At 73.4% G+C, this 55613-nt stretch carries 57 protein-coding genes (1 of these 57 running past the window's edge); 23 read left to right on the top strand and 34 right to left on the bottom strand.

Features of this window, described 5'->3' with window-relative positions; genetic code table 11:
- From ccsB to hemL, 6 genes are all read right to left on the bottom strand, one after another.
- A protein-coding gene (ccsB, locus tag AB0R04_RS25215; RefSeq protein ID WP_063348874.1) for a c-type cytochrome biogenesis protein CcsB crosses the window boundary here: on the bottom strand, positions 1-818 show its 5' portion. 307 nt of this gene lie to the left of the window's left edge; only the first 818 of its 1125 coding nucleotides appear in the window; it begins with the start codon at positions 816-818; its stop codon lies beyond the left edge, outside the window.
- A gap of 3 nt (positions 819-821) precedes the next feature.
- Complete coding sequence (locus AB0R04_RS25210) at positions 822-2588, bottom strand: cytochrome c biogenesis protein ResB (protein ID WP_363374913.1); 1767 nt, start codon at positions 2586-2588, stop codon at positions 822-824.
- Between the two features lie 2 nt (positions 2589-2590).
- A complete protein-coding gene (locus AB0R04_RS25205; RefSeq protein WP_063348873.1) occupies positions 2591-3364 on the bottom strand; it encodes a cytochrome c biogenesis protein CcdA in 774 nt (257 codons plus the stop codon).
- Positions 3361-3966 carry a TlpA disulfide reductase family protein gene (locus AB0R04_RS25200; RefSeq protein WP_363374910.1) on the bottom strand — a complete coding sequence of 202 codons (606 nt, stop codon included), beginning with the start codon at positions 3964-3966 and terminating at the stop codon, positions 3361-3363. Before AB0R04_RS25200 ends, AB0R04_RS25205 begins: the two co-directional genes overlap by 4 nt.
- Positions 3967-4128: 162 nt before the next feature.
- Complete coding sequence (locus AB0R04_RS25195) at positions 4129-4776, bottom strand: histidine phosphatase family protein (RefSeq protein WP_079136296.1); 648 nt, start codon at positions 4774-4776, stop codon at positions 4129-4131.
- Positions 4777-4841: 65 nt separating this feature from the next.
- Positions 4842-6170: a glutamate-1-semialdehyde 2,1-aminomutase gene (gene hemL / locus AB0R04_RS25190; RefSeq protein WP_363374907.1), complete on the bottom strand. Its 1329-nt coding sequence runs from the start codon at positions 6168-6170 to the stop codon at positions 4842-4844.
- A gap of 433 nt (positions 6171-6603) precedes the next feature.
- On the opposite strand from hemL, the gene AB0R04_RS25185 reads away from it, so the two are divergent.
- Positions 6604-7092, top strand: coding sequence for a hypothetical protein (locus AB0R04_RS25185; protein WP_063348869.1), 489 nt, complete (start codon positions 6604-6606; stop codon positions 7090-7092).
- A 65-nt stretch (positions 7093-7157) separates the two neighbouring features.
- On the opposite strand, the gene AB0R04_RS25180 is transcribed toward AB0R04_RS25185, so the two are convergent.
- The 4 genes from AB0R04_RS25180 to AB0R04_RS25165 all read right to left on the bottom strand — a co-directional run bounded on the left by AB0R04_RS25180 (position 7158) and on the right by AB0R04_RS25165 (position 11326).
- Complete coding sequence (locus AB0R04_RS25180) at positions 7158-7649, bottom strand: MarR family transcriptional regulator (protein ID WP_063348868.1); 492 nt, start codon at positions 7647-7649, stop codon at positions 7158-7160.
- 63 nt (positions 7650-7712) lie between these two features.
- Positions 7713-9005 (bottom strand): glycosyltransferase family 39 protein, encoded by a 1293-nt coding sequence (locus AB0R04_RS25175; RefSeq protein WP_363374904.1) that lies wholly within the window; start codon positions 9003-9005, stop codon positions 7713-7715.
- Between the two features lie 171 nt (positions 9006-9176).
- Positions 9177-10853, bottom strand: coding sequence for an RICIN domain-containing protein (locus AB0R04_RS25170; protein ID WP_363374902.1), 1677 nt, complete (start codon positions 10851-10853; stop codon positions 9177-9179).
- A 233-nt stretch (positions 10854-11086) separates the two neighbouring features.
- The gene (locus AB0R04_RS25165; protein ID WP_063348866.1) at positions 11087-11326 is read right to left on the bottom strand and encodes a chaplin; all 240 of its coding nucleotides are present in this window, start codon (positions 11324-11326) and stop codon (positions 11087-11089) included.
- A 231-nt stretch (positions 11327-11557) separates the two neighbouring features.
- On the opposite strand from AB0R04_RS25165, the gene AB0R04_RS25160 reads away from it, so the two are divergent.
- From AB0R04_RS25160 to AB0R04_RS25145, 4 genes are all read left to right on the top strand, one after another.
- Positions 11558-11809: a chaplin gene (locus tag AB0R04_RS25160; protein WP_363374899.1), complete on the top strand. Its 252-nt coding sequence runs from the start codon at positions 11558-11560 to the stop codon at positions 11807-11809.
- Between the two features lie 236 nt (positions 11810-12045).
- A complete protein-coding gene (locus AB0R04_RS25155) occupies positions 12046-12288 on the top strand; it encodes a chaplin (RefSeq protein ID WP_363374896.1) in 243 nt (80 codons plus the stop codon).
- 105 nt (positions 12289-12393) lie between these two features.
- Positions 12394-12663: a chaplin gene (locus tag AB0R04_RS25150; protein WP_063348863.1), complete on the top strand. Its 270-nt coding sequence runs from the start codon at positions 12394-12396 to the stop codon at positions 12661-12663.
- Between the two features lie 119 nt (positions 12664-12782).
- Entirely contained in the window at positions 12783-13163 is a 381-nt protein-coding gene (locus AB0R04_RS25145; RefSeq protein ID WP_063348862.1) for a hypothetical protein, read from the top strand.
- 79 nt (positions 13164-13242) lie between these two features.
- On the opposite strand, the gene AB0R04_RS25140 is transcribed toward AB0R04_RS25145, so the two are convergent.
- Positions 13243-13899 carry a hypothetical protein gene (locus AB0R04_RS25140; RefSeq protein WP_363374892.1) on the bottom strand — a complete coding sequence of 219 codons (657 nt, stop codon included), beginning with the start codon at positions 13897-13899 and terminating at the stop codon, positions 13243-13245.
- Positions 13900-14201: 302 nt separating this feature from the next.
- Here AB0R04_RS25140 and AB0R04_RS25135 point away from each other — a divergent pair, with 302 nt between their 5' ends.
- The 3 genes from AB0R04_RS25135 (at position 14202) to AB0R04_RS25125 (ending at position 15489) form a co-directional block, all read left to right on the top strand.
- Complete coding sequence (locus tag AB0R04_RS25135; protein ID WP_031063477.1) at positions 14202-14546, top strand: hypothetical protein; 345 nt, start codon at positions 14202-14204, stop codon at positions 14544-14546.
- A gap of 77 nt (positions 14547-14623) precedes the next feature.
- Positions 14624-14968 (top strand): hypothetical protein, encoded by a 345-nt coding sequence (locus AB0R04_RS25130; RefSeq protein ID WP_063348860.1) that lies wholly within the window; start codon positions 14624-14626, stop codon positions 14966-14968.
- A gap of 254 nt (positions 14969-15222) precedes the next feature.
- Entirely contained in the window at positions 15223-15489 is a 267-nt protein-coding gene (locus AB0R04_RS25125) for a hypothetical protein (protein WP_063348859.1), read from the top strand.
- 92 nt (positions 15490-15581) lie between these two features.
- Here the strand turns inward: AB0R04_RS25125 and hemB are convergent, their stop codons facing one another.
- The 7 genes from hemB to AB0R04_RS25090 all read right to left on the bottom strand — a co-directional run bounded on the left by hemB (position 15582) and on the right by AB0R04_RS25090 (position 22955).
- A complete protein-coding gene (gene hemB, locus AB0R04_RS25120; protein WP_363374889.1) occupies positions 15582-16562 on the bottom strand; it encodes a porphobilinogen synthase in 981 nt (326 codons plus the stop codon).
- A 67-nt stretch (positions 16563-16629) separates the two neighbouring features.
- On the bottom strand, positions 16630-18279 hold the full coding sequence (locus tag AB0R04_RS25115) for a bifunctional uroporphyrinogen-III C-methyltransferase/uroporphyrinogen-III synthase (RefSeq protein ID WP_063348857.1): 1650 nt from the start codon (positions 18277-18279) through the stop codon (positions 16630-16632).
- On the bottom strand, positions 18276-19286 hold the full coding sequence (gene hemC / locus AB0R04_RS25110) for a hydroxymethylbilane synthase (protein WP_363374886.1): 1011 nt from the start codon (positions 19284-19286) through the stop codon (positions 18276-18278). Before hemC ends, AB0R04_RS25115 begins: the two co-directional genes overlap by 4 nt.
- A 41-nt stretch (positions 19287-19327) precedes the next feature.
- Positions 19328-20665, bottom strand: a complete 1338-nt coding sequence (locus AB0R04_RS25105) for a glutamyl-tRNA reductase (RefSeq protein ID WP_063348855.1) — start codon at positions 20663-20665, stop codon at positions 19328-19330.
- Positions 20666-20765: 100 nt separating this feature from the next.
- Positions 20766-21653, bottom strand: a complete 888-nt coding sequence (locus AB0R04_RS25100) for a redox-sensing transcriptional repressor Rex (protein WP_363375013.1) — start codon at positions 21651-21653, stop codon at positions 20766-20768.
- Between the two features lie 107 nt (positions 21654-21760).
- Entirely contained in the window at positions 21761-22507 is a 747-nt protein-coding gene (locus AB0R04_RS25095; protein WP_363374883.1) for a 3'-5' exonuclease, read from the bottom strand.
- A gap of 163 nt (positions 22508-22670) precedes the next feature.
- On the bottom strand, positions 22671-22955 hold the full coding sequence (locus tag AB0R04_RS25090; protein WP_363374880.1) for a glutaredoxin family protein: 285 nt from the start codon (positions 22953-22955) through the stop codon (positions 22671-22673).
- 119 nt (positions 22956-23074) lie between these two features.
- On the opposite strand from AB0R04_RS25090, the gene AB0R04_RS25085 reads away from it, so the two are divergent.
- From AB0R04_RS25085 to AB0R04_RS25075, 3 genes are all read left to right on the top strand, one after another.
- Positions 23075-24121, top strand: a complete 1047-nt coding sequence (locus AB0R04_RS25085; RefSeq protein ID WP_363374879.1) for an HAD-IB family hydrolase — start codon at positions 23075-23077, stop codon at positions 24119-24121.
- Positions 24122-24690: 569 nt separating this feature from the next.
- Entirely contained in the window at positions 24691-25512 is an 822-nt protein-coding gene (locus tag AB0R04_RS25080; protein ID WP_063351307.1) for an ECF subfamily RNA polymerase sigma factor, BldN family, read from the top strand.
- A gap of 270 nt (positions 25513-25782) precedes the next feature.
- Positions 25783-27105: a DUF5667 domain-containing protein gene (locus AB0R04_RS25075; RefSeq protein WP_363374877.1), complete on the top strand. Its 1323-nt coding sequence runs from the start codon at positions 25783-25785 to the stop codon at positions 27103-27105.
- A 131-nt stretch (positions 27106-27236) separates the two neighbouring features.
- Here AB0R04_RS25075 and AB0R04_RS25070 read toward each other — a convergent pair whose 3' ends face one another.
- The 5 genes from AB0R04_RS25070 to AB0R04_RS25050 all read right to left on the bottom strand — a co-directional run bounded on the left by AB0R04_RS25070 (position 27237) and on the right by AB0R04_RS25050 (position 31443).
- A complete protein-coding gene (locus tag AB0R04_RS25070) occupies positions 27237-28256 on the bottom strand; it encodes a 1-acyl-sn-glycerol-3-phosphate acyltransferase (RefSeq protein WP_063348850.1) in 1020 nt (339 codons plus the stop codon).
- Between the two features lie 7 nt (positions 28257-28263).
- Positions 28264-29376, bottom strand: coding sequence for an NAD-dependent epimerase/dehydratase family protein (locus AB0R04_RS25065; RefSeq protein WP_363375009.1), 1113 nt, complete (start codon positions 29374-29376; stop codon positions 28264-28266).
- A 146-nt stretch (positions 29377-29522) separates the two neighbouring features.
- A complete protein-coding gene (locus tag AB0R04_RS25060; RefSeq protein WP_003948845.1) occupies positions 29523-29621 on the bottom strand; it encodes an AURKAIP1/COX24 domain-containing protein in 99 nt (32 codons plus the stop codon).
- Between the two features lie 189 nt (positions 29622-29810).
- A complete protein-coding gene (locus AB0R04_RS25055) occupies positions 29811-30020 on the bottom strand; it encodes a helix-turn-helix domain-containing protein (RefSeq protein WP_063351305.1) in 210 nt (69 codons plus the stop codon).
- Positions 30021-30246: 226 nt separating this feature from the next.
- On the bottom strand, positions 30247-31443 hold the full coding sequence (locus AB0R04_RS25050) for an acetoin utilization protein AcuC (protein ID WP_363374874.1): 1197 nt from the start codon (positions 31441-31443) through the stop codon (positions 30247-30249).
- Between the two features lie 120 nt (positions 31444-31563).
- Here AB0R04_RS25050 and AB0R04_RS25045 point away from each other — a divergent pair, with 120 nt between their 5' ends.
- Positions 31564-32079: a DUF11 domain-containing protein gene (locus AB0R04_RS25045; RefSeq protein ID WP_063348848.1), complete on the top strand. Its 516-nt coding sequence runs from the start codon at positions 31564-31566 to the stop codon at positions 32077-32079.
- Positions 32080-32107: 28 nt separating this feature from the next.
- On the opposite strand, the gene AB0R04_RS25040 is transcribed toward AB0R04_RS25045, so the two are convergent.
- From AB0R04_RS25040 to proC, 3 genes are all read right to left on the bottom strand, one after another.
- On the bottom strand, positions 32108-33304 hold the full coding sequence (locus tag AB0R04_RS25040) for an MFS transporter (protein WP_363374873.1): 1197 nt from the start codon (positions 33302-33304) through the stop codon (positions 32108-32110).
- 192 nt (positions 33305-33496) lie between these two features.
- The gene (locus AB0R04_RS25035; RefSeq protein ID WP_363374871.1) at positions 33497-34147 is read right to left on the bottom strand and encodes an HAD family hydrolase; all 651 of its coding nucleotides are present in this window, start codon (positions 34145-34147) and stop codon (positions 33497-33499) included.
- A gap of 22 nt (positions 34148-34169) precedes the next feature.
- Positions 34170-34997 carry a pyrroline-5-carboxylate reductase gene (proC, locus tag AB0R04_RS25030; RefSeq protein WP_063348845.1) on the bottom strand — a complete coding sequence of 276 codons (828 nt, stop codon included), beginning with the start codon at positions 34995-34997 and terminating at the stop codon, positions 34170-34172.
- A 165-nt stretch (positions 34998-35162) separates the two neighbouring features.
- Here proC and AB0R04_RS25025 point away from each other — a divergent pair, with 165 nt between their 5' ends.
- Entirely contained in the window at positions 35163-35612 is a 450-nt protein-coding gene (locus AB0R04_RS25025; protein WP_363374868.1) for a hypothetical protein, read from the top strand.
- 142 nt (positions 35613-35754) lie between these two features.
- Complete coding sequence (locus tag AB0R04_RS25020; protein ID WP_363374866.1) at positions 35755-37155, top strand: hypothetical protein; 1401 nt, start codon at positions 35755-35757, stop codon at positions 37153-37155.
- Between the two features lie 3 nt (positions 37156-37158).
- Here the strand turns inward: AB0R04_RS25020 and AB0R04_RS25015 are convergent, their stop codons facing one another.
- The 6 genes from AB0R04_RS25015 to AB0R04_RS24990 all read right to left on the bottom strand — a co-directional run bounded on the left by AB0R04_RS25015 (position 37159) and on the right by AB0R04_RS24990 (position 43983).
- Positions 37159-37689, bottom strand: coding sequence for a hypothetical protein (locus AB0R04_RS25015; RefSeq protein WP_363374864.1), 531 nt, complete (start codon positions 37687-37689; stop codon positions 37159-37161).
- Between the two features lie 79 nt (positions 37690-37768).
- Positions 37769-39613 carry a dihydroxy-acid dehydratase gene (gene ilvD, locus AB0R04_RS25010; RefSeq protein WP_363374861.1) on the bottom strand — a complete coding sequence of 615 codons (1845 nt, stop codon included), beginning with the start codon at positions 39611-39613 and terminating at the stop codon, positions 37769-37771.
- A gap of 163 nt (positions 39614-39776) precedes the next feature.
- Positions 39777-40544, bottom strand: coding sequence for a class I SAM-dependent methyltransferase (locus tag AB0R04_RS25005; RefSeq protein ID WP_363374858.1), 768 nt, complete (start codon positions 40542-40544; stop codon positions 39777-39779).
- Positions 40545-40590: 46 nt separating this feature from the next.
- Entirely contained in the window at positions 40591-41418 is an 828-nt protein-coding gene (locus tag AB0R04_RS25000) for a sugar phosphate isomerase/epimerase (protein ID WP_079136295.1), read from the bottom strand.
- Positions 41419-42071: 653 nt separating this feature from the next.
- Complete coding sequence (locus AB0R04_RS24995; RefSeq protein ID WP_363374856.1) at positions 42072-43034, bottom strand: Ppx/GppA phosphatase family protein; 963 nt, start codon at positions 43032-43034, stop codon at positions 42072-42074.
- Positions 43035-43131: 97 nt separating this feature from the next.
- Positions 43132-43983, bottom strand: a complete 852-nt coding sequence (locus AB0R04_RS24990; protein WP_363374853.1) for a glycerophosphodiester phosphodiesterase — start codon at positions 43981-43983, stop codon at positions 43132-43134.
- A gap of 267 nt (positions 43984-44250) precedes the next feature.
- Here AB0R04_RS24990 and AB0R04_RS24985 point away from each other — a divergent pair, with 267 nt between their 5' ends.
- Positions 44251-45087, top strand: a complete 837-nt coding sequence (locus AB0R04_RS24985; protein ID WP_363375007.1) for a hypothetical protein — start codon at positions 44251-44253, stop codon at positions 45085-45087.
- A gap of 66 nt (positions 45088-45153) precedes the next feature.
- Here AB0R04_RS24985 and AB0R04_RS24980 read toward each other — a convergent pair whose 3' ends face one another.
- Complete coding sequence (locus tag AB0R04_RS24980; protein WP_063348836.1) at positions 45154-46323, bottom strand: hypothetical protein; 1170 nt, start codon at positions 46321-46323, stop codon at positions 45154-45156.
- A complete protein-coding gene (locus tag AB0R04_RS24975; protein ID WP_363374850.1) occupies positions 46320-47309 on the bottom strand; it encodes an SAM-dependent methyltransferase in 990 nt (329 codons plus the stop codon). Before AB0R04_RS24975 ends, AB0R04_RS24980 begins: the two co-directional genes overlap by 4 nt.
- A 155-nt stretch (positions 47310-47464) precedes the next feature.
- On the opposite strand from AB0R04_RS24975, the gene AB0R04_RS24970 reads away from it, so the two are divergent.
- The 8 genes from AB0R04_RS24970 (at position 47465) to AB0R04_RS24935 (ending at position 55493) form a co-directional block, all read left to right on the top strand.
- Positions 47465-48691, top strand: a complete 1227-nt coding sequence (locus tag AB0R04_RS24970; protein ID WP_363374848.1) for a sensor histidine kinase — start codon at positions 47465-47467, stop codon at positions 48689-48691.
- 38 nt (positions 48692-48729) lie between these two features.
- Complete coding sequence (locus tag AB0R04_RS24965; protein WP_063348833.1) at positions 48730-49419, top strand: response regulator transcription factor; 690 nt, start codon at positions 48730-48732, stop codon at positions 49417-49419.
- A 142-nt stretch (positions 49420-49561) separates the two neighbouring features.
- Positions 49562-50554: a DUF2520 domain-containing protein gene (locus AB0R04_RS24960; protein ID WP_363374845.1), complete on the top strand. Its 993-nt coding sequence runs from the start codon at positions 49562-49564 to the stop codon at positions 50552-50554.
- Positions 50554-51459: a pantoate--beta-alanine ligase gene (gene panC / locus AB0R04_RS24955; RefSeq protein WP_363374842.1), complete on the top strand. Its 906-nt coding sequence runs from the start codon at positions 50554-50556 to the stop codon at positions 51457-51459. Before AB0R04_RS24960 ends, panC begins: the two co-directional genes overlap by 1 nt.
- A 103-nt stretch (positions 51460-51562) precedes the next feature.
- On the top strand, positions 51563-52012 hold the full coding sequence (panD, locus tag AB0R04_RS24950) for an aspartate 1-decarboxylase (RefSeq protein WP_363374840.1): 450 nt from the start codon (positions 51563-51565) through the stop codon (positions 52010-52012).
- 16 nt (positions 52013-52028) lie between these two features.
- The gene (locus AB0R04_RS24945) at positions 52029-53702 is read left to right on the top strand and encodes an L-aspartate oxidase (RefSeq protein WP_363374837.1); all 1674 of its coding nucleotides are present in this window, start codon (positions 52029-52031) and stop codon (positions 53700-53702) included.
- A gap of 4 nt (positions 53703-53706) precedes the next feature.
- Positions 53707-54678, top strand: coding sequence for a carboxylating nicotinate-nucleotide diphosphorylase (gene nadC, locus AB0R04_RS24940; protein WP_063348830.1), 972 nt, complete (start codon positions 53707-53709; stop codon positions 54676-54678).
- Between the two features lie 29 nt (positions 54679-54707).
- Positions 54708-55493 (top strand): type III pantothenate kinase, encoded by a 786-nt coding sequence (locus tag AB0R04_RS24935; protein ID WP_063348829.1) that lies wholly within the window; start codon positions 54708-54710, stop codon positions 55491-55493.
- Positions 55494-55613: the final 120 nt, after the last annotated feature.

The following is a 55613-nucleotide window of genomic DNA, read 5'->3' as shown; positions in this document are numbered from 1 at the left end:
GCGGCGGGCAGCCGGCGCCAGACCGACGCCGGGGTGCCCAGCGGGCCGGTGGTCAGGCCGGCCGCGATCCGCTTGTCGAAGGAATCCTTGCCGAGGTACAGCAGCGTGGCGATGAACGCCGCGTAGAAGGCGCCGCCGCAGAAGATCGCGGTCGAGACGTGGATCGCCAGCCACGGCGAGTGCAGCGCCGGGACGAGCTGCTCGGAGTCGGTGTAGAGCACCGTGGTGGCGATGCCGAGGGTCAGCAGCCCCGCGAGCACGACCGGCAGGCCGAGCCAGCGGACGTTCTTCTTCGAGGCCAGCAGCACCAGGTACGCCGCCGTCATGGCGAAGGCGAAGGCGCAGGAGAACTCGTACATGTTGCCCCACGGCCAGCGGGAGACCGAGAGGCCGCGGGTGACGATGCCGCCGGCGTGCAGCAGGGCACCCAGCACGGTGAGCGAGACCGCGATCCGGCCGGCCAGGTCGGCCCGGGTGCTGTTGCCGGCCGCGCCCGGGCCGTCCTCCTCGTCCGCGCCGCGCCCGCTGGTGACCACCGTCGCACCCTCGCCCGCCAGGGCGGTGCGGGTGAGCGTGGTGGTGCCACCGCCGGCCCCCGCCACGGTGACGGTGACCTTCTTCGCGCCCTTGGTCCCGGCGACGGTCTCGGACAGGCTGCCCGACTGCTCCGTCGAGCGGACGGCGACGGCGCCCTTGCTGCCGAAGGTCCACTCGATCATGTGGGCGAACATGGCGAGCGTGTAGACCACCATCGCCGAATAGATCAGCTTGTTGGAGAGGTCGGCCAGCTGTGGGTCGACCCCCGAGGCGAGATGCACCGTCTACTCCTTGGAGTTCTGGTCGGCAGGGACTGCGGGGTCTGCGGGTGCGTCCGAAGCCGCGGCGGCCTCGGCTGTGGGGCCTTCGGGCGCGGGGCCTTCGGGCGCGGCGTCGTCCTCGTCCTCCGACGCCGGGGCGTCGTCCTGGAGGTCCACCGCGAGTTCGGCCAGTTCCTCGGCGATCTTCGCCGACTCACTGCGGGCCAGACCGGCCAGCTCCACCTGGGTGCCGCCGCCCGGCAGGGCGACCGCGCGCACCCAGATCCGGCGGCGCTGCACGAACAGCGAGCCGATCAGGCCGAGGATCGCCAGCACCGCACCGGTCAGGGCGATCGTGTTGCCCGGGCGGTGCGAGACGTTGAAGCTGGCCCACTGCTTGTAGCCCTCGAAGGTGACGCTGCCGTAGCCGTCCGGCAGGTCCCAGGCCTGGCCGGGCTTGAGCCGGGCCTTGGCGGGCTGGCCGTCCTGGGTCAGCTGGGTCAGCTTGCGGGTGTTGAGCTGGTAGATGTTCTGCGGCAGGCCGGAGTCGGTGCCCAGGTCGCCCGCGAAGGCGTTCAGCACCAGCTCGGGGGCGGCGTCGCCGGGGAAGAGCGAGATCGGGCCGGTGCCCTCGAAGCTCAGCGGCGCGGTCGGCAGGAAGTAGCCGGAGAAGCCCATCTGGGTCGAGCTGCCGTCCGGTCCGACGCCGTAGTCGGAGACCTTCACGACACCGGTCGAGGTCAGGTTGCCGTCCTGCGGCAGGAACGGCACGGAACCCCGGTAGACGACGTCGCCCTTGCCGTTCTTGACGGTGATGACCGGGGCGTAGCCGTGGCCGATCAGGAAGACCTTGCTGCCGCCGATCTCCAGCGGGTGGTTGACCTCGATCGTGCCCTGCTTGAGCTTCGAGGTGTCCTCGCCCGCCGTGTACTCAACGTTCGCGGTGAACTGCCGGGCGGCGCCGATCTGGTCGCCCTTGTCCTGGAACTTGGCGGTGAAGCCGTTCAGCTTCAGGTAGAAGGGGTCGAGGTCCTCGGTGCCGTAGAACCGCGTGCCGTTGAAGTCGTCGAGCTGGGTGATGGTGTTGGAGTAGCCCTCGCCCTCGACCATCAGCTTGCCGCCGGTGCCGGACGCCAGGCTGGCCCAGGCGAAGCCGCCGAGCAGCGCGAACAGCGACATGTGGAAGAGCAGGTTGCCGACCTCGCGCAGGTAGCCCTTCTCGGCGGCCACCGAGTCGCCGGCCAGGTTGGTGCGGAACCGGCGCTTGCGCAGCAGCCGGTGGGCGGCGGCGTTCACCGCGTCGGCGTCCGCCTCGGTGCGCCAGGCCGCGTAGACCGGCATCCGGGTCAGGTTGCGCGGCGCGGTCGGCGGCTGGGCCCGCAGCACGCCGACGAACTGCCAGGTGCGCGGGACGATGCAGCCGGCCAGCGAGACGAACAGCAGGATGTAGATCGCGGAGAACCAGACCGAGCTGTAGACGTCGAACAGCTGGAGCTTCTCGTAGATCGGCGCGACCGCGGTGTGGTGCGTCTTCCACGCCTCGACCTTGAGCAGGCCCTGGCCGTTCTGGTACTGCGGGATCAGCGAGCCCGGGATGGCGGCCAGCGACAGCAGGAAGAGCAGGATCAGCGCGACCCGCATCGAGGTCAGCTGGCGCCACATCCAGCGCGCCCAGCCCAGGACCCCTATGCCGGTCGGGCCCTCGGACTCGACCGGCGCGGTGCTGAGCCGCTCGGCGGCCGCGTCGTCCGGCGCCAGGGGCAGCTCGGCCTCGGTCGTGGTCTTGCTCACGGTCAGATTCCGATCGAGAAGTCGGCGGTCCAGGACTGCAGTTCACTCATCGTCGAGTCCCAGATCCCGGTGACGAGCAGCAGACCGACCGCGACGAGCATGCCGCCGCCGATCCGCATGACGAGCGGGTAGTGCCGCTTGACCCAGCCGAAGGCACCCAGTGCCCGGCGGAAGGCGAGCGCGGCCACGATGAACGGTACGCCCAGGCCGAGGCAGTAGAAGGTCATCAGCAGGGCGCCGCGCTCCGCGTCGGCCTGGTTCAGGGCCAGGTTCTGGACGGTCGCCAGGGTCGGGCCGATGCAGGGCGTCCAGCCGACGCCGAACACCATGCCGAGCAGCGGTGCGCCCCACAGGCCGACCGCCGGGCGGCGGTGGGAGCGCACCTCGCGCATGCTCAGACCGGGGACGAGGCCCATGAAGGCGAGGCCCATCACGATGGTCAGCGCGCCGAGCACGATCGAGATGACCCGCTTGTGCGCCTGGAGGGTGTCGCCGAACTGGCCGAACAGCGCCCCGCCCGAGACGAACACCGCGGTGAAGCCGAGGATGAACAGCGTCGCCCCGAGCAGCATCCGGCCGCGCCGGGCACCGCGGGCGTCCGCGAGGTCGGCGGCGGAGAAGCCGGTCACGTACGACAGGTAGCCGGGGACGAGCGGCAGCACGCAGGGCGAGAAGAACGAGACCAGCCCGGCGGCCAGCGCGATCGGCGCGGCCACCAGCAGTGCCCCGCTCTGGAGGGTCCCGGTGTTGTCGGCGAGTTGTAGCGGCAGGCTCACTGCTTCTGCTCCGCGACCACCGGCTGGAGGATCGACTCCAGCGCGTCCTGGGTCGTGCCGCCGACGGCGCGGGCGGCCAGCTTGCCGTCGCGGTCGACGATCAGGGTGGTCGGGAGCGACTGCAGGCTGAGGCTGCCCTTGGGGAACTTGAGCAGCTGGGTGCCGGCCGGGTCGAAGATGCTCGGGTAGGTGACGCCCTGCTCCTGCTCGAAGCGGACGGCGTTGGTCTTGTCGCTGTCCCGGGTGTTGACGCCGAGGAACTGGACGCCCTGGTCCTTGTACTTCTCCGAGACGGCCTGGAGGCTCTTCGCCTCGGCCCGGCACGGCCCGCACCAGGAGCCCCAGACGTTCAGCACCACGACCTTGCCGTGGTAGTCCGAGAGCTTGGTCTGGCCGCCGTCCAGGGTCTCCCCGGAGATGTCGGGGGCGCTCCCACGCTTGCCGGTGTCCACCTTCGACAGGTTGGTCCCCTTGACGGTGACGAAGCCGACCTGGCCTTCGCCGCTGCCCGACGAGCCCGAGGAGGAACAGCCGGTGAGGACGAGCGCAGCGGCGGCGACAGTGGCGGCGGCTGCGGCGACACGGGGACGAGGGCGCGCCATGGCAGACATGTGAAAAGTTTCGCATGGAGTTCCGGGCAGGTTCGCCGGGGTCCTCCCTAGCGCGTCGCACCCCTTCTGACCTGTGACGGAGTCGGGCCGCCCGGCTCTCGCCGGGCGGCCCGATCCCATATTTACGCGGGGTTTACCAACGGCCCCGCGGGCTCACGCGCCGAAGCTCTTGCCCACCGGCTTGTCCTTGCCGCCCTTGCCGATCAGGTGCGCGGGCAGCAGGTCGCGGGCCGGCTCGCGGTAGCCGACCGAGACGATCTTGTCGCCCTCGAAGGTGAAGCTGGTCAGCGAGGCCAGCGAGCACTGCCGGCGGCGCGGGTCGTGCCAGAGCCGGCGGCGCTCGACGAAGGAGCGGACGATCCAGATCGGCAACTGGTGGCTGACGCAGACCGCCTCGTGCCCGCGCGCGGCGTCCCGGGCGGCGCCGAGCGCGCCCATCATCCGCACCACCTGGTCGAGGTAGGGCTCGCCCCAGGAGGGCTTGAACGGGTTGGTGAGGTACTTCCAGTAGCCCGGGTTCCGCAGCGAGCCGTCGCCGACGCCGAAGGTCTTGCCCTCGAAGATGTTGTCCGCCTCGATCAGCCGCTCGTCCGCCGCGACGTCCAGGCCGTGCGCCTTGGCGATCGGCCCGGCGGTCTCCTGGGCCCGCTCCAGCGGGGACGCCACCACGTGGGTGATGTCCCGGCCGGCCAGGTCCTCGGCGACCCGCTCGGCCATCTCCCGGCCCAGCTCGGACAGCCGGTAGCCCGGCAGGCGCCCGTACAGGATGCCCTCCGGGTTGTGCACCTCACCGTGCCGCATCAGATGGACGACGGTGATCTCTTTGGCGCTCACTTCTCAGTACTCCTGGGGCTCGCAGGGATGGACTAGGCCGTGGCCGCGGCGGCCGCGCGGGCGGCGGCCGGAAGGGCGGCGGCGATCCGCTCGATCGCCCGCTCGTCGTGGGCCGCCGAGACGAACCAGGACTCGAAGGCGGACGGCGGCAGGTAGACGCCCTCGGCGAGCATCGCGTGGAAGAAGGCGGTGAAACGGTACGCCTCCTGGGTCTTGGCCTCGTCGTAGTTGGTGACGGCGGCCTCGGTGAAGAACACCGAGAACATGTTCCCGGCGGTCTGCAGCCGGTGCGTCACGCCCTCCTTGGTGAGCGCCTCCGACACCAGGCCGGAGATCTCGGCGGCGACCTTGTCCACCGTCGCGTACACCTCGTCGGTGCAGCCGCGCAGTTGGGCCAGGCCGGCCGCGGTGGCGATCGGGTTACCGGACAGGGTGCCCGCCTGGTAGACCGGGCCGGCCGGGGCCAGGTGGGCCATCACGTCGGCGCGACCGCCGAAGGCCGCGGCCGGGAAGCCGCCGCCCATGACCTTGCCGAAGGTCAGCAGGTCCGGCGCCCAGCCCTCGTTCGCCGCCTCCAGGCCGTACCAGCCGGCCTTGGAGACGCGGAAGCCGGTCATCACCTCGTCCGAGACGAACAGCGCGCCGTTCGTCCGGCAGAGCCGGGCCAGGCCCGCGTTGAAGCCGGGCAGCGGCGGGACGACGCCCATGTTGCCGGGCGAGGCCTCGGTGATCACGCAGGCGATCTCGCCCGGGTGGGCGGCGAAGGCCTGCTCGACGGCGGCCAGGTCGTTGTAGGGCAGCACGATGGTGTCGCCGGCCTGGGCGCCGGTGACGCCCGGGGTGTCCGGCAGGCCGAAGGTGGCCACGCCCGAACCGGCGGCGGCCAACAGGGCGTCCACGTGGCCGTGGTAGCAGCCGGCGAACTTCACCACCTTCGCGCGCCCGGTGAAGCCGCGGGCCAGCCGGATCGCGGACATGGTGGCCTCGGTGCCGGAGGAGACCAGGCGGACCTGCTCGACCGGGGCGACCCGGCCGACGATCTCCTCGGCCAGCTCGACCTCGCCCCGGCCGGGCGTGCCGAAGGAGGTGCCGCGGGTGACCGCCTGCTGGACGGCGTCGATCACCGCGGGGTACGCGTGGCCGAGGATCATCGGACCCCACGAGCACACCAGGTCGACGTACTCGCGGCCGTCGGCGTCGGTGAGATAGGGGCCGGTGCCGGACACCATGAAGCGCGGCGTGCCGCCGACCGCGCGGAAGGCGCGCACCGGGGAGTTGACGCCGCCGGGCGTCACGACGGAGGCGCGGTCGAACAGCGACTGGGACTGGGGGGCTTCGTAGGGGTAGCTCACGGGAGACATGGTCTCAAATCGTGTCCTTGAGCTCTGCATGTCGGACCCGATCATCTGGAACGATGATCCGGGCACCGTTGTCTGTACGGTTGTCCGTACAGACGGGGCCGCTGACTGCTCCGGAGCACGGACCAGTCAGACTGTGCACTCAGAGTGCGCAAGTGTTCCGGTTGTGTGCAGGGGTGTGGAGAGGACTGCCGCGTACCGCGAGTGGGTACGGCGGCGCATGACGGGTAAGGAGCACGTCCGGAGGGACGCCGGACGTGCGGGGGTCTGTCGATTCCGGCGAATTCCGGTGAGGATGGTCCGAGTGTCCGAGGCGCAGGACGGCTACGACGAGGCTGCGGGGGGCTCCCGCAGGCCCGCCGAAACCGCACGCGGGGGTAAGGGAGCGGGCACGGGTCGTGGCCGCCGCGGCGGCGAGAGGCGGGGTGAGGGACGCGTGGGGGTGACGTACAAGTACTTCGGCGCACCGGATCGCGCCACCGCCGCCAGAGTCCCCACCGCCCTCGGACCCGGCGGGCTCGGCTTGGACGCCGGCGAACTCGGTTCGCTCGGGCGGCTCGGCGACCTGATGGAGACCAGCGGCTCCCCCAACGGCCACCTCTCCACCAAGATCAAGCCGGAGACCATGAGCGCCATGGTCCTCACCGGCATCCAGGGCGTCCCGCTGCACCAGGTCCCGCCGCTGGAACTCGTCGTGCTGCACCCCGACTACGCCGTCGTCCAACTCCCGCAGAACGTCGTCGAACCGCTCCGCAAGGCCGACGAGACCGAACTCGGCGCCGCCGCCTTCATCTGGTCCACCGTCCCCGACCGGCGCGGACCGCGCGACGCCTTCGTGATCTACAGCATGCTGCACGAGTGGCAGGACTTCGCCAACCGCCTGCACGAGGCCGGGCACCAGCTGTACTGCCTGGTCTGGCCGTAGGACTTTCCGGGGCCCTTCGCCCCGCCCGTCGAACGGCGGCCAGGGCGAAGGGATGTGACTCCGCCTCAGTTCGTCCGGGCGCGGCGCGCCCGCCGTACCGCCCGTTCGCTCTCCACCGGCTCCGCCAGCGGCCCATCCACCAGGCGCGTCAACGCCGACACGAACACGTCCCGCTCCGGGCCGGGCAGTGACTCCAACACCTCCCGGTGCACCCGGTCGGCGATCGCGGTGCCCCGCTCGACGGCGCGCTCGCCCGCCTCGGTGACGGAGATGATCCTGGCCCGGCGGTCGGTCGCGGACGGGCGGCGCTCGGCCAGGCCCGCCTTCTCCAGCTCGTCCACGGTGACCACCATGGTGGTCTTGTCCAGGTCCGACAGCTCGGCCAGCTGGATCTGGGTGCGCTCGGTCTCCTGCGCGTGGAACAGCACGGAGTACGCGCGGGGGGTGATCCCGAGCTCGGTGAAGGCGGCCGCCATCCGGGTCGCCAGCACGTGGCTCGCGTGGTCCAGCAGGCCGGAGATGTCACGGATCTGGCGCACGGGCGGGGTCGTCGTCATACGTCCGAGATTAGCAACGGCCCGTCCGCTGCCGGATGATCCCGTTGGCAACCAACCCCGGGTCTACGGGATGCCCAACTCGAACAGCGCATACCCCGCGTACCAGCCCGCCGCCACCACGGGCATCGCGAGCAGGCCGACCAGCGAGGACGTCCGCACCCGGCGCAGCGCCACCGCCAGGCCGATGAACAGCGGGAAGGCCGGCAGCAGGTAGCGCGAGATGTTGCCGAAGATCTGGTTGCTGCTCAGCGCGGTGGCGATGGTGAGCACCGTGTAGACCACCAGCACCAGCGGCGGCCGGGTGCGCCACAGCAGCACCAGCAGTCCGGGCAGGGCCATCAGCAGGGCGATCGCGATCAGGTCAGGGGCGGGGTTGGACTGCCAGAAGTTCCAGTGCCCGGTGATCACGTCCATGATCGTGCGGACCGTGGAGGCGCCGCCGTCGAAGTAGCGGTTCCAGGCACCCCGCTGGAGCTTGAAGTAGCCGCCCCAGTCGCCCATCCGGTAGCCGACCCAGACGACGTACCCGATCAGGCCCCACGGGGTGATCAGCATCGCGGTCAGCGGCCGGGCCACCCCGTCGGTGCGCCGGACCAGCGCCACCAGCGCGGCGATCGACACCGCGGCGATCAGCGCGGCGGCGGTCGGCCGGTTGAGGCCCGCCACCAACGCCAGCACGCCGGCCGTCAGCCAGTGGCGGGTCATCACGCAGTAGCAGGCCCAGGCGGACAGCGCGACGAACAGCGAGTCCGAGTAGACCGCCCACTCCACCCCCGAACCCGGGAACAGGCCCCAGATCACCGCGGCGATCACGCCCGCCCGGAAGCCGCCGAGCCGCTCCGCGATCGCGAAGATCCCCGCCGCAGCGACGAGCGAGGCGATCACCGAGACGGCGATCCCGGAGCCGTACGGGCCGAGCCCGGTGACCGCGCCGACCAGCCGCATCAGCCACGGGTAGAGCGGGAAGAAGGCGGCCGAGTTCTCGTAGTAGGAGGCCAGCGGCCAGCCGTGCATCGGGAGCAGCTGCGGGTCGTAGCCGTTCTCGGCGATCCGCTGGTACCAGACGCCGTCCCAGGTGCCCAGCACGTCCCACGGCTGGGCGCCGCCGCCGCGGCCCGGGTTCTTCTTGAGGTAGTCCCCGGTGTGCGACAGCAGCAGCATGAAGACCGTGAGGCCGATGGCCTTGACCACCGCGTACGCCCCGAGCGCGGGCGCGAAGCGCTCCACCAGGGCGCCGAACCGCCCGGGCCGCCGGCCCGCCCGCTCCTCGGAGCGCTCCGCGGGCCGCTCCGTCTCCGGCGCCACGGGCGCGCCGGGCTCGGTGCTGGACGACTCGGTGCTCGATGCCGTGCTCATCTGCTCTGGGTACTCCCCGCCACGCTGGTGGTCCGCGCGGCTACGGCGCAGCGATTTCAGGTGAGCCTACGGCACGTCCCCACCTGCCCCGCGAACGCCCGCCCGCCCCGAAAACCCCGTGGCGCCGCCCCCACGCGATCGGTGGGGGCGGCGCCGCGGAGGGGCCGGGGATCAGCCGTGGAGGTAGACGATGCCGAGTTTGGTGAGCTGCCAGAGCTGGCCGGCGGCGCCGGTGTCGGTGGCGAGTTCGACGGCGGGGTTGCCCTTGGCGTCGAGGGTGGTGCCGGGGGCGATCACCTTGGTCGGGTCCTGGGAGTCGGCGATCTTGTAGCGGCCGCCGCCGGCCGGCTTGAGGACCCAGTGCTGGTTGCCGCCGCCGTTGCAGCGCCACTGCTGGATGCGGGTGCCGGCGGCGGTGGAGGCGGCGTTGGCGTCCAGGCACATGTCCCGGTTGCCGCTGAAGTCGAGCTCGTAGCTGCCGCCGGCCTTGGCCTCCAGGACGAAGGACTGGTTGAGCCCGCCGGTGGCCGGATAGGTGATGGCGGCCCGGCCGTTGGTGGAGTCGCCGTAGGTGCCGCCGCCGGTGAGGTCGAGCGCGTTGCCGGTGGCCGCGTTGGTGAGCTGGTACCAGGAGCCGTCCTCGGGGACGTCCGCGAACGGCTGCCCGGGGGTGAGCGGCTGGATGGAGGTGGTGTTCTGCTGGTTGAGCGTGCAGTAGGCCTGCGCCAGTTCGGTCTTGGCGAAGAACTGGCCGAGGCAGACGCCCTCGCCGCGGTAGCCGGCCACCCGCAGGTGGTACGACTGGCGGACCATGTTCATGCACAGCCCGGGGATGCCGATCTGCGAGTCGCAGCCGTTGCGGGCCCACTCGGCGAGGTTGATGACGTCCCCGTTGCTGTACTCGTACGGGGAGCTGGTCCACTCCGCGCAGACCTCGTGGCCGAAGGCGACCCGCCGCTGGTCGAGGTAGCGCACGCCGGGCACCTGCTCGGCGGCGCCGCGCAGCGCGTCGCTGAAGGTCGGCACCACCCAGTTGTGGCCCCAGGCGAGGTCCTCGGGGAAGGCCGGGCAGCCGTCGGCGACCTTGCCGAGGTAGTCGTTGCGCCGGATGTCCGGGGTGATCGGATTGAAGTACGACTGGTAGACCAGCTGGTACGAGGAGTCGGCGTAGCCCGCCTTCCGCATGGTCTGCCGGATGTTCTGGAGCGCGGCGACGACCTTGGGCTGGACCCGCTTGGCGCGCTGGACGATCTCGTCGCTGCCGATGGTGTCGCGGCAGCCCTGGTCCTTGGGGATCGGGAAGTACTGCGCGAGGCAGTGCATCATGATCCCGCTGAAGTCGAAGTCGTCGTTGGCGCCGATCGTGACGACGACCATCTTCACGTCGTACTTGCCCGCCGCGTCGGCGAGTTTGACGTCCTGTTTGGGCTCGCCGAAGTCGCCGCTGCCGGAGCCGGTGACCTTGGCGAGCTCGGGGTCGCTGACCAGGTCGCCGGTCTGGGCGCCGGAGCAGGCGAGGTCGATCGGGGTGACGCCGGGGATGTCGGTGACGAAGATCTCCGACTTGGGGTGCCGGTGGCAGTAGTTGGTGGGGCTGTCGGTCTCCGGGAAGTAGCCGTCGTTGGTGTCGGTGCCGGCGCCCTCCCCGGAGATGGCGCTGTCGCCGAGGGCGACGATGGCGGCCGGGCGGGTGGCGCCGGCCGCGGGGGCCGGGTCGGCGAAGGCGGCGGGGGCGCCGGCCAGGCCGAGGGTGGCGACGAGGGCGCCGGTGGCGAGCAGTGCGCCGTACGGGGAGCGGCGCGCCACCGTCCGGGGCCGCCGCGCCGCTGTCAGTCGGGACCTGATCACACGCGACTCCTTGCGGGGGGGTGGGGGGCCGCCCGGCCGGGCGCCGAGCGGCGCGGAGCAAGAAAGGTGAGCAGGTCTCACATTCTAGGTACTGACAAGTAACGCAACAAGGCTTGTGACACCGCCGGAACCTGACGCCCCGACATATCCCCGGACATGCGGAGAGCCGCCGCCCCGCGCCCCAGGAGGGAAGCGCGGAACAGCGGCTCGTACCGGCCGAACCGGGAGCAGGATCAGCCCACGTTGGCGCAGTGGTTGCCGAACGCCGGGTTGAGCAGGCCGATGATGTCGATGGTGTTGCCGCACAGGTTGATCGGCACGTGAACCGGAACCTGAACCTGGTTGCCCGAGATGACACCGGGGGAACCCGCGGCGACACCCTCGGCGCCGGAGCTGGCCATCGCGGTGCCGGCGCCGGCGGCCACGATGCCCACCACGGCCGCGCCGACGGCGGCGGTCTTCTTGATGCTCATACGAGCCTCCTGACTGTTCATACAGAGATGCACGGGGAGTGCGACATCAAGAACGACACCCACCCGGACCGGTTGCGTCGGTGGACGCACTGTCACCCATCCGGCCCAACGGGGACGGCGACCGGCATTCGGGTGATCAGCGGACCGGACCGTTTCCCCTCGCACGGTGCCTCGTTCTCTCTGGCGGAACACGATCCACCCGGCCCCCTTCACACGAATCGAGTACCGCCCATGCGCAAGCTCGCCCACGGCGTCGTCGGCACCGCGGCCAGCGCCGCCCTGCTCGCCGCCGGCGCCGGCGTCGCGTCCGCCCACCACCTGCACGGCGCGTCCGCCGAGGGTGTCGCGGCCGGCTCGGCCGGCGTGGTCTCGGGCAACTCGGTGGAGGTGCCCGTGCACATTCCGCTCAACGTGTGCGGCAACTCGATCGACGTGGTGGGCCTCCTGAACCCGGCGTTCGGCAATAACTGCCTCAGCGCCTGACCGGGAATTCCCCTGGTCGCGCCTCTGCACCGAACCGCTCCCGGCCGTGCGGGAATTGTTCGCGAGGTGCTGGAAGAACGCGGCGGCCGCGTCGACGCCCGAGCCATGGGCGAAACACGCCGGTGTGCGCCGCCGGAGTGACAATCACGGCAATCCCCAGAAGCCAGCGGGTGAGTATTCGTGCTCGCCCGGCTCCCGACATTTCCCATCCGTCGGGCAGAAAACGGAGGAAAGACATGCGCAACTTCAAGAAGGCCGCCGTCCTGTCCCTGGCCGCCACCGGTCTGGTCCTCGGTGCCGCCGGCGGTGCGTTCGCCAGCTCCGGCGCCGAGGGCGTGGCCGCCAACTCCCCCGGTGTGCTCTCCGGCAACCAGCTCCAGATCCCGGTGCACATCCCGATCAACCTGTGCGGCAACTCCATCAACGTCATCGGCCTGCTCAACCCGGCCTTCGGCAACACCTGCGTCAACGCCGGCTGAACCGGCCGTCGCCGCACCGGCGACAGCAGATTCACCGAGTGCCGCGCCCCGCGACGCCGGGGCGCGGCACGCTCCACCCGTGTGTGATCGAGGAGATCAACCCCCATGCAGAACGTGAAGAAGGCCGCCGTCCTGTCCGCCGCCGCTGCCGGCCTGGTGCTCGGCGCGGCCGGGTCCGCCGCCGCCAGCTCCGGCGCCGAGGGCGTGGCCGCCGGCTCCCCCGGTGTCGTGTCCGGCAACCAGGTCCAGATCCCGGTGCACATCCCGGTCAACCTGTGCGGCAACTCCATCAACATCGTCGGCCTGCTGAACCCGGCCTTCGGCAACAGCTGCGCCAACGTGGAGCTCCCCCCGCCGCCCGCGGACGACTGCTGATCCCCGATCGGCACCCGTTCCGGCCGTACTGCCCCCCGACCAGCCGGCCGGGGGGCAGTTCGGCATCCCCGGGCGGCCGGTGGCCGTCCGGGCCCCCGATCCACCGAAGGGTGATCCGCATGGTTTCGAAGAAGAGCGGGGCCTGCCTGGTCGTCGCCGTCGGCGCCACGATGCTGCTCGGCGCGGGTTCGGCACAGGCCGCCACCACGACCGATTCGGCCCCCGCGTCGGGCCCGGCCAAGCTGGCGAAGACCGACGTCGGTCAGGCGCTGAACGGGACGACCTCCGGCCTCGGCTACGGGCTCGCGCCGGTCAAGGACCTGCGCCTGGACCCGTGGGCGAACTCCTCGGCCGACGTGCTCAACAACGGCGCGACCGTCAAGCCCGACCAGGGACTGGCCCCGGTCGGCACCGGCGGGCTGACCGGCCCGCTGAGCGCGGGCGGCGGCATCCGGGACCTCCCGCTGGTCGGCGGGCTGACCGGCGTGCTGCCGGGCTGAGCCGCCCGGCGCAGACGGGAGCCCGGCACCCCGGTCGCGTCCGGGGTGCCGGGCTCCACCGTGCCCGGAGCCGCTGGGCTCAGAGCTGGGTCAGGTCGGTCAGGCCGGTCTGCTGCACCACGCCGGTGGTGGTCGCGGTGGTGGTCGCGGCCAGGTCGCCCACCTTGTCGGTGACCGAGATCGGGTGGTTGTCGTCACCAAGGCTGGCGGTGGCCCCGGGGACGGCCTGCACGGTGCCGGTGACCAGTCGCGGGTCCACCTCGCCCACCTTGAGCCGGCCGTCGGCCAGCTGGCCGGTGCCGTCCTGGACGAGGGCGAGCGGCTTGCCGACGGCGAGGCCGGGGGTGTCGGCGTGCAGCGGCGCGGCCGGGGCCTCCAGCAGCACCTGGCCGAGGTCGGCGCCCCGGTCGACCAGCGGGAGCGGCAACTGGGCCTTGGCGCTCGGGCCGACCTTCCCGGTCTGCAGCCCGGGGACCAGCCGGTCCGGGATGAGCTCCGTGCTGGTGGTGCGGCCGGGCGCCGGCGGCAGGAGCAGCGAGGTCGGGATGCCGGCCGTGACGCGGCTGCCGAGCGGGGTGAGCGGCACGTCCGCCGGGACCTGCTGGGTGGCCAGCTTGTCCTCCAGGGCACCGACCTGGTCGGGGCTGACCGGGGCGGCACTGGCCGCTCCCTGGGAGGCGAGCATGCCCGCACCGACCGCCAACAGCATCGCGCCGGCCCGCTTGGAGAACTTCATGCTTTTCACCGTTCTGCCTGTCCGTACTGGAGATCCCTGAAGGGAGGGGCTGCGGGGCGCAGCCGGAAAGCAATCTGCCTCAACGAGTGACCGCTGGTACGGATTGCGGCGGTTAACCGGTTCGGCCTAATAATCCGACCGGAAACCACCCTACGACGCGCCTCCCGGACTCTTTTCAAAAATCCCCGTAACCTTCCGTGCCGTCATTCTTTGATCTGGACGTCAGTGACTGCAGACCGGGTCTGAGCGTTCTACGCGTTGTACGCACGGAAACCAAGAGCATTTCAGAGAGGGATCTCCCCATGATCCAGAAGTCTTTCGCCGCCGCCGGCCTGGCCGTCGCCGCGCTGGCCGCCGCCGCCGCGCCCGCCTCGGCGATCGGTGACGCGGACGGCGCCGCAGCCTCCATCGAGGGCAACGGCGGCACCAACTTCACCGGCACGGTCGGGAACAACAGCCCGAACTTCCACTTCCTGGACAACGCGAACGTCTGCCTCCCCGAGATCCACAACATCGCGGTGGGCGTGCTCGGCGTGGCCGTCCCGGTCGAGGTCCCGATCGCCAACAGCGGTGGCAAGCAGTACTGCACCCAGGGCCAGGGCACCCAGAGCCACGGCGACGCGGGCGTGTCCCACCTGGTCGGCTGACCGTTCCCCCAGCTGCACTCCCCCTGAACCACCCTTCGAATCGCTCCCCGATTCACCCCTCGAGAGGAAAACCGGAAATGATCAAGAAGTCCCTCGCCGCCGCCGGCCTGGCCGCCGCCGCCATCGCGATGTCCGCCGGCTCGGCCTCCGCCATCGTCGACGCGGACGGCGCCGCCACCTCCGTCCAGGGCAACGGTGGCACCAACCAGACCGGCACCCACGGCAACGGCAGCCCGAACTTCCACACCCTGGACAACGCGAACATCTGCCTGCCGGAGGTCCACAACATCGCCGTCGCCGTGATCGGCGTCGCGGTTCCGGTCGAGGTGCCCGTCCTGAACAGCACCCCGAAGCAGATCTGCAACGTCGGCCAGAACACCCAGTCCTCGGGCGACGCGGGCGTTTCGCACCTGATCGGCTGATCAAGGGGCACGGCACGGACGGAGGGCCCGGGGAGGTACGTCTCCCCGGGCCCTCCGGGCGCTACGGGCGTTCGAGGCGCCACGGGTGCTCAAGGCGCCACGGGCGAGGTGTCCGGCCGGCCGCCGAACAGGTGCGGACCGGCCGGGTGAGCGGGCGTTCGGACCGGCGCGTGGGGCGCCGACCCGAACGGCCGGATGTGATCACGTGTCAGAGGCAGCGCCCGCCGGGGCGCTCCGAAAGAGAGGGCATTTCCATGAAGAGCAAGCTGGCCAAGGCCGCACTGACCGCCACCGCCGCGCTGGCGCTCGCGGGTGCCGCCACCCCGGCGTTCGCGCACGTCGGCTTCGCGGGCGGCGGCGAGTTCGTCGCCTCGGGCGACCAGCCGTTCGTGGCCGGTGCGGGCTTCGGCGTCGGCCACACCAGCGACGTCATCGCCGGCGGCTTCGGCGGCGGCGCCGCCACCTCCACCGACGTGATCGGCGGCGGCGAGGGCTTCGCGCACATCAACGGCTGGAAGTAGAACCCGGAAGGCCGGGCCGCCCCCACGGGGAGCGGCCCGGCCTTCTCGTTGCCCTGCGCCTGCTACTTGAATGCCCTGCCTTGCGGCACCGGCTACTTGAGCATCGCGGCGGCCTCGACCGCCCAGTAGGTGAGGATCTGCTCGGCCCCGGCCCGGCGGATCGAGGTGAGCGTCTCCATGATCATCCGCTCCCGGTCGATCCAGCCGTTCGCCGCGGCCGCCTCGACCATCGCGTACTCGCCGGACACCTGGTACGCGGCGACCGGCACCGGGGAGGCGTCGGCGACCTGGCGCAGGATGTCCAGGTAGGCCATGGCCGGCTTGACCATCACCAGGTCGGCGCCCTCGGCGAGGTCCTGCTCCAGCTCGCGCAGCGCCTCACGGGCGTTGGCCGGGTCCTGCTGGTAGCTCTTGCGGTCGCCCTTGAGCGAGGAGCCGACCGCCTCGCGGAACGGGCCGAAGAACGCCGAGGCGTACTTGGCGGTGTAGGCGAGGATGCCCACGTCCTGGTGTCCGGCCTCGTCCAACGCCCGCCGGATCACGCCGATCTGGCCGTCCATCATGCCGGACGGGCCGACCAGGTGGACGCCCGCGTCCGCCTGCACCCGGGCCATCTCGGCGTAGCGCTCCAGGGTGGCGTCGTTGTCCACGCTGCCGTCGGCGGCCAGCACGCCGCAGTGGCCGTGGTCGGTGTACTCGTCCAGGCAGAGGTCGGACATGACCACCAGGGCGTCGCCGACCTCGGCGACCACGTCGCGGATCGCCTGCTGGAGGATGCCGTCCGGGTTGGTGCCCTCGCTGCCGGTGGCGTCCTGCACGGCCGGCACGCCGAACAGCATCAGGCCGCCCAGGCCCGCCTCGGCCGCCTCCACCGCGGCCTTGCGCAGGGTGTCCCGGCTGTGCTGGACCACGCCCGGCATGGAGCTGACCGGGACGGGCTCGCTGACGCCCTCGCGGACGAACAGCGGCAGGATCAGCTCCGCCGGGTGCAGCCGGGTCTCGGCGACCAGGCGGCGCATCGCCGGGCTCTGGCGCAGCCGGCGCGGGCGTACGTACGGGAATTCAGCGGACACGGCTTCTCTCTCCGAACGGTTGTGCAGTGCCGGGGGCGACGGATCGCCGCCCCCGGTCCCGAGGGTGTCAGCGGGCCTTGCGGCGCGAACCCGGACGGCGCTCGCTGGGCCGGTAGACCGGCTCGCCGGCGGCCGTGGCGGTGTCGCGGCGCTTGGCCCCGAAGTCTGCCAGCGCCTGGGCCAGCGCGGCCGCCGACGGCGCCGGGGCCATCACGTCGACCCGCAGGCCGTGCTCCTCGGCGGTCTTGGCGGTGGCCGGGCCGATGCAGGCGATGACCGTGACGTTGTGCGGCTTGCCCGCGATGCCGACCAGGTTCCGCACGGTCGAGGACGAGGTGAAGAGCACCGCGTCGAAGCCGCCGCCCTTGATCGCCTCACGGGTCTCGGCCGGCGGCGGCGAGGCGCGCACCGTCCGGTACGCCGTCACGTCGTCGACCTCCCAGCCCAGCTCGACCAGGCCGGCCACCAGGGTCTCGGTGGCGATGTCGGCGCGCGGCAGCAGCACCCGGTCGATCGGGTCGAACACCGGGTCGTACGGCGGCCAGTCCTCCAGCAGGCCGGCCGCGGACTGCTCGCCGGAGGGCACCAGGTCCGGCTTCACGCCGAAGTCCACCAGGGCCTGCGCGGTGGTCTCGCCGACCGCCGCGACCTTGATCCCGGCGAACGCGCGGGCGTCCAGGCCGTACTCCTCGAACTTCTCCCGGACCGCCCGGACCGCGTTCACCGAGGTGAAGGCGATCCACTCGTAGCGGCCGGTGACCAGGCCCTTGATGGCCCGCTCCATCTGCTGCGGGGTGCGCGGCGGCTCGACCGCGATGGTCGGCACCTCCTGCGGCACCGCGCCGTACGAGCGCAGCTGCTCGGACAGGCCGGTGGCCTGCTCCTTGGTGCGCGGCACGAGCACGTTCCAGCCGAACAGCGGCTTGGTCTCGAACCACGAGTGCGAGGACCGGTGGGCGACCTGCTCGCCCACCACGGCTATCACCGAGGTCGCCGGGTCCACCGGGGCGGAGACCGGCGAGGGCAGCACCCGGGCGGCCTTCAGGTCGGCGGCGATGCCGGACAGGGTGGAGGTGAAGGTCCGCTGGCGGGTGGTGGTGCCGGAGAGCGTGGCGCTCAGCGCCGACTCCGGCTTGCGGCCGTTGGCGACCAGGGCGCCCGCGGTGGCCGGCAGCTGGCCCAGGGTGGTCCGGACCACCAGGGTGGTCTCCGGCGCGCCCAGGTCCACCGGGCTGCCGGCCAGCAGCGCGGTGCCGTCCACGAAGCGCACGTCGGTGCCGGCCGCGCCGCGCAGCGGGACGCCCGCGTACGCCGGGACGCCGACCGACTGGGCGACGCCCGGGATCACCTCGAAGGGGATGCCGTCGCCGGCGCAGCTGAGCATCTCCTCGGCGGCGCAGCCGTCCAGGCCCGGGTCGCCGTCGACGGTGCGGACCACGTGCTTGCCGGCCCGCACGGCCTCGGCGACCAGCCGGGCCAGGTTGAAGTCCGCGCCCTCGGCGACCGGGGTGTGCACCTGCACACCGGCCGGGCAGTGGGTGCGCACGGCGACCGCGGTCAGCGGGTCGGCGACCAGGATGTCGGCCGAGGACAGCACCTCGACCGCGCGCAGGGTCAGCAGCCCCGGGTCCCCGGGGCCCGCGCCCAGGAAGGTGCACCGTCCGGTGGCGGACTGGCCGCCCGGGAACGGGGTTTCGGTGGCGGCGGTGGGGCTCATCGGGCTCGCTCCCCCATCAGGGTGGCCGCGCCCGCGTCGAGCAGCCGGGCGGCCAGCGCGCGGCCGAGGGCCGTCGCGTGCTGCTCGGCGGTCTCGTCGAGGACGATCGGACCGTTGGCGGACATCTTCAGCAGGGCGGCGCCGTCGGGGTCGCCGACCACGCCCTCCAGCCGCAGTTCGTTCGGTCGGACCCAGGTGGCCAGCGCGGCCACCGGAGCCGAGCAGCCGGCCTCCAGGGTGGCCAGCAGGGCCCGCTCGGCGACCACGGCGACCCTCGTGGGGGCGTGGTCCAGCGCGGCGAGCGCGGCGGTCAGGTCGGTGTCGGCGCTGGTGCACTCGATCGCGAGCGCGCCCTGGCCGGGGGCCGGGACCATCAGCTCCGGGTCGAGGTGCTGGGAGATCTCGGCGCTGCGGCCGAGCCGGTTGAGGCCGGCCGTGGCCAGCACCACCGCGTCCAGCTCGCCACTGGTCACGAAGCCGATCCGGGTGTCCACGTTGCCGCGGATCGCGACGGTCTCCAGCGCGGCGCCGCGGGCGGTGGCCCAGGCGTTCAGCTGGGCCATCCGGCGCGGCGAGCCGGTGCCGATCCGGGCCGGGCGGCCGGCGCCGGCCAGCTTCTCCACCAGCTCGTCCAGGGTCAGGCCCTCGGCGGCGACCAGGGCGTCCCGGGCGTCCTCGCGCTCGGGGACGGCGGCCAGCGCCAGGCCCTCCGGCTCGGCGGTGGGCAGGTCCTTGAGCGAGTGCACGGCGAAGTCGATCCGGCCCTCCAGCAGCGCGTCCCGCAGGGCGGAGACGAACACGCCGGTGCCGCCGATCTGCGCCAGCGCCTCCCGGGAGGTGTCGCCGTAGGTGGTGATCTCGACCAGCTCGACGGGGCGCCCGGTGACCCGGGTGACCTCGCGGGCCACCATGCCCGACTGGGCCATGGCGAGCGCGCTGCGCCGGGTGCCGAGCCGCAGGGTCGCGGTGGCGGCCGGAGTCTGCTCCGTGATCGGTTGACCATTCATGAGGTGATCGTCCCGGTGGTACTCGTGGGATGGCTGACGGTTCATCTGGCGCCCCCGCCCGAGGGCTGGGGGCCGCCGACGGGTGTGCCCGACACGGCGTGCACGGCCGCCGGGTCGAGGTCGAACAGCTCGCGCAGCGCGTCCGCGTAGGAGGCGCCGCCGGGCTCGGCGGCCAGCTGCTTCACCCGGACGGTCGGGGCGTGCAGCAGCTTGTCGACGACGCGGCGGACGGTCTGGGTGATCTCCGCGCGGGAGCGCTCGTCCAGATCGGGCAGCCGGGAGTCCAGCCGGCCCAGCTCGGCGGAGACCACGCCGGAGGCCATCGCCCGCAGCGCGACCACGGTCGGCGCGATCCGGGCGGCCCGCTGGGCGGCGCCGAAGGCGGCCACCTCGTCGGCGACGATCCGGCCGACCTGGTCCACGTCACCGGCGCCGGGGGTGGCGGCGTGCGCGTGGGAGAGGCTCTCCAGGTCCACCAGCAGGGCGCCGGGCAGCTCGTGCACGGCGTGGTCGACGTCGCGCGGCATGGCCAGGTCGAGCAGGGCGAGCGGCTGGTCGGCGGTGCGGGCGGCGACCGCGGCGGCCACGTCCCCGGCCTTGACCACCACACCGGCCGCGCCGGTGCAGGAGATCACCAGGTCGACGTCGGCCAGCGCCTCCGGCACCTTGGCCAGGTCCAGGGTGCGGGCCACGCCGGAGCCGAGGATCTCGACCAGGCGCTCGGCGCGGGCCGGCGTCCGGTTGGCGATCAGCACGTCGGTGACGCCGGAGCGGACCAGGGTGGCGGCGGCCAGCGAGCTCATCGAGCCCGCGCCGACCACCAGCGCCCGCTTGCCGGCGATCTCGCCCGCGCCCGCCGCGACCTGCTCCAGGCCGAAGGTCACCAGCGACTGGCCGGCCTTGTCGATGCCGGTCTCGCTGTGCGCCCGCTTGCCGACCCGCAGCGCCTGCTGGAACAGCTCGTTCAGGCCGCGCCCGGCGGTGTGCTCCTCCTGCGCGGTGGCCAGCGCGTCGCGCAGCTGGCCGAGGATCTGGCCCTCGCCGACCACCATCGAGTCCAGGCCGCAGGCCACCGAGAACAGGTGGTGGACGGCGCGGTCCTCGTAGTGGACGTAGAGGTGGGAGGTCAGCTCCTCCAGGTCCACCCCGCTGTGGTGGGCGAGCAGCAGCGACAGCTCGGCGACGCCGGCGTGGAACTTGTCCACGTCCGCGTACAGCTCGATCCGGTTGCAGGTGTTCAGCAGCGCGGCCTCGGCGACGGTCGCGGTGGCGGCCGCGTCGTGCAGCAGCCGGGTCGGCACCTCACCGGTCAGCGCGGCGCGCTCCAGCACGCCGACCGGCGCCGTGCGATGGCTCAGTCCAACGACGAGAAGACTCATGCCCGCCCCCAGGTCCCACGGTTGTCCGTACTCATGCGGCCGCCCCGCGCCGCTCGGCGGGTGCTCCGCACGAGCTGCGCCCTGCGACTGACTCGCTCGCTCATGCGGGCATCACCGCGGGGAGATCGCCCTCCCCGCCCTTGCCGGACTGGCCCTGCTCGGCCTGGTCCTTGGCCGCGGTCTCGGCGGTGCCACGGCCCTTGCCGTTGCCGCCCGCCGCACGGCGCAGCTTGGCGGCCGCCGCCCGGACCGGGCCCGGGGCGCGGTCCAGCACCGACTCGGTGCGGTCCGGCTCCTCGCCGGCCTTGCGCTGCTCGTGGAAGGCCAGGATCTGCAGCTCGATGGAGAGGTCGACCTTGCGCACGTCCACGCCGTCCGGGACGGTCAGCACGGTCGGGGCGAAGTTGAGGATGCTGGTGACGCCGGCCTCCACCAGCCGGTCGCAGACCTGCTGGGCGGCGCCGGGCGGGGTGGTGATCACACCGATCGAGACGTGCTGGCTCTCGACGATCGACTCCAGCTCGTCCATGTGCCGCACCGGCAGGCCGGCCGCGCTGCCGCCGACCACGTTCGGGTCGGCGTCCAGCAGGGCGGCCACCCGGAAACCGCGGGAGGCGAAGCCGCCGTAGTTGGCGAGGGCGTGGCCGAGGTTCCCGATGCCGACGATGACGACCGGCCAGTCCTGGGTCAGGCCCAGCTCGCGGGAGATCTGGTAGACGAGGTACTCGACGTCGTAGCCGACGCCGCGGGTGCCGTAGGAGCCCAGGTAGGAGAAGTCCTTGCGTAGCTTCGCCGAGTTCACGCCGGCGGCGGCGGCCAGCTCCTCGGAGGAGACCGTCGGCACCGAACGCTCGGAGAGCGCGGTGAGCGCGCGCAGGTAGAGAGGGAGGCGGGCGACGGTCGCCTCCGGGATGCCCCGGGCACGCGAGGGTCGGCGCGCGGCGCCCTGGTCGGGCGTCTGCGAACTGCTCTGTGGTGATCGGCCGATTGCCACGGTGCTCCTGTGGGTGAAGCTGGGCTTTGGCAGCCAGGCTATGCGTTTGTGAACGTGTGCACAAAGATGGTGTCCGTTTTGTCCCCACACAGTGATGCGCATCACGCCGTCGAACCCATAGCACCGCGCTCGGTCAGGAGGACGGCCGGGGCGGGCACCCCGGGCAGCCACGGGCCGTACGGCGCCTCCCGGCGCACCAGCGGGACGGGCGTGCCGGACGAACGGGAGCGGGCCCGGCCCAGCCGCGGCCAGGGCACCCGGGCCGCCTCGCGCAGCGGGCCCGCCCAGTCGTCCGGCGGGCAGGACGGGACGCCGACGCAGTGCCGCAGCAGCTCGGCGGTCACCCGGGCGTCGCCCAGCGCGGTGTGCGCCGGGTACCAGCCCAGGCCCGCCGCCTCCACGCAGGCCGCCAGGCCGTGGCCGCGGGCCTGCGGCAGGTGGGCGCGGGCCAGCCGCATCGTGCACAGCAGCGGCACGGGCGGCAGCGCGACCCCGATCCGGGCGAACTCGCGATCCAGGAATCCGTGGTCGCAGCTGACGTGGTGACCCACCAGCACCCGGCTGGCCAGCAGCTCCAGCAGCCGCGGGGCGATCTCCCGGAAGCGCGGGGCGCCCTCGACGTCCGCCTGGTGTATCCGGTGCACATGGGTCGGACCGACCGGGCCCAGCGGGTCGAGCAGGGTGGCGAACTCCGCCTCCGGGCGCAGCCGCTCGTCCAGCAGGACCACCGCGATCTCGACCACCCGGTGCCGCCACGGGCTGCGGCCGGTCGCCTCCACGTCCACCACGGCGAAGCCCCGGGCGCCCGGCGGGGCTTCGGGCGTCCCAGGGGTCGGGCCGGGAAGCATGGCGGCACTCCTCGTGTGCTCAGCCCCCCTTGGGCGCAAACGCGTTCGATCGTAAGCCGACCAACCGGCCCCGGCTCAAGCCGGACCGGGGTGTCTTTGACAACGATTCGGCGAACCGCCCCCGCCGAGCGGCGGGGGCGGCGACGGTGGCGCGCGGGAGCGGTCAGCCGCCGAGGGCGGCGCGCAGGCGGCGTTCGTCGACCCGCCAGAAGTCGTGCTGGCGGCCGTCGATCAGGGTCACCGGGATCTGCTCCCAGAAGCGCCGGTACAACTCCTCGTCCTGGGTGATGTCCTTCTCCTCGAAGGTCGCGCCCAGCTCGCCCGCCACCCGGACGATCACCTCCCGGGCGTCGTCGCACAGGTGGCAGCCGGGCTTGCCGACCAGGGTCACGGTGCGGTCGGCCGGCGCGGGCTTCGGGCTCTTGTCACGTCGCAGCAGTGGGCTCACCCGGCCATTGTCCGCCCGCCCGGCGGCCGCCCCACCGGGGCCCGGGACCGCCCGGTGTTCACCGCGCGGGCACGGCGCCGTCACGGCCGCCGCGCGCCCGGCTGGCTATGCTCGATGACATGGCCGTGCTCCGAAGGCTCACCCAGGCGAAGCGTTCCACCACCGAGCGGAGCGCCCTGGCGGGCGAGGCTGCCGCCGAGGCGGCGGCAGCTGCGCTGCAGGCCGAGCCGGAGCCGGCCACCGCCCCCGCGGAGAGCACCGCGCCCGCCGGGAGCACCGCTCCGGCCGAGAGCTCCACCGAGAGCGCCACCGAGAGCACCGCGCCCGCCGCGGGCAGGCCCGGCAAGGCGCCCAAGGCCCCGGCCGAGAACCACACCCCCGAGCCGGGCGACCCGCGCGCCGCCGCGTTCTTCGACTGCGACAACACCATCCTGCGCGGGGCCGCGATCTTCTACCTCGGGGTCGGCCTCTACCGGCGCGGCTTCCTCACCCGCCGCGACATCGCCCGGTTCGCCTGGCAGCAGGCCTGGTTCCGGCTGAACGGCGCCGAGGACCCGGAGCACATCTCGGACGCCCAGCACACCGCGCTCGGCCTGGTCGCCGGGAAGCGCACCGCCGACCTGGAGGCGATCTGCGAGGAGGTCTTCGAGCAGGTCGTGGCCGACAAGATCTGGCCCGGCACCCGCGCCCTGGTCCAGATGCACCTGGACGCCGGCCAGCGGGTCTGGCTGGTCACCGCCGCCCCGCTGGAGGTGGCCCGGGTGATCGCCCGCCGGCTCGGCATGACCGGCGCCCTGGGCACCGTCGCCGAGGCCGACGGCGGCCGGTACACCGGCCGGCTGGTCGGCGAGCTGCTGCACGGCCCGGCCAAGGCGGCCGCGGTGCACGCGCTGGCCCGGCACGAGCGGCTGGACCTCGACCGCTGCGCCGCGTACAGCGACTCGGCCAACGACATCCCGATGCTCTCGCTGGTCGGCCACCCGTACGTGGTGAACCCGGACGGCGCGCTGCGCCGCCACGCCCGGGCCCAGGGCTGGCGGGTGCGGGACTTCCGGACCGGCCGGAAGGCGGCCCGGGTGGGGCTGCCGGCGGCGGCCGCGCTCGGGGTGCTCGCGGGTGCGGCGGCCGCCGGGGTGGCCCTGAACCGCCGCCGCCGCTGCGCCTGACGGGCTCCCGCCACCCCCGGTCGCGCCCCCGCCGCCGGGCCTGCCCGAGGCCTCCCCACGGCCTTCCCGCGCGGGTGGCCGGCCGTCAACCAGGCCTCTGACCTGGCCCCTCGTACGGGCGAACTCCCGTTTCCGGTACGGCTTTCCGGCCCAATGAGCGAACCTGTCAGCCGGTGACCGGTTCTGATCGTTCGCCAGACCGGGAAAGTCGGGGGTTGCCAGGCCTCAAGACTGGGAAACCACCGGCCGGACCGCCGAATTGGTCACCCTGGGCGCCCGAACGGTCACGTTGAGCCGGATGAACGATGACAGGTCCGGTCAGAGTCAGCCGAATATGCGCGATAAATGGATCCCAAACGACCACTTCGACCACACGGTGTAGCTGTCATTGCACAAAGCGTTATTCTCTCCTGGATGCACGTCACCCACGCGCCCCGCTCGAACGGGCGGCGCGGGAGTGCTCTCCGCGCAGGCGGAGGTGATCCGTCCACAGTTCTGCCTCTGGGAGTCCCGTGTACCCACCCGTCCGGAACGACGCGCCTGCACCCTCCCGCCCGTCGTCCGCGCCCCTGCGCCCCCGCACCGGCCTCCGCGGCCGCCCCGTCGCCGACCGACAGATCTCCACCGGCCTGGACCTGCTGCGCAACCTGCTCCGCAGCCAGCTCGCCGCCTCGCCCCAACTCGTGCCCGCCGGCGCCCCGTTCGGCCACCCGCACGGCTCCGGCCTGGCGCTGCGCACCACCGCCGCCGGCTCCACCGGCACCGGCTCGCGCGGCCGCACCGGCAGCACCGGCGTCGGCCGCGGCCGCGCCCGGACCGCGCCGAGCCCCGGCTACGAGACCGAGCACAACCCGATCATGGAGCTGGTCGAGCGGGCCCAGGCCGGCGAGAGCGAGGCCTTCGGCCGGCTCTACGACCACTACGCGGACACCGTCTACCGCTACATCTACTACCGGGTCGGCAGCCGGGCCACCGCCGAGGACCTCACCAGCGAGACGTTCCTGCGCGCGCTGCGCCGGATCGGCACCTTCACCTGGCAGGGCCGGGACTTCGGCGCCTGGCTGGTGACCATCGCCCGCAACCTGGTCGCCGACCACTTCAAGTCCAGCCGCTTCCGGCTGGAGGTGACCACCGGCGAGATGCTCGACTCCAACGAGTGCGAGCGCAGCCCGGAGGAGTCGGTGCTGGAGTCGCTCTCCAACGCCGCCCTGCTGGACGCGGTGCACCGGCTCAACCCGCAGCAGCAGGAGTGCGTGACGCTCCGCTTCCTCCAGGGGCTCTCGGTGGCCGAGACCGCGCGGATCATGGGCAAGAACGAGGGTGCCATCAAGACCCTCCAGTACCGCGCCGTCCGCACCCTGGCCCGGCTGCTGCCGCCGGACGCCCGGTGAGGCCGCGGTGACCGGAGGAGGCATAGCCGGCGGGCGGCCCGACGGGCCGTCACCATCCGTACCCGACCGACACGTCCGGGTGAACGGTCGATCCGATGATCAGTCGTGCGTAACCCACCGCCCGCACCACTCGTTGGCCAGCGTGCAAGTCCCCACCAGGCGTACGGTCAAGCCGAATTGCGACCTGTCACCCGATGGAGTGGCTTTGGCCCGCCGAGGCAACCGTCCGGCAGGCCGGGGTGTCGACAACGACGAAGGGAGGTGTGGCCCGTGACGGCAAACGTGCTGGAGCACCGACGGGCGAAGGCCTTCGCCGAGGCGCTGGAGGCCCACCGGGCGGAGCAGCGCGGCGCAGCGGACGCCGAATCGGCCAACACCGCTGCCACCGGCGCCGGTTCGGTCGCAATGGCCCAACTGGTCGGCCTGACCGACGCACTGGGCGCAATGCCCGGACCAGCGCTGGACCCGGAGGTACGGACCGTCCAACGCGCGCAGCTGATGGCCGCGTTCGAGCAGGCCTTCGCCGGCGGACCGGGCGCCACAGTGCCCCGCCAACGCCGGCACCGGGCCATCCGGACGGCGCCGCGCGGCCGCTGGAGCCGCCGGTTCGCGATCGGCGGACTGGTCGCCGGACTGGCCGTCGGCAGCCTCGCCGGCGCCGCCGCCGCCAGCTCCAACGCCCTCCCCGGGGACACGCTGTACGGCATGAAGCGCGGCCTCGAAGGGCTCAGGCTCGACCTGGCGGACACCGACTCCGAACGCGGCGAACTGCTGCTCGACAACGCCGCCACCAGGCTCGGCGAGGCCAAGACCCTGGTCGGCCACCCCGGCCCGGCCACCGGGCTCAGCCCGGGCACCGTCGAACGGGTCCGCCGCGCGCTGGACGACATGCACGCCGACGCCATCAAGGGCCGCGAGCTGCTCCGCTCGGTCTACCGCAGCAACGGCTCGCTCGGCCCGATGCGCGCCCTGGCCGGCTTCGCCCAGGGCGAGGACGGCCGCTGGACCGAACTGGTGGGCCAGCTGCCCGTCCAGCTCACCCAGCAGGCCCACCTGGTCGACCAGCTCTTCGACGACATAAGCGAGGACGTCGCGCCCCTGCGCCTGGCCCAGCCCACCGCCAAGAGCGGTGGCCCGGCCGGCACCGGAGCGGGCGGCGACACGGCCGGCCCGGCCACCGGCGGCGCCCCCGCCGACACCCCGGCGAACGGCTCCGGCACCGCGCCCGGCGACGGCCCGGCCCAGGGTGGCGGCACCGGTGCGAGCAGCGGCGGCAACAATCGCCCCGGCGGCACCGAACGGGCCCCCGCCAGCACCGGCGCCAGCACGCCCGGCGGCATCGGTGCCAAGGGCGGCGGCCTGCCCGGCACCCTGCCCAGCAGCTCGCCGGACGCCGTCAACGGGCTCGTCGGGGACCTCACCAGCGGGCTCACCGGCGGCAAGACCTCGCCGAGCGCCGTCCCGGCCCCGCCGCAGGCACCGCAGCAGCCCTCCGGCACGCCCAGCGCCCCGGCCGCCGGCCAGCCGCAGGGCGTCGAGGTGCCCCCGCTGATCCCGGGCCTGCTGCCCGGGCTGCGGCTCCTCGGCGGCTGACCGGGCGACCGACCGGGCGACGCAGGGCCCCGGCGATCCCTGGAGTTCCAGGATCTCCGGGGCCCTCGGCCGTGCCTCCCGGATCAGCCGCGCCTCGGAAGCCGCGGGAGACCCCAGGGGTCGCGGGAGACCTAGAAGAACACCGACCGGCGCTGCACCAGCAGCTTGTAGAGCGTGTGCTGGATCGTCTCGCGCACCTCGTCGGCCAGGTCGAAGACCAGCATCGGGTCGTCCGCCGCCTCCGCCGGGTACCCGTCGGTGGCGATCGGCTCCCCGAACCGGATGGTCCACTTGGTCGGCAGCGGCAGCACGCCCAGCGGCCCCAGCCACGGGAAGGTCGGCGTGATCGGCACGTACGGCAGGCCCAGCAGCCGGGCCAGCGTCTTCACGTTGCCGATCATCGGGTAGGTCTCCTCGGCGCCGACGATCGAGCACGGCACGATCGGCACCTTCGCGCGCAACGCCGAGGAGACGAAGCCGCCGCGCCCGAAGCGCTGGAGCTTGTACCGCTCGGCGAACGGCTTGCCGATGCCCTTGAAGCCCTCCGGCCAGACCCCGACCACCTCGCCGCGCTCCAGCAGCGCCTGGGCGTCCTCGTTGCAGGCCAGCGTGTGGCCGGCCTTGCGGGCCAGCTCGTTGACGCCCGGCAGCACGAACACCAGGTCGGCGGCGAGCATCCGCAGGTGCCGGTGGTGCGGGTGGTGGTCGTGGATGGCGACCTGGGTCATCAGGGCGTCCAGCGGGATCGTCCCGGAGTGGTTGGCGACGATCAGCGCGCCGCCCTCGGCCGGGATGTTCTCGACGCCCTGGACCTCGATCCGGAAGTACTTCTCGGACAACGGGCGCAGCAGGGCGAGCAGCACCTCCTCGGTGAGCTCCCGGTCGAAGCCGAACTCGTCCACCTCGTAGTCGCCGGTGATCCGGCGGCGCAGGAAGGCCAGCCCGTCCGCGGCCCGGCCCTCCCAGCCCTTGCCGAACAGCCGGGTGGCCGCCGAACCGAGCTGCCCGGACAGCGCCCCGCCGACGGCGTCGGCGAGCCGGTCGGCTGGCCGGTCGGCGGGCCCGGGGTCGTCGGGCGAGGTCCAGCTGGGGGCGGACTCGATCGGGATGACCCTGGCCTCGCCCGGCGCGTTCTCGGCTGCGGCACTCATCGCGGGTTCAGCTCCTGGGTCGGCGGGGGCGGTCGGTACGGACGGTGGGGACGCCGGCGGCCGGGGCCCGCACCGGGCCGAGCAGGGCGGCCAGCCGGTCGGTGACGGCGGCCAGCCGCTCGGGCGGCAGCAGGCCGGACCCCCGCGCGGCGGCGAAGTCGGCGAAGGCCTCCGGGGTGGTGAACGCCGGGCGGTAGCCGAGCGTCTCGCGCAGTCGCGTGGTGTCCACCACCCGGCCGTGGGTGAGCAGCCGCAGTTGTTCCGGCGAGACGTCCAGCAGCCGGGTCTGCCGGGCCAGCCCGGCCATCCAGCTGACCGCGGGCAGCAGCAGCGGCACGGTCGGCCGGCCGAGCCGGCGGGCGCACTGGGAGAGCAGCAGGACGCCCTCCCCGGCCACGTTGAAGGTCCCGGTGTTGACGGTGCCCGGTTCGGCCTCGGCGGCGGCCCGGCAGAGCACCGCGACGGCGTCGTCCTCGTGCACGAACTGCAGCCGGGGGTCGTAGCCGAGGACGGTCGGCAGCACGGGCAGCGCGAAGTACTCGCTGAGCGGGGTGTCCGCGGCGGGACCGACGATGTTGGCGAAGCGCAGGACCGTCACCGCGACGTCCGGACGGCGCCGGGCGAAGCCGCGGACGTAGCCCTCGACCTCCGCCGCGTCCTTGGCGAAGCCGCCGCCGGGCGGGTTCTTCGGCTGGATGCGCTCGGTGAACACCGCCGGGTCGCGGGGCGCGGAGCCGTAGACGCCGGTGGTCGACTTCACCACCAACCGGCGTACCCCGGGCGCCTTCTGGCAGGCGCCGAGCAGCTGCATGGTGCCGATGACGTTGGACTCCTTCACCGCGGAGCGGTTGGTGGAGCCCAGGCCGGTGGCGCTGACGCTGAGGTGGACCACGGTGTCGACCCGGTGCTCGGCGATCACCCGGGAGACCGCCGGGCGGCGCAGGTCGAGCTGGTGGAAGCGGTACTCGGCGGCCGGTCCGTCCGGCTCCTCGACCGGCAGCCGGGGCGGCTGCACGTCCACGCCGACCACCAGGTCCACGCCCGGACGGCGGCGGACCTCGGCGGCGAAGCGGGCACCGAGATGGCGTGCCACGCCGGTGACGAGCACGACCACGCCCACGGTGTGCACCCCATTCCCTCGGCCCGAGCGGCCTGCGTGCACCGTACCGCGCCGCCCTGCCGGGCCGTGAAACGACACCGCCCGCCCAGGCCGAGGCCTGGGCGGGCGGTGGAAGCGCCGGGCGCGCTGAGCGCGGCCGGGGGCGCTTACTTCTTGTTGCGACGCTGAACGCGGGTCCTCTTCAGAAGCTTGCGGTGCTTCTTCTTGGCCATACGCTTGCGACGCTTCTTGATGACAGAGCCCACGGAACAACCCTCGCTCACTGAGACTCGCGCCCGTGAGAGACGGAGTCCATACGACTGACGGACGGCCTAGCCTACCGTCCACGGGCCCTGGGCCGTAATCGTGCTCCCGGTGACCGGGAAACTCGCGGGGAATCCCCGGCGAACGGGGGTGGGATCCGCAGCTGCGGCCCCACCCCCGCCCACCCGGAACTACGCGCTCTCAAGCCTCACGTAGGACTCCTTGAGGTACTCGTGCACCGCCTGCTGGGGCACCCGGAAGGACCGCCCGACCCTGATGGCCGGCAGCTCTCCGCTGTGCACCAACCGGTACACCGTCATCTTCGACACCCGCATGACCGAGGCAACCTCCGCCACGGTCAGGAAGACGACTTCCTGCAAGGGGCGTTCGCCGGAACTCATGACCATCACCCGACCCTTCACCCGTGTGCAAGGCACCGGCTTCCCCTCCGGTGACTCCACCGGCACACGTGTATCCCCAGAGTAGTTATGGGTGGTACCAGTGGGAAGAGGGGAGGTGCGGTCCTCGTACGGTGAGAGATAGGACTGTTGCAGTACGTAGTCACTCGGCGGAACGCGGGAGCGGGCATACGCACGGCCCACCCGCACCTGGGCCGGGAGGCCGGTCTCAGGCCAGGAGTCCGAGGTGGGGGAACACCGCGCGGCGGCTGGCGAGGATGGCCTGATCGAGTCGGTCGGCCGGATCGTAACCCGCGTCGAAGTCGCGCCAGACCGGACGGGCGCCGTCGGTCATCCGCAGCGGGGCGGGCCGGCGGGTGCGGCGGTAGACCTCGGCGCGCCAGGACTCGGGGGTCTCGGTGGCCGGGTCGACGGGCCGTCCGGCGGCGGTGGCGACCAGGTGGGTCCAGGTGCGCGGGACGACGTCCACGACGGCGTAGCCGCCCCCGCCGGTGGCGATCCAGCGGCCGCCGGTGAGCTGGTGGGCGAGGTCGTGCAGTTCCTCGGCGATCATCCGCTGGGCGTCCAGCGTGACGGCGAGGTGGGCGAGCGGGTCCTCCAGGTGGGTGTCGGCACCGTGCTGGGTGACCAGGACCTGCGGGCGGAAGGCGGTGAGCAGTTCGGGCACCACGGCGTGGAAGGCGCGCAGCCAGCCGGCGTCGCCGGTGCCGGCCGGCAGCGGCAGGTTGGCGGCGGAGCCGGGGGCGTCCGGGCCGCCGGTCTCGGTGGGCCAGCCGGTCTGCGGGAAGAGCGTGGCGGGGTGCTCGTGGAGCGAGATCGTGAGCACCCTGGGGTCGTTCCAGAAGGCCTGCTGGACACCGTCCCCGTGGTGGACGTCCACGTCGACGTAGGCGACCCGCTCGGCGCCGAGTTCGAGCAGCCGGGCGACGGCCAGCGCCGGGTCGTTGTAGACGCAGAAGCCGGAGGCCTTGCCGGGCATCGCGTGGTGCAGTCCGCCGGCGAAGTTCACCGCGTGCGGGGTCTCCCCGTGCCAGACCGCCTCGGCGGCGGCCACGGACTGACCGGCGATCAGCGCGGAGGCCGAATGGATCGCGGGAAAGGCCCAGTTGTCGTCGGTGCCGAGCCCGTGCCGGGGATCCGACTCGTCGGGGTGGGCGGCGGCGTATTTGACCGCCTCGACGTACTCCCGGGTGTGCACCAGCCGCAGGGTGGACTCGCCGGCGGGCGGTGCGGCCCGCACCGTCACCCCGGGCCCGGCGTCCAGTCCGAGGGCCTCGACCAGGCGCATGGTGAGCGCCAGCCGGGTCGGGTCCATCGGGTGGCCGGGGCCGAAGTCGTAGGCGGTGACGGCCTCGTCCCAGAAGAGGTGCAGGCCGCAGGGGGTGTCACGCTCGGCGTCGGGCATGGCCTCCACCGTAGCGGGTGGGGGTGGCCGGGCCTTGTCCAGGGCGCGCCGAGGGCGGGGCTCAGGGCCCCCGCGGAGGCCCTACAGACAAAACCTTCACGACTTCATATCCTCTCCGCCATGAAGCCATTCAGCGCGCAACGCCTTGGGGTAATTCTCGCTGCATTACTGGGACTTGGCCTGCTCTTTGCCGCCCAGCCGGCCTCCGCCGCGGTCAGCGGCAGCTCGTTCGCCGTCGACAAGAAGACGGCGGCGCCGGGCGACCAGCTGACCCTGACGCTCTCGCTCACCAACACCGAGACCACCGACATCTACTTCGCCTACGAGTACATCCAGCCGATCTGGCCGGCCAACCAGCAGGCCGGCGCGTTCACGGTCACCGGGTGCTCCGGTGACTCCACCGACTGCGCCTTCGGCGGGAACAACGCGAACTTCCACTTCCGGGCGCCGATCGCCCCGGGCGAGACCCGCACCGTCGCGGTCACCGTCCAGATCACCTCGGCCCCGACCTGGACCGGGCCGTACACCCTGAACTGGGCACCGTACGTCTACTACGAGTACTACCAGTCGGGTGGTGGCATCAAGGACCAGCTGTGGGCCAACGGCCTGCCCGAGCTGGCCACCGTGATCGGCTGACCTCCCGTCCCGCTCGCCCTCGCCCCCGTCACACCGTGGCGGGGGCGAGCGCCGGAGCCGGGGCGAAGCGCTCGGCCAGCGGCAGGACGGCGAGCACCAGCAGCATCGGGGCGAGCAGCGCCCAGCGGTACGAACTCGCGTCGGCGATCGTCCCGACCAGCGGCGAACCGATCAGGAAACCCACGTAGTTGAAGAGGTTCAGCCGGGCCACCGCGGCGTCCGAGTCGGCCGGGAACAGCCGGCCCCCGGCCGCGAACACCTGCGGGATGATCGCGCAGATGCCGAAGCCGAGCACGGTGAAACCGGCGATCCCCACCCAGGCGGTGGGCGCGGCGGCGGCCAGCGCGAAGCCGAGCGCGGCCAGCCCGGCACCGGCCCGGACCACCGGGACGGCGCCCCAGCGCTGCACGGCGCGGTCGCCCAGCGCGCGGCCCAGCAGCATCGCGACCATGTAGCCGAGGTAGGACAGCTTGGCGACATCCGCGGCGCTGCCCAGGCCGTCGGTGAGGTACTTGACGCTGTAGTTGGAGACCGAGGCGTCGGCGATGTACGCGAACGCCATCGCCAGGCACAGCGGCAGCAGCGGCCGCCAGGGGATGGACCGCGCGGCGGCCTCGGCGGCCTCCCGTACGGCGTCCCCGAGTTCGGCCGGTCCGGCGAATCGGGCGCCGGTCAGCAGGGCCAGCGGGGCGATCACCGCCGCGGCCGTGCCGAACAGCACTGGCAGGCCGAGGTCATAGTGCGAGCCGAGGCCGGCGAGGGCCGCCCCGAGGATGCCGCCGAGGCTGAACGCGGCGTGGAAGCCGATCATGATCGAGCGGCCGTAGCGGTGCTGCAGGCCCACCCCCAGCATGTTCATGCTCGCGTCGAGCGCGCCCACCAGCAGGCCGAACGCCCCGAGCGCGACGGCGAGTTGCCAGAGCGTGTCGCCGAGGCCGGCGCCCGCGAGGCTGAGGCAGACCAGCGGCTGGACGACCCGCAGCACGGCCCGTGCGCCGGTGCGCTTCACCAGCTGCTCGGAGGTGATCGAGCCGACCCCGGCGAGGATCGGCACCGCGGCCAGGAACAGCGGCAGCAGCGCGTCGCTCAGCCCGTACCGGTGCTGGATCTCCGGAATGCAGGTGACCAGCAGCGCGAAGGTGGTGCCCTGGAGCAGGAAGCTGACGGCGAGCGCGGCCCGCCCGGCGCGCAGGCCGGGCGGGATCGCGGGTGACGCGGCACTCATGACGGACCTCGCTACTGGCCGGTACGACGATGTTGGCGAGAGCGTAGGCGGTGGACCGCGATTGCGGGAGGGGTCGCGCAGGGACTTTCCGCCGTCGGACGGAAGGCCGGGCGCAGGGCCGGGCGGAACGGGTCGGAACAGGGCGGGTCAGAGCAGGGCGGGTCAGAGCGGAAGGGGCCGGAGCAGGGCAGGTCAGAGCAGGGCGGTGACCTCGGAGAGGTCGGCGATCAGCCCGGTGGCCCCGGCGGCGGTCAGCTTCGCCGGGTCGGTGAGCGCGGTGTAGCCGTACACGTCCATGCCCGCGGCCCGGGCCGCCAGCACGCCGTTGGGGCTGTCCTCGACGACCAGGCAGCGGGCCGGGTCGACGCCGAGGGTGCGGGCGGCGTGCAGGAAGAGGTCCGGCGCGGGCTTGCCCACGCCGACGTCCTGGGCGCTGAAGATCCGCTCCTCGGCGACGTACCCGCGCAGGCCGGTGACGTCCAGCGCGGTGCGGATCCACACGTGGTGCGCCGAGGAGGCCAGGCAGTAGGGGACGGAGCGCTGCCGCAGTTCCTTCAGCAGCTGCTCCGCACCCCGGACGGCCGTCAGCTCGGTGCCGAACGCGTCGAAGACCCTGCCGTGGAACAGCTCGTCGAAGCCCTCCGGCAGCGTCGCGCCGTCGTGCCGCTCGGCGATCACGTCGTGGATGCGGTGGGCGGCGCAGCCCATGAAGTCCCGGTAGGAGTCCTCGACCGTGGTCGGGTAGCCGAGTTCGGTCAGGTACGCGGCCAGCACCCGGTTGGAGAGCGGCTCGCTGTCCACCAGGACACCGTCGTTGTCGAAGATCACCAGGTCGTAGGCCATGCCGTCGAGCCTACCCAGTCGGCTACTTGCCCCCGGAGGCGAGCTCCCGGGAGCGGTCCCGGGCCGCCTCCAGGGCGCCCAGCAGCGCGGCCCGCACCCCGTGGTTCTCCAGCTCGCGGATGGCCGCGATCGTGGTGCCGGCCGGGGAGGTGACTGCCTCGCGCAGCTTCACCGGGTGCTCGCCGGAGTCGCGCAGCATCACCGAGGCGCCGATCGCGGACTGCACGATCAGGTCGTGCGCCACCTGCCGGGGCAGGCCGAGCAGGATGCCGGCGTCGGTCATCGCCTCGACCAGGAAGTAGAAGTAGGCCGGGCCGGAGCCGGAGAGCGCGGTGGCCGCGTCCTGCTGGGCCTCGGGCAGCCGCAGCGCCTTGCCGACCGAGCTGAAGATCTCCTCGGCCCGCTCCAGGTGCTCCTCGGTGGCGTGCGAGCCGCCGGAGATGACGCTCATCCCCTCGTCCACCAGGACCGGCGTGTTGGGCATCACCCGGACCACCGGGGTGCCGGCCGCCAGCCGCTCCTCGAACCAGGCGGTGGGGATGCCGGCCGCGGCCGAGATCACCAGCCGGTCCGCGCCGACGTGCGGGGCCAGCTCCTCCAGCAGGGTGCCCATGTCCTGCGGCTTGACGGCGAGGATCAGGGTGTCGGCGAGCTTGGCGGCCTCGGCGTTGGAGGCGGCCACCACGCCGTAGCGGGCGGCGAGTTCGGCGGCGCGCTCGGGGCGGCGGGCGGTCACCAGGACGTCCGCCGGGTCCTTGCCGGCCCGCAGCAGGCCGGAGAGCAGGGCCTCGCCGATCTTGCCCGTGCCCAGGAAGGCGATCTTCTGTCCGTGTGCTGCGCTGGCGCCCATGGCCGCTCCTTACCTCGGTACTGCGGCCATCCTCGCACCGCGCGGGGGCACCCGCCGGGACCGTCCAGCCCGTGGTCGGCGACGAGTTGCCCGACCTCGTCCCTAGGGAGAATCTCGGGGGTTTCCCCTATGGCCTCCGGCGCCGCGCGGGAGCACCGTGGAGTCATGGCACACGACGAAATGTCCCGACGTGAGAACCGGCAACTCGCCGTCGCCTCGGCGACCGTGGGACCGTGGCGGACGGCCGCGGGGGTCGGTGCGGTGGTGGGTGCGACCGCCCTGGGGATCGACGCGATCTCCGGGCACTGGTCACTGGGCATGCTGGCCGGGCCGGCCGGCTGGGCCCTGTTCTTCTTCTTCCTGGTCGGCACCGTCGGCGGGCAGCTGCGCCGCGACACCTCCGAACGGCGGCTGCGCCGCTGGGCGAACGACCACCCGTGGCAGTCGGCCCTCCCGGCGGCCGGCGGGCTGCTGGTGCTGGACATGCTGGCGCAGCTGCTGCTCGGGGACGCGGGCCTGTTCGGCGCGTTCTTCCTGGCGCTGCTGCCGGCCGGCATCCTGCTGGCCGTCGCCGGGATCGTGGGGTCGGTGAAGCAGGCCCGCACCAAGGAGTGACGCCCCCGCAGGGCGGCCCGGACTCGACCGGACCCGGCCGGAACGGAACAGACCGGGACGGATCGCCGCGCCCGCGCACGAGTTCACCACAAGGTGTGCCCCCGATCGACGAATCGTCACACCCCGTCGGCATACTGGCGCGATGCCGATAGCCGAAGATCCACAACCGCGCCCCACCGAGGGCCGTGAGCCGGGCGGGTCCGACCCGTCCGGAGCGGGCGGGAAGGACCCGTTCGCCGACCTCGTCCTGGACGAGGAGTTCGTCAAGGGGGCCGCCGTCACCGAGCAGTCCGGGCGCACCCGGATGCTGGCCGCCCGATGGAAGCACACCCCGCCGGTCGACCCGGGCGGCCGCCGCTCGGTCAACGACGGCCCAGCCAAGGCCGGCCGCCGGTTCGGCCGCACGCCGAAGCCCCCGGTGACCGACCCCTGGGGCAACCCGCGCCCGCGCCGCCGCCGGCTGGACTGGCGCGCGCCGCTGTACGTCGTGCTGACCATCGCGGTGCTGCTCGCGGCCCTGAACCTCGACGGGCTGCGCAGCTGGTACTCCGACCACTACGGCGGGGGCTCCTCGAACGCCCACACCCCCGTGCCCACCGTCGCCCCGGAGACGGCCCAGCCGACCGCCGCGCCGCCGAAGGTCGACGAGCAGCAGCCGACCGTGGACCACCCGTGGGCCGGTTCCGTCGCCGAGGGCTGGCCGAACGGCGCGGAGGCCTTCGCCCTGCCCGACGCCCGGGCCACCGGCGTGTTCTCCGCCGAACAGGTGGGCGCCCAGCTGCAGTTGGTCAAGGACTACCTGACCGCCGCCAACCTGGACCCGCAGGTGATCGCGGGCGGCCGGCCGGAAGCCGCCCTGGCGCTGCTGGACCGGGAGGACCGGGACCGCGCGATCAACGCGCTGGCCAACCCCGCCAAGGACACCGACCCGACCACCTGGTTCAGCCGCTTCGACCAGCGCGAGGCCGTCCAGGTGGGCGACACGGTCAAGGTGCAGGGCCGGATCACCTTCGAGGGCGACGGGGACAAGGGCCTCCTCGTCCACGCCGACTTCAGCTACGTGTACGCGATGCGCCCCGGCCCGGACGCCGCCAAGCGCGCCGCGTCACCCCAGCCACCGACGGGCGGGCAGCCGCCGACGAAGCCGGCCGCGCCGAAGGACGGCACGGCCAAGCCGGTGGGTCTGCTGGTGCCGGTGGGTCTGCTGGTGCCGGTGGGTCTGCTGGTGCCGGCGGCCGACGTGGCCGGGGACACCTGGACCACGCGCACGATCGTGCGCCGGGTCGAGAACTTCCGTTTCTACGATCCGGCCCGCTACCGGGTCAACCCGAAGAAGCTCGTGTTCGGCGAGGGCGGCGGGTCGGAATCCGCCAACTCGTCCTGCGACGTCTACGACGGCTACTACCACCCGGAGTTCGACCAGTTCGCGGCGCAGTCGCCGGACGCCCCGGGCAGCCGTCCGACCGGCCCCACGACCGACCCGTACGACCGCCGCAAGGACCTGTCGACCCGCGACGAGTGCGGCGCGGCCAGCCGCCTCTGAGGCTCAGCCCCGGCGCTTGCCCCGGCCCGGCGCCTTGGTGCCGGGCCGGCCGCTGCGGCCCGCCTGGCGCTTCTCGTACTGGGCGACGGCCCGCTCGTACGAGGAGCGCCTGACCGCCTCGCCGGGGGCCTCGACCAGGCTGCGGGCGAAGTAGGCGGCCAGGCTGCCGGCGCCGCCGATGAGCCAGACCGCGCCGAGCGACTTGTCCTCGGCCATCCAGCCGCTCAGTTGGTCCTTGCCCTCGGTGAGGACCTTCCAGGTGCGCATGACGCACATCATCGAGCAGACCGCGATCGCGGCCGTCAGCAGTCCGTTCAGGAAGCCGCCGCCGTCGGAGAGGGCGACGCCCTCGACCCCGAAGCGCAGCAGCAGGACGGCGACGGCGGTCGCGACCAGCGCACCGGCCGACACGGCGACGCGGCGCGGCCAGTAACCGTTGTCCCGGTTCACCCAGCTGGTGCCGAACCAGCGGATCGGCTCCGGCTCGGGGGCGCCGGCGGGCTTGGGTACGGGGGTGGGGGGCTGCTCGCTCACGGGGTCGATTATCACCCAACGCGCGAGGAGCCGCCCCGGCCTGCGGGACGGCTCCTGCGGTGCTGCGGTGCCGCGGGGCTCAGCCGAGCTTGGTGACGTCGCGGACGGCGCCCCTGTCGGCGGAGGTGGCCATCGCGGCGTAGGCGCGCAGGGCCTGGCTGACCTGGCGGTCGCGGTTCTTCGGGCGGTAGCCGCCCGCGGCCTCCAGGGCGCGGCGGCGCTCGGCCAGGACCTCGTCGGGCACCTCCAGGGAGATGCTCCGGCCGGGGATGTCGATGGCGATGGTGTCGCCGTCCTCGACCAGGGCGATGGTGCCGCCGGAGGCGGCCTCCGGGGAGGCGTGGCCGATGGACAGGCCGGAGGTGCCGCCGGAGAAGCGGCCGTCGGTGACCAGCGCGCAGGCCTTGCCGAGGCCGCGGCCCTTGAGGAAGGACGTCGGGTAGAGCATCTCCTGCATGCCCGGGCCGCCCTTGGGGCCCTCGTAGCGGATGACGACGACGTCGCCCTCCTTGACCCGCTTGGCGAGGATCGCCTCGACGGCGTCGTCCTGGGACTCGACGACCACGGCCGGGCCGCTGAAGGTCCAGATCGACTCGTCGACGCCGGCGGTCTTCACGATGCAGCCGTCCTCGGCGAGGTTGCCGTGCAGGACGGCGAGGCCGCCCTCGACCGAGTAGGCGTGCTCGACGCTGCGGATGCAGCCCTTGGCGGCGTCGGTGTCCAGCGACTCCCAGCGCTCGGACTGCGAGAAGGCCTCGGCGGAGCGGACGCAGCCGGGGGCGGCGTGCCACAGTTCGACGGCCTCGGCGGAGGGCGAACCGCCGCGCACGTCCCAGGTCTTGAGCCACTCGGCGAGCGAGTCGGAGTGGACGGTGTGGACGTCCTCGTTGAGCATTCCGCCGCGGTACAGCTCGCCGAGGATGGCGGGGACGCCGCCGGCCCGGTGCACGTCCTCCATGTAGTACGAGCCGTTGGGCGCGACCTTGGACAGGCAGGGCACCCGGCGGGAGACGGCGTCGATGGCCCGCAGGTCGAAGTCCAGCTCGGCCTCCTGGGCGGCGGCGAGCAGGTGCAGGATGGTGTTGGTCGAGCCGCCCATGGCGATGTCCAGGGCCATGGCGTTCTCGAAGGCGGCGCGGGTGGCGATCGCGCGGGGCAGCACCGAGGCGTCGTCCTGGCCGTAGTGGCGGTCCGCGATCTCGACGACCGCCCGCCCGGCCCGCTCGTACAGGGCCTTGCGGGCGGTGTGGGTGGCGAGGACGGAGCCGTTGCCGGGCAGCGAGAGGCCGATGGCCTCGGTGAGGCAGTTCATCGAGTTGGCGGTGAACATGCCGGAGCACGAGCCGCAGGTGGGGCAGGCGTTCTCCTCGATGATCGCGATGTCCTCGTCGGAGACGTTCTCGTTGGCCGCCTGGGAGATCGCGTCGATCAGGTCGAGCCTGCGCACGGTGCCGTCGACGAGGGTGGCCTTGCCGGCCTCCATCGGGCCGCCGGAGACGAAGACGGTCGGGATGTTCAGGCGCAGCGCGGCCATCAGCATGCCGGGGGTGATCTTGTCGCAGTTGGAGATGCAGATCAGCGCGTCGGCGCAGTGCGCGTTGACCATGTACTCGACCGAGTCGGCGATCAGGTCGCGCGAGGGCAGCGAGTAGAGCATGCCGCTGTGGCCCATCGCGATGCCGTCGTCCACGGCGATGGTGTTGAACTCGCGCGGGATGCCGCCCGCCTGCTTGATCGCCTCGGAGACGATCCGGCCGACCGGCTGGAGGTGGGTGTGGCCCGGGACGAACTCGGTGAAGGAGTTGGCGACCGCGATGATCGGCTTGCCGAAGTCCTCGCGGGCTACGCCGGCGGCCCGGAGAAGCGCCCGGGCGCCTGCCATGTTGCGACCGTGGGTGACCGTACGGGACCTCAGCTCGGGCACTGTGCTCCACTCCTTCGGGGCTCTCGCCGGCGCCCCGCCGGTAGGAGGATGCGGGGGCCGCTGTGGCTACCGAGCCTACGCCCGCCGTCCAGGCGGCGGACGGTCCGTCCGCGATGCGGGCACGCGGGCGGGCCGTCCGGGCGCGGGTCGGGCAAGGCGCAGGTCAGGCCGGGGTGATGCCCACCGCCAGCTCCAGGACGTAGGGCTCGACCACCCAGCCGTCGGGGAACTCGGCGATCATCGCCTGCCGCTCGACGGCCAGCACCGGTTCGCGCTCGGCCGGGGAGAGCGCGGCCATGAACGAGCGGGAGACCAGGTCGTCGAGCACGTGGTCGACGGTGGCCCGCCGCTCCCAGCGCAGCACCGCGCGTTCGACCGTCAGCCCGGCCGGGGCGAGGAGGGCGGTGAACTCGGCGACCCGGCCGTAGCCGTGGTAGTTGGGCAGCGCGGCGCTCAGCCGCTCCACCCGGGCCCGGACCCAGGGCACGGTCTCGTCGTGCACGTTCCACCAGACGGCGAGGGCGCCGCCGGGCCGCAGCACCCGGATCGCCTCGGGGATGGCCCGTTCGGTGCGGGTCCAGTGGAAGGACTGGGCGTAGCTGATCAGGTCCGCGGAGTCGTCGTGGAACGGCAGTTCGTCACCGCCGGCCCTGACCAGCGGCAGGCCCGGCGAGGAGGCCAGGAACTGGGCGGCCATGCCCGCGTTGGGCTCCACCGCGACGACGTCGGCGCCGCGCGCGGCCAGCAGCCGGGTGGCGATGCCGGTGCCGGCGCCGATGTCCAGCACCCGGGCGCCCTTGAGGCTGCGGCCGGACAACCGCTCCAGCGCCTCGAACAGCCCGTCCGGGTAGCCGGGGCGGCCCCGGTCGTACTCGGCGGCGACCCCGCCGAAGCTCTCGGCGATCTCCCGGAAGCCCTGTTGATCCGTCATCTCTCCCCCTACCCAAGGAAGTTCGCACCCAGCCGGGCGCGGCTCCTCAGCGTACGCGCGAGGGGGTGGCCAGGTGCAAGCGGGTGAAGGCGAGCGCCTCGGCCAGGTCGGCCTCGCGTTCGGCGGGGGACGCGGAGCGGCGGGTGTTGACCTCCAGCACCACGTGGCCGTCGAAACCGGTACGGGCCAGGTGCTCCAGCAGTTCGGCACAGGGCTGCTTGCCGCGGCCCGGGATCAGGTGTTCGTCCTTGCCGGAGCCGCTGCCGTCGGCGAGGTGGATGTGGGCGAGCCGGTCGCCCATCCGCTCGACCATGGCGAACGCGTCGATCCGGGAGGTGGCGACGTGCGAGAGGTCGATGGTGAAGTGCCGGTACTCCTCGTCGGTGACGTCCCAGCCCGGCGCGTAGGCCAGTACCTCGCGGTCGCGGTAGCGCCACGGGTACATGTTCTCCACCGCGAAGCGGACGTCGGTCTCGCCCGCCATCCGGTTGATGCCCGTCACGAAGTCCCGGGCGTACTGGCGCTGCCAGCGGAACGGCGGGTGGACCACGACGGCGCTCGCGCCGAGCTTCTCGGCCGCCGCCCGGGCCCGGACCAGCTTGGTCCACGGGTCGGTGGTCCACACCCGCTGGGTGATCAGCAGGCAGGGCGCGTGCACGGCCAGGATCGGCAGCTGGTGGGCGTCGGAGAGGCGGCGCAGGGCGTCGATGTCCTGGCTGACCGGGTCGTTCCAGACCATCACCTCGACCCCGTCGTAGCCGAGTTTGGCGGCCAGCTCGAAGGCGACGGCGGTGCCCGCCGGGTACACCGACGCGGTGGACAGGACCACCTTGGTGTCGGGGATGTGCAGGGCCGGGTGCGAGGGCAGTACCAGCCGGTCGGTGGTGCGCAGCAGCGGCGGGCGGGCGGCGTCGCGCCGGGCGGCCTTGACCGAGCGCACCGACTGGACGGCGGCCTTGGCGGCGCCGGCGGCCCGGGCGGTACGGGTCTCCCGAGGGGCGGCCGTCGCGGCGGCCTTCCGCGTTCCGGGCTTCCGCGCGTCGGGCTTCGCCCCGGCAGGCTTCGTCCCGGCAGGCTTCGTCCCGGCGGGCTTCCTCGCTTCGGGCTTCGTCCCGGCGGGCTTCCGCGCTTCGGGCTTCGTCCCGGCGGGCTTCGTCCCGGCGGTCGTCTTCGCCTCGGACGTGTCCCCCGCGGGCGTCTTCGCCTCGGGCGCGGACGGCTGCTCGGCGGCCTTGCGCGCCGCGCTCTTGCGCCCGGTGCGCCGGGCCGCCTCGACGGCCTTCGCGGCCTGCGCCCCGGTGGCACCCTTGACGGCCTTGCCGAGTTTGCGGCGCGGGCCGTCCGGCCGCGGCTGCCCGTCCCCGGGAGCGCGGCCCTCCCGCGTCCCGTCCTCGCCCGCTGGTTGCGCCACGGGAGACAGCGTAAGCGGACCGCGCTCCGAACGGGACCGGATCCCCGGCCGGCCCCGGCGGGAGCCGCCGGACGGGCCATGGGGCCCACGGTGTGGAGCCCTGCGGCGCGCGGGCCCTACGGGGTGAGGGCCGGGCGGCGGCGGTCGGCGGCGCCGTCCATGGCGTCCAGGCGGCGCAGGATGATGCCCTCGCGCAGCGCCCACGGGCAGACGTCCAGCTCGTCGAGGCCGAACAGGTCCATCGCGGCGTCCGCGACCAGTGCCCCGGCCAGCAGCTGCTTGGCGCGGCCCTCGGAGACGCCGGGGATCCGCGCCCGTTCCTCGACGGTCATCGAGGACAGTCGCGGCAGCCAGGCGGACAGCCCGCTGCGGGTGAGCCGGCGGTCGGCGTACGGGCCGGCGTCGGCGGGGGCGGCGCCGGTCATCCGGGCCAGCTGCTTGAAGGTCTTGGAGGTGGCGACGGCGTGCTGCGGCGCGCCGAGCCGGGCGACCTCGCCCACGACGGTGGCCATCTCGGCCCGGATGTGGCGTCTCAGCCCGCGCAGCCCGTCCGGGTCGGCGATGTCGCCGGGCAGCCAGCGGGCGGTGAGCCGACCGGCGCCCAGCGGCAGCGAGCAGGCGACGTCGGGCTGCTCGTCCTGACCGCAGCCGATCTCCAGCGAGCCGCCGCCGATGTCCAGGTTGAGCAGTCGGCCCGAGGACCAGCCGAACCAGCGCCGGACGGCCAGGAACGTGAGCCGGGCCTCGTCCTGCCCGGACAGCACCCGCAGCTCCACCCCGGTCTCCGTGGCGACCCGGCGCAGCACCTCCTCGCCGTTGGCGGCCTCCCGGACGGCGGAGGTGGCGAACGGCAGGATGTCGACGACGCCCTTGTCCTCCGCGACCCGCAGCGACGAGGCGATGTGGCCGACCAGCCGCTCGACGCCTGCCTCGCTTATCGCGCCGTCGTCGTCGAGCAGTTCGGCCAGCCGCAGCTCGGCCTTGTGCGAGTACGCCGGCAGCGGGGCGGCACCCGGATGGGCGTCCACCACGAGGAAGTGGACGGTGTTGGAACCTACGTCGAGTACACCGAGTCGCATAACTCTCCACGCTACGCGATCCGGCCCCGGGCGAAACCGGTCTCGACCGTCTTCACACTGGTCCCGCCCGTACCCCGCCTCCGGCGACCGGACGCCCTCAGTGGCCGCGCGGTCCGGCCCGGCGCTCGGGGCGGCAGTTGGTGTCCACCCAGCGGCGGGCCCGGCCCGGGGTGTCGGTGATCAGGCCGTCCGCGTCCCGGGCCGACATCAGCTGCCAGGACTCCTCGTCGTCGAGCGTCCAGACGTACACCTCGCGGCCCGCCTTGCGCTCGGCGGCGATCCGGGAGGCACTGGCCAGCGCCGCGTCCAGGGCGATGCCGCGCAGCGGCAGGTCACCCGGGTCCTCGGCGATCGCGGAGCCCTGGATCAGCACGACCGGCAGGGCGGGCGCGGCGGCGTGGGCCTGGCGCAGGTGCTCCGCCGAGAACGAGTAGAGGACGACCCGGGCACCGCTGGCGGCGGCGATCCGGGCGATCCGGGTGACGTCCTCGGCACGCTGCCACTTGATCTCCATCAGCAGGGTGGCGTTGCTGTCGGAGAGGCGTTTGAGCAGTTCCTGGAGGGTGGGGACGGGCTCGGTGGGGCCGGGGCCGACGGTCACCCTCAGGGCGGCGATCTGGGCGGCGGTGAGGTCGGCGACGGCGCCCTTGCCGTTGGTGGTGCGGTCCACCGTGGGGTCGTGCATCAGCACCGGGACGCCGTCCCTGGTGGTCTGGACGTCGGTCTCCAGCCAGTCGGCGCCCTGGTCGAGGGCGGTTTCGAAGGAGGCCATGGTGTTCTCGGGGGCGTTGCGCGGGGCGCCCCGGTGACCGATCACCACCGGGGCGTCGCACAGCGGAGCGGCGGCGGCCGTCCGGGCCCGCAGCGCGGGCGCGGAGGCGCACCCGGCGGCCAGGACCGCGAGGGCGGCGAGGACGGCCGTGTGGGCGGCGCGGGGCGAGGCGGTCACGGCTCGGTGCTCCAGTGGTGATCCGGGGTGTTCCAGGGCATCCAATACGGGTCAACGCGAGATCATCAAACTGATCTGACAACCCGACAGCGCCGCCTGGTTCCCTCCAGCCTGCGGTCGGCCGGCCCTCGCCGACGCCACGGCGCACCCCGGATCACCCGGACGGGTCCCGGCCGGCCGGCCCGAAGGCTCTACCCTTGCCGGGTGGCACCAGCAGAAACGTCCAAGAAGAAGTCCAAGGCCTCCCCCGCCCCCGTCGACCTGGCGATGCCGACCCTGCGCGGCGAGACCCCGCTCGGCGGGATCCCGCGTGACGAGGTCCCGCTCGACTTCCCGCGCGCCTGGGTCGAGTTCGCCGACCCCGACGACGAGGAGCAGGTGTTCCGCTGTGACCTCACCTGGCTGACCTCCCGCTGGGGTTGCGTCTTCGGCCAGGGCTGCCACGGCATCCGCGAGGGCCGCGGCGAGTCGGACGGCTGCTGCACGCTGGGCGCGCACTACTCGGACGAGGACGACGAGAAGCGCGTCCTCGGCCACGCGGCGCGGCTGACGCCCGAGCTGTGGGAGAACTTCGCGCACGGCACCGACGCCGCGGGCCGGATCACGTCCGACGGCGGCATCACCATGCTCGACGAGGACGGCGACCGCCAGACCCGCCGGGTCGGCGGGGCGTGCATCTTCGTGAACAGCCCCGGCTTCGCGGGCGGCGCCGGCTGCGCGCTGCACGCGCTGGCGCTCAAGGAGGGCCGGGAGCCGCTGGAGACGAAGCCGGACGTCTGCTGGCAGCTGCCGGTCCGCCGCACCTACGACTGGATCGACCGGCCGGACGACACCCGCTACCTCCAGGTCTCGATCGGCGAGTACGACCGCCGCGGCTGGGGCCCGGGCGGCCACGACCTGCACTGGTGGTGCACCGGCAGCCCGGCGGCGCACCAGGGGCCGGACCCGGTGTACGTCAGCTACCGCCCCGAGCTGACCGAGCTGATGGGCAAGGCGGCGTACGACGTGCTGGCCGGCCTGTGCGCGGAGCGGATCGCCACCAAGGGCGACCGCAAGGTGGCCCCGCACCCGGCCGACCCGGCCAAGCGGCCGAAGAAGGGCTGAGCCCGGGAAGCACCGGGCCCAAAAAGCACGGGACCTGCGCAGGCCCGGCCCGCGAAGGGCCGGGCCCTACTTGTCGATGTCCCCGACGACGAAGAACATCGACCCGAGGATCGCCACCATGTCCGCGACCAGCGTCCCGGGCAGCAGCTCGGTCAGCGCCTGGACGTTGTTGAACGACGCCGAGCGCAGCTTGAGCCGCCACGGCGTCTTGTCGCCGCGCGAGACCAGGTAGTAGCCGTTGATGCCGAGCGGGTTCTCGGTCCAGGAGTAGGTGCTGCCCTCGGGGGCCTTGAGCACCTTGGGCAGCCGCTGGTTGACCGGGCCGGGCGGCAGGGTGGCGATCTTGTCGAGGCAGGCGACGGCGAGGTCCAGCGAGTTGAGGGTCTGCTCCAGCAGGCACTCGAACCGGGCCAGGCAGTCGCCCTCCTCGCGGGTGACCACGGTGAGCACCTGCCGCAGCTCGTCGGAGTCGTACGCGAGGTAGGGCTCGTCGCGGCGCAGGTCGAGGTCGAGGCCGCTGGCGCGGGCGATCGGGCCGCTGACGCCGTACGCCTGGGCCTGGGCCCGGGTGAGGATGCCGACGCCGGCGGTGCGGGCGCGGAAGATCTCGTTGCCGAGGACGAGGTCCTCGAAGACCGGCAGCTGGGAGCGGACGGTGGCGACGGCGGTGCGGACGCGGCCGAGCCAGCCGGCCGGGAGGTCCTCCTTGAGGCCGCCGACCCGGTTGAACATGTAGTGCATGCGCCCGCCGGAGGCCTCCTCCAGGACGTGCTGGAGGTCCTCGCGGCCGGTGAAGGCGTGGAAGATCGGGGTGATGCCGCCGAGTTCCAGCGGGTAGGAGCCGAGGAACATCAGGTGGTTGAGCACCCGGTTGAGTTCGGCGAGCAGGGTGCGGATCCACACCGCCCGCTCGGGGACCTCCATGCCGAGCATCCGCTCGACGCCGAGGACGACGCCGAGCTCGTTGCCGAAGGCGGAGAGCCAGTCGTGCCGGTTGGCCAGCATGATGATCTGCCGGTAGTCGCGGGCCTCGAACAGTTTCTCCGCGCCCCGGTGCATGTAGCCGATCACCGGCTCGGCGGTGATGATCCGCTCGCCGTCGAGCACCAGCCGCAGCCGCAGCACGCCGTGCGTGGCGGGGTGCTGCGGGCCGATGTTGAGCACCATGTCGGTGGTGCCCGCCTCGCCGGTGAAGTTCTCGGCTCCCGCCCCGATGCCGACCGTGGTCTCCCTCATGGGGTCAGAGTCTGCCACCCCGGCAGGGCGGCCAGGGCCTCCGGTACCGGCATGCGGACGGCCTGGGCGAGCCAGCCGAACGCGCCGAGCCCGGCCGGGTCGGTCAGTTCGGCGCCCTCGCCGGCCCCGCCGAGCGCCCGCAGGTAGCCGGCCGGGTCGCTGGAGGCGAGCGCGAGCGGCGGCCGGGCGCCGCTCACGCCGAGGGCGCGCAGGGCGTCCCGCTGGGTTGTCCACAGGCTGTGGAGGCCGGGTGCGGCGACGGAGTCCAGGGCGACGTGCGCGGTGACGTCGCAGGAGCCGTCCGGCACCGGCGCCACCTCGCGGCCGCCCCGGAAGCCGGTCAGGGTGCCGAACAGCGGGCGCCGGTCGGCGGTGTGCCCGTAGTCGACGGCGACGGCCAGGCCGCGCTCCAGCCCGGCGACGGCCCGCGCCCAGGCGGCGTCCCGGGTACCGCCGAACTCCACGGAGTCCCCGGGGTGCCCGACCGGCCACCAGCGCTCGGCCCAGGCCGCGTCGGCCGCCGAGGCTGGCCCGCCGAGCCGCTCCGAGCCGGTCGCGGTGTCCACCTCCCGGTAGCGCAGCACCCCGCCGTCGTCGACCTCGCCGACGTCCAGCGGCACGTTGTCCAGCCATTCGTTGGCGAACAGCAGCCCGGTGACGCCGCGCGGCACCTCGTCCGTCCACAGGGCTGTGGACGGCAGGCCCGCCGGGCGCCGCGCGATCTCCACGCCGTACGGGCGCAGCCGCGCCAGCACCTCGCCGGGCAGTTCGGCCAGCACCCCGGTGAGCAGTTCACCACGTCCGGCCCCGACATCGACGAGGGCCAGCTCCTCCGGACGGCCTAGGGCGGCGTCAACCTCCAGCAGCAGCCGGGCCACCGCGCGGGCGAACCGCGGCGAGGCGTGCACCGAGGTGCGGAAGTGCCCGGCCGGACCCTCCGACCTGCGGTAGAAGCCGCCGTCCGGGTCGTACAGGGCCTGCTCCATGGCAGGCGCCCACCGCATCCAAGTCATAGCGCGGGACGCTACCCGCAGCCGGGCGCGCCCTCCCCACCGGTACGGTGCGTCTCCGACCTACGGAGTAGGACGGATCGCCCTACCGGCGGACCTGAACACGCCAGGTGACTGCCTAGGCTGGAGACGTGCATCGACTCAACGCCTGGCTCCGCCGTCACCCCGTGGTGGTCGACGCCGCCTGGGCTGCGATGGTGCTCTTCGTCGGCCTGCTGCCGAACGACAGTTTCAGCGACGGCTGGCGCTTCGACGCACAGATCCTGATCGCGGTGCTGCTGCCCGCGCTCATGGTCTTCCGCCGGCGCTTCCCCGACATCACCGTGGCGGCCGCCACCGGCCTCGGCCTCGGCCAGGTGGCCGCCGACGTCCTCCCGGCCGCCTCCTCCCTCGCCTACCTGGTGTTCGCGTACACCGGCGCCGCCTTCGGCCAGAAGTGGACGTCCCGGCTGGCACTGGTCGCCGGGCTGGCCGCCGGGCCCCTGGTGTTCTGGCAGCTCCACCCGCTGAAGACGGTCGCCAACGGCGCCGGGGACTACCACACCCGCCCGTACTCCTTCGGCGAGGCGGCGCTGATCACGCTGCTGATGAGCACCCCGTTCATCCTGTGCTGGGCATGGGGCCGGCTGACCAGGGTGCGCCGCGCCTACCTGACCGAGCTGGAGGACCGCGCCGCCCGGCTGGAACGCGAGCGGGACGCCCAGTCCAAGGTCGCGGTGGCCGCCGAGCGCGCCCGGATCGCCCGCGAGCTGCACGACGTGGTCGCGCACAACGTCTCGGTGATGATCGTCCAGGCCGACGGCGCCGCGTACGTGCTCGACAACTCGCCGCAGCAGGCGAAGGAGGCGCTCGGCACGATCGCGTCCACCGGCCGGCAGGCGCTGGTCGAGATGCGCCGCCTGCTGGGCGTGCTGCGCACCGCCGACACCGCCGAGGAGTACGTGCCGCAGCCGGGCGTCGAGGAGCTGCCGGAGCTGCTGGAGCAGGTCCGCACGGCCGGGCTGCAGGTGGACTACGCGACCTCCGGGCATCCGCGCGAGCTGCCGCGCGGCGTCGAGCTGACGGTCTACCGGATCGTCCAGGAGGCGCTGACCAACGTCCGCAAGCACGGCGGCCCCGACGTGCACGCCCGGGTCGCGGTCGACTTCGGCGAGCGCGAGCTGGCCGTCCTGGTCGAGGACGACGGCCGAGGCAGCACCGACGAGCAACTGGCCGTCGGCGGCGCGGACGGCCTCGGCCACGGCCTGATCGGCATGCGCGAGCGGGTCGGCATGGTCAGCGGCAGCCTCGACGTGGGCCCCCGCCCCGGCGGCGGCTTCCGGATCCGCGCCATCCTGCCGCTCAAGGCGGCCCACTAACCCCCCGGTCCCCCCGACGCCCCCCCGAAGGAGCCACCTTGACCATCCGCGTGATGCTCGTCGACGACCAGGAACTGCTGCGCACCGGCTTCCGGATGATCCTGCAGTCGCAGGGCGACATCGAGATCGTCGCCGAGGCCGGCGACGGCGCCCGGGCCCTGGAGGAGCTGCGGCACACCCAGGTGGACGTGATCCTGATGGACGTGCGGATGCCGCGCCTGGACGGGGTGCAGACCACCCGCCGGATCTGCCTGGCCGAGGACGGCAGCCCCGTGCCCAACGCCCCGCACGTGCTCATCCTGACCACCTTCGACCTGGACGAGTACGCCTTCGCCGCGCTCAAGGCCGGCGCCAGCGGCTTCCTGCTCAAGGACGTCCCGCCGACCGAGCTGGTGGCCGCGATCCGCGCGGTGCACGGCGGGGACGCGGTGGTCGCGCCGACCACCACCCGCCGCATGATCGACCGCTTCGCCGAGGTGCTGCCGACCCCGCAGAGCGCGCCCGGCTCGGACGCCCTCGGGCCGCTGACCGAGCGGGAGCGGGAGGTGTTCCTGCTGGTCGCCCAGGGGCTGTCGAACGGCGAGATCGCGGCCCGGCTGGTGCTCTCCGAGGCCACCGTGAAGACGCACGTCGGCCGGATCCTGGCCAAGCTCGGCCTGCGCGACCGGGTCCAGGCCGTGGTGCTCGCCTACGAGGCCGGGCTGATCCGGGCCGGGGCGACGGACTGAGCGGCCCCGGGCACCCCCGGGCGTCCCGTGGAGGACCCCGTGGAGCACCCCGTGGAGGACCGGCTGAGCGCCCGTAGAATGGGCCGGTACGTCCGGTACCCGAAGAGGACCGGAACGAGGAGCTAAGGACGAGGGCCGGGCCGTGAACACGTCCGACAGTGCCGACCACGCCGCCGACGGCGGGTTCGCCCCGCTCGCCGACGGCTTCGGCGATCCGAGCCACCCGAGCTACCCCGACGACCCGACCGACCCCGGCAACCGCCCGGCCCGGCTGGCCGTCGGCGTGGTCGGCACCGGCCGGGTCGGCCCGGCACTGGGCGCCGCCCTGCAGCTCGCCGGGCACACCGTGGTCGCCGCCTCCGGGGTGTCCGCCACCTCCCGCCGCCGCGCCGAGGCACTGCTGCCGGGGGTGCGGATCGTCACCCCGCCGCAGGTGCTGGCCGCCGCCGACCTGGTGCTGCTCACCGTGCCGGACGACACACTGGCCGACCTGGTGGCCGGCCTCGCCGCGACCGGCGCCGTCCGCCCCGGGCAGCTGCTGGTGCACACCTCCGGCGCGCACGGCGTCGGCATCCTGGAGCCCGCCACCCGGGCCGGGGCGCTGCCGCTGGCGCTGCACCCGGCGATGACCTTCACCGGCACCTCCGTCGACCTGGACCGGCTGGCCGGCTGCCCGTTCGGGGTGACCGCCCCCGAGGAGCTGCGGCCGGTCGCCGAGGCGCTGGTGGTGGAGATGGGCGGCGAGCCGGAGTGGGTGCCGGAGCAGGTCCGCCCGCTCTACCACACGGCCCTCGCGCACGGCGCGAACCACCTGGTCACCCTGGTCGCGCAGGCGATGGACCTGCTGCGCACGGCCGGCGTCGCCGAGCCCGGCCGGCTGCTCGGCCCGCTGCTCGGCGCCGCCCTGGACAACAGCCTGCGCTCCGGCGACGCGGCCCTCACCGGCCCGGTCGCCCGGGGCGACGCGGGCACCGTGCGGCGCCACCTGGCGCAGCTCAGTACGGTGTCCCCGGACATCCCGGCGGCCTACCGCGCGATGGCCCGCGCCACCGCGCAGCGGGCGCTCGCCAACGGGACGATCGACGAAGCGTCGGCGGCGGCGCTGCTGGACGTACTGAACGAGGAGAATCACTAATGGCACGCGGAAAGCAGCCGGTCAGGGCCCAGCGGGCACCGAAGATCCACCGAGCCGTCGTCACTCGCACCGTGGACGACTTCGAGGCCGCGTTCTGGCCGGACGAGCGCCCGGTCGACAACGCCGTCGTGATGACCATGGGCGCGCTGCACGAGGGCCACGCCGCGCTGATCCGGGCCGCCCGCAAGCAGGTCGGCCAGGAGGGCCGGGTGGCGGTGACGGTCTTCGTCAACCCGCTGCAGTTCGGCCCGGCCGAGGACCTGGAGCGCTACCCGCGCAGCCTGGACGAGGACGTGAAGCTGGCCGAGGAGAACGGCGCCGACGTGGTGTTCGCGCCCTCCGTCGACGAGGTGTACCCGAACGGCCGGCCGCAGGTGCGCCTGTCGGCCGGCCCGATGGGCGAGCGCTTCGAGGGCGCCACCCGCCCCGGCCACTTCGACGGCGTGCTGACCGTCGTCGCCAAGCTGCTGCACATCACCGACCCGGACTTCGCGTTCTTCGGCGAGAAGGACGCCCAGCAGCTCGCGATCATCCAGCGGATGGTCGCCGACCTGGACTTCGACGTCGAGGTGGTCGGGGTGCCGACCGCCCGCGAGGAGGACGGGCTGGCGCGCTCCTCGCGCAACCGCTACCTCTCCGCCGACGAGCGCGAGCAGGCCCTCGCCCTCTCCAAGGCGCTGTTCGCCGGCCGGGACGCCGCCGCCCAGGGCCCGGAGGCCGTCCGCGAGGCCGCCTCGGCCGTCCTGGACGCGGCCGAAGGCATCACCCTCGACTACCTCGCCCTGGTCGACCCGCACGACTTCAGCGAAGCGGCGGACGACTTCCAGGGCGCGGCGGTGCTGGCCGTCGCCGCGACGGTGGGTTCCACCCGCCTGATCGACAACGTCCACGTCATCTGCCGCTAGGTCCTGTCCGGCCGGGCAGGGCCTGGGCAGCCGGCCACCAGGCACGGAATCGTTCGGTAAGAGCTCCCCTTTAGGCATGCACTCACAGGAGGCGTGACCCGCAATGCTCCGCACCATGCTCAAGTCCAAGATCCACCGGGCCACCGTGACCCAGGCCGACCTGCACTACGTCGGCTCCGTCACGGTGGACGAGGACCTGCTCGACGCCGCCGACCTGCTCCCCGGCGAGCTGGTCCACATCGTCGACATCGACAACGGCGCCCGGCTGGAGACCTACACCATCGCCGGCCCGCGCGGCTCCGGCGTGATCGGCATCAACGGCGCCGCCGCCCGCCTGGTCCACCCCGGCGACCTGGTCATACTCATCGCCTACGGGCAGATGGACACGGCCGAGGCCAAGGGCTACGCACCGAGCATCGTCTTCGTGGACGAGCGGAACCGGATCACCGGCCTGGGCGGCGACCCCGCCGAGGCCCCGGAGGGCACCGGACTACTCCGCGGCGACGAGGCGTACGGTGACGGCAACGGCGCGGCCCCGACCGCCGCGCGCTGAAGGAGCCACTGACGCCATGTCCGCCACGCACCGCCTCACCGCCCCGGCCCCCGGCTGGACCGCCACCACCGACGTGGTCGTGGTCGGCTCCGGGGTGGCCGGCCTCACCGTCGCCCTCAACGCCCGCAAGGCCGGTCTGCGGACCATGGTGGTCACCAAGGCGATGCTGGACGACGGCTCCACCCGCTGGGCCCAGGGCGGCATCGCGGCCGCCCTGGGCGAGGGCGACACCCCCGCGCAGCACCTGGACGACACCCTGGTGGCCGGCGCCGGGATCTGTGACGAGGAGGCCGTGCGCACCCTGGTCACCGAGGGCCCGGACGCCGTCCGCCGGCTGATCGCCGTCGGCGCCGCCTTCGACCGCGGCACCGACGGCGAGATCCTGCTCACCCGCGAGGGCGGCCACCACCGCCGCCGGATCGCGCACGCCGGCGGGGACGCCACCGGCGCCGAGATATCGCGAGCCCTGGTGGAAGCCGTCCGCAGCGACCCCGGCGTCGAGCTGATCGAGCACGCCCTCGTCCTCGACCTGCTCACCGACGCCGACGGGCACGCCGCCGGCCTCACCCTGCACGTGATGGGCGAGGGCCAGCGCGACGGCGTCGGCGCCGTCCGGGCCCGCGCGGTGGTGCTCGCCACCGGCGGCATGGGCCAGGTCTTCTCCGCCACCACCAACCCGGCGGTCTCCACCGGCGACGGCGTGGCGCTCGCCCTGCGGGCCGGCGCCGCCGTCACCGACCTGGAGTTCGTCCAGTTCCACCCGACCGTGCTCTGGCTCGGCCCGGAGGCCGAGGGCCAGCAGCCACTGGTCTCCGAGGCGGTCCGCGGCGAGGGCGCCCACCTGGTGGACGCGCACGGCACCCGCTTCATGCTCGGGCAGCACGAGCTGGCCGAACTGGCCCCGCGCGACATCGTCGCCAAGGCGATCACCCGGCGCATGCAGGAGCAGGGCGCCGAGCACATGTACCTGGACGGGCGGCACTTCGGCGCCGAGATGTGGGAGCAGCGCTTCCCGACCATCCTCGCCTCCTGCCGCGCGCACGGCATCGACCCGGTCACCGAGCCGATCCCGGTCACCCCGGCCGCGCACTACGCCTCCGGCGGCATCCGCACCGACCGGCACGGCCGCACCAGCGTCCCCGGCCTGTACGCCTGCGGCGAGGTCGCCTGCACCGGGGTGCACGGCGCCAACCGGCTGGCCTCCAACTCGCTGTTGGAGGGCCTGGTCTTCGCCGAGCGGATCGCCGCCGACCTCGCCGACCGGCACCACCGCGACGAACTGCCCGAGCGCGCCGTGGACGTCGCCGCCGCCCGCGCCGCACGGCCGGTGCCGCTGCCCGCACCCGAGTCGCGCGCCGAGATCCAGCGGCTGATGTCGCGCGGCGCCGGCGTGCTGCGCTCGGCCGCCTCGATGGCCGGCGCCGCCGCCGGGCTGGCCCTGCTCGCCGAGCAGGCCCACGCGCACGTCGCCGAGGAGAAGCCCGCCGACCCGCGGGTGGAGACCTGGGAGGTCGCCAACCTGCTGCTGGTCTCCACCGCGCTGGTCGCGGCCGCCGCGCAGCGCGAGGAGACCCGCGGCTGCCACTGGCGCGAGGACTTCCCCGAGCGCGACGACGCCCACTGGCGGCGCCACCTGATCACCACCCTCACCGCCTCCGGCGACCCCGTCAGCACCCCTGAGGAGCAGTAGAACCATGACCCACTCCCACGAGGAACTCCCCCTGGCCGACGCCCAGGGCGGCTGCGGCGACGGCTGCGCCTGCGGGGACGGTGAGGGCTACGAGACCGGCCTGGACCCGCAGTTGGCCGAGCTGCTGGAGCAGGCCGGACTGGACCCGATCGAGGTCGAGGACATCGCCACCCTGGCGCTGGCCGAGGACCTGGCCGGCGGCGAGGACGTCACCTCGGTGGCCACCGTGCCCGCCGAGGCCGTCGCCACTGCCGACTTCACCGCCCGCCAGGCCGGCGTGGTGGCCGGCCTGCGGATCGCCGAGGCGGTCGTCTCGCTGATCTGCGAGGAGGAGTTCGAGGTCGAGCGGCACGTCCAGGACGGCGACCGGGTCGAGGCCGGCCAGGTGCTGCTGTCGGTCCGCTCCCGCACCCGCGACCTGCTCACCGCCGAGCGCAGCGCGCTCAACCTGCTCTGCCACCTGTCCGGCATCGCCACCGCGACCCGCGCCTGGGCCGACGCCCTGGAGGGCACCGGCGCCGTCGTCCGGGACACCCGCAAGACGACCCCGGGCCTGCGCGCGCTGGAGAAGTTCGCGGTGCGCTGCGGCGGCGGCGCCAACCACCGGATGGCCCTGTCCGACGCCGCCCTGGTCAAGGACAACCACGTGGTCGCGGCCGGCGGCGTCGCCGAGGCCTTCCGGGCCGTCAAGGCCGCCTACCCCGACCTGCCGGTCGAGATCGAGGTCGACACCCTGGAGCAGATCCCGCCGGTGCTGGCGGCCGGGGCCGACCTGATCCTGCTGGACAACTTCACCGTCCCGCAGCTGAAGGAGGCCGTCGAGCTGGTGGCCGGCCGGGCGAAGCTGGAGGCCTCCGGCGGCCTGACCCTGGCCACCGCGCGTGAGGTCGCCCAGACTGGTGTCGACTACCTGGCGGTGGGCGCGCTCACCCACTCCTCGCCGATCCTGGACATCGGCCTCGACCTGCGCGCCTGACCCTCGTCCCGACTCGCAGAAAGCGCCCCATGCTCCTCACCATCGACGTCGGCAACACCCAGACCACGCTCGGCCTGTTCGACGGCGAGGACGTGGTGGAACATTGGCGGATCTCGACCGATTCGCGCCGCACGGCCGATGAACTGGCAGTGCTGCTACAGGGGTTGATGGGCAACCACACCGCGGTCCGGGAGGCCGCGGTGGAGGGCCTGGCGATCTGCTCGTCCGTTCCCGCCGTGCTCCACGAGCTGCGCGAGGTGACCCGCCGCTACTACGGCGACGTCCCCGCGGTGATCGTGGAGCCCGGCGTGAAGACCGGGGTGCACGTCCTGATGGACAACCCCAAGGAGGTCGGCGCCGACCGGATCGTCAACGCCCTGGCCGCCAACCACCTGTACGGCGGCCCGTGCATCGTGGTCGACTTCGGCACCGCCACCACCTTCGACGCCGTCAACGCCCGCGGCGACTACGTGGGCGGCGCGATCGCCCCCGGCATCGAGATCTCGGTCGAGGCGCTCGGCCTCCGCGGCGCCCAGCTGCGCAAGATCGAGCTGGCCAAGCCCCGCAACGTGATCGGCAAGAACACCGTCGAGGGCATGCAGTCCGGCATCCTGTACGGCTTCGCGGGCCAGGTCGACGGCCTGGTCGACCGGATGGCCAAGGAGCTGTCCAAGGACCCGGACGACGTCCAGGTGATCGCCACCGGCGGGCTGGCCCCCCTGGTCCTCGGCGAGGCCTCCACCATCGACGTCCACGAGCCCTGGCTCACCCTGATCGGCCTGCGCCTGGTCTTCGAGCGCAACCGCCCGGCCTGACCGGCCCCCAGGGCCCACCGTCGGCGCCCCCCGGTCCGTCCGGGGTGCCGGTCGCGTCCAGCACCCGCGCCGGACGGCGGCCGATGTGGCCCCGGAGCTTCCAGCCGAAGTGCGCGGTCA

The organism is Kitasatospora sp. NPDC056731 (assembly GCF_040687675.1).
Lineage (GTDB): Bacteria > Actinomycetota > Actinomycetes > Streptomycetales > Streptomycetaceae > Kitasatospora.
This window is presented reverse-complemented; position numbering and strand designations above follow the sequence as displayed.

Bases quoted from the DNA above. Each gene is read 5' to 3' on its own strand.
- AB0R04_RS24980 (WP_063348836.1), bottom strand. From the start codon at position 46,323: ATGAGGGAGACCACGGTCGGCATCGGGGCGGGAGCCGAGAACTTCACC.
- AB0R04_RS25115 (WP_063348857.1), bottom strand. From the start codon at position 18,279: ATGAGCCCCACCGCCGCCACCGAAACCCCGTTCCCGGGCGGCCAGTCC.
- hemC (WP_363374886.1), bottom strand. From the start codon at position 19,286: ATGAATGGTCAACCGATCACGGAGCAGACTCCGGCCGCCACCGCGACC.
- AB0R04_RS24995 (WP_363374856.1), bottom strand. From the start codon at position 43,034: ATGCGACTCGGTGTACTCGACGTAGGTTCCAACACCGTCCACTTCCTC.
- AB0R04_RS25125 (WP_063348859.1), top strand. From the start codon at position 15,223: ATGAAGAGCAAGCTGGCCAAGGCCGCACTGACCGCCACCGCCGCGCTG.
- AB0R04_RS24975 (WP_363374850.1), bottom strand. From the start codon at position 47,309: ATGGAGCAGGCCCTGTACGACCCGGACGGCGGCTTCTACCGCAGGTCG.
- AB0R04_RS25050 (WP_363374874.1), bottom strand. From the start codon at position 31,443: ATGCCCGACGCCGAGCGTGACACCCCCTGCGGCCTGCACCTCTTCTGG.
- AB0R04_RS25140 (WP_363374892.1), bottom strand. From the start codon at position 13,899: ATGAAGTTCTCCAAGCGGGCCGGCGCGATGCTGTTGGCGGTCGGTGCG.
- hemL (WP_363374907.1), bottom strand. From the start codon at position 6,170: ATGTCTCCCGTGAGCTACCCCTACGAAGCCCCCCAGTCCCAGTCGCTG.
- AB0R04_RS25145 (WP_063348862.1), top strand. From the start codon at position 12,783: ATGGTTTCGAAGAAGAGCGGGGCCTGCCTGGTCGTCGCCGTCGGCGCC.
- AB0R04_RS25055 (WP_063351305.1), bottom strand. From the start codon at position 30,020: ATGAGTTCCGGCGAACGCCCCTTGCAGGAAGTCGTCTTCCTGACCGTG.
- AB0R04_RS25045 (WP_063348848.1), top strand. From the start codon at position 31,564: ATGAAGCCATTCAGCGCGCAACGCCTTGGGGTAATTCTCGCTGCATTA.
- AB0R04_RS24945 (WP_363374837.1), top strand. From the start codon at position 52,029: ATGTCCGCCACGCACCGCCTCACCGCCCCGGCCCCCGGCTGGACCGCC.
- AB0R04_RS25160 (WP_363374899.1), top strand. From the start codon at position 11,558: ATGCGCAAGCTCGCCCACGGCGTCGTCGGCACCGCGGCCAGCGCCGCC.
- AB0R04_RS25070 (WP_063348850.1), bottom strand. From the start codon at position 28,256: ATGAGTGCCGCAGCCGAGAACGCGCCGGGCGAGGCCAGGGTCATCCCG.
- AB0R04_RS25175 (WP_363374904.1), bottom strand. From the start codon at position 9,005: ATGAGCACGGCATCGAGCACCGAGTCGTCCAGCACCGAGCCCGGCGCG.
- AB0R04_RS25155 (WP_363374896.1), top strand. From the start codon at position 12,046: ATGCGCAACTTCAAGAAGGCCGCCGTCCTGTCCCTGGCCGCCACCGGT.
- AB0R04_RS25040 (WP_363374873.1), bottom strand. From the start codon at position 33,304: ATGAGTGCCGCGTCACCCGCGATCCCGCCCGGCCTGCGCGCCGGGCGG.
- proC (WP_063348845.1), bottom strand. From the start codon at position 34,997: ATGGGCGCCAGCGCAGCACACGGACAGAAGATCGCCTTCCTGGGCACG.
- AB0R04_RS24985 (WP_363375007.1), top strand. From the start codon at position 44,251: ATGCCGACCCTGCGCGGCGAGACCCCGCTCGGCGGGATCCCGCGTGAC.
- AB0R04_RS25200 (WP_363374910.1), bottom strand. From the start codon at position 3,966: ATGGCGCGCCCTCGTCCCCGTGTCGCCGCAGCCGCCGCCACTGTCGCC.
- AB0R04_RS25150 (WP_063348863.1), top strand. From the start codon at position 12,394: ATGCAGAACGTGAAGAAGGCCGCCGTCCTGTCCGCCGCCGCTGCCGGC.
- panD (WP_363374840.1), top strand. From the start codon at position 51,563: ATGCTCCGCACCATGCTCAAGTCCAAGATCCACCGGGCCACCGTGACC.
- AB0R04_RS25035 (WP_363374871.1), bottom strand. From the start codon at position 34,147: ATGGCCTACGACCTGGTGATCTTCGACAACGACGGTGTCCTGGTGGAC.
- AB0R04_RS25180 (WP_063348868.1), bottom strand. From the start codon at position 7,649: ATGACGACGACCCCGCCCGTGCGCCAGATCCGTGACATCTCCGGCCTG.
- AB0R04_RS25025 (WP_363374868.1), top strand. From the start codon at position 35,163: ATGGCACACGACGAAATGTCCCGACGTGAGAACCGGCAACTCGCCGTC.
- AB0R04_RS25085 (WP_363374879.1), top strand. From the start codon at position 23,075: ATGGCCGTGCTCCGAAGGCTCACCCAGGCGAAGCGTTCCACCACCGAG.
- nadC (WP_063348830.1), top strand. From the start codon at position 53,707: ATGACCCACTCCCACGAGGAACTCCCCCTGGCCGACGCCCAGGGCGGC.
- AB0R04_RS25005 (WP_363374858.1), bottom strand. From the start codon at position 40,544: ATGACGGATCAACAGGGCTTCCGGGAGATCGCCGAGAGCTTCGGCGGG.
- panC (WP_363374842.1), top strand. From the start codon at position 50,554: ATGGCACGCGGAAAGCAGCCGGTCAGGGCCCAGCGGGCACCGAAGATC.
- AB0R04_RS25130 (WP_063348860.1), top strand. From the start codon at position 14,624: ATGATCAAGAAGTCCCTCGCCGCCGCCGGCCTGGCCGCCGCCGCCATC.
- AB0R04_RS25095 (WP_363374883.1), bottom strand. From the start codon at position 22,507: ATGCTTCCCGGCCCGACCCCTGGGACGCCCGAAGCCCCGCCGGGCGCC.
- AB0R04_RS25105 (WP_063348855.1), bottom strand. From the start codon at position 20,665: ATGAGTCTTCTCGTCGTTGGACTGAGCCATCGCACGGCGCCGGTCGGC.
- AB0R04_RS25020 (WP_363374866.1), top strand. From the start codon at position 35,755: ATGCCGATAGCCGAAGATCCACAACCGCGCCCCACCGAGGGCCGTGAG.
- AB0R04_RS25135 (WP_031063477.1), top strand. From the start codon at position 14,202: ATGATCCAGAAGTCTTTCGCCGCCGCCGGCCTGGCCGTCGCCGCGCTG.
- AB0R04_RS24935 (WP_063348829.1), top strand. From the start codon at position 54,708: ATGCTCCTCACCATCGACGTCGGCAACACCCAGACCACGCTCGGCCTG.
- AB0R04_RS25195 (WP_079136296.1), bottom strand. From the start codon at position 4,776: ATGCGGCACGGTGAGGTGCACAACCCGGAGGGCATCCTGTACGGGCGC.
- AB0R04_RS25165 (WP_063348866.1), bottom strand. From the start codon at position 11,326: ATGAGCATCAAGAAGACCGCCGCCGTCGGCGCGGCCGTGGTGGGCATC.